This window comes from Achromobacter insuavis (assembly GCF_902859645.1).
In the GTDB taxonomy this organism is placed as follows: domain Bacteria; phylum Pseudomonadota; class Gammaproteobacteria; order Burkholderiales; family Burkholderiaceae_B; genus Achromobacter; species Achromobacter insuavis.
Window position 1 is genome coordinate 54,288 of sequence record NZ_CADIJR010000010.1, and the last position, 56,389, is coordinate 110,676.

52 protein-coding genes and 1 tRNA gene (2 of these 53 only partly in view) are annotated in these 56,389 nt (G+C 68.3%); 34 read left to right on the top strand and 19 right to left on the bottom strand.

What is annotated here, in order from left to right:
• From H0523_RS08125 to fba, 7 genes are all read left to right on the top strand, one after another.
• Positions 1-733, top strand: partial view of an ArgE/DapE family deacylase gene (locus H0523_RS08125; RefSeq protein WP_054428494.1) — the 3' portion only. 590 nt of this gene lie to the left of the window's left edge; 733 of the gene's 1,323 nt are visible here — the last part of the coding sequence; its start codon lies off the left edge, out of view; it ends in the stop codon at positions 731-733.
• A gap of 39 nt (positions 734-772) precedes the next feature.
• A complete protein-coding gene (locus H0523_RS08130) occupies positions 773-2,377 on the top strand; it encodes an ABC transporter substrate-binding protein (protein ID WP_054428493.1) in 1,605 nt (534 codons plus the stop codon).
• On the top strand, positions 2,374-3,351 hold the full coding sequence (locus tag H0523_RS08135) for an ABC transporter permease (protein ID WP_156333405.1): 978 nt from the start codon (positions 2,374-2,376) through the stop codon (positions 3,349-3,351). The genes H0523_RS08130 and H0523_RS08135 overlap by 4 nt, the downstream gene beginning before the upstream one ends.
• Positions 3,348-4,187: an ABC transporter permease gene (locus tag H0523_RS08140; RefSeq protein WP_054428492.1), complete on the top strand. Its 840-nt coding sequence runs from the start codon at positions 3,348-3,350 to the stop codon at positions 4,185-4,187. Before H0523_RS08135 ends, H0523_RS08140 begins: the two co-directional genes overlap by 4 nt.
• The gene (locus H0523_RS08145; protein WP_054428491.1) at positions 4,187-5,818 is read left to right on the top strand and encodes an ABC transporter ATP-binding protein; all 1,632 of its coding nucleotides are present in this window, start codon (positions 4,187-4,189) and stop codon (positions 5,816-5,818) included. Before H0523_RS08140 ends, H0523_RS08145 begins: the two co-directional genes overlap by 1 nt.
• Positions 5,811-7,250, top strand: coding sequence for an amidase (locus H0523_RS08150; RefSeq protein ID WP_054428490.1), 1,440 nt, complete (start codon positions 5,811-5,813; stop codon positions 7,248-7,250). The genes H0523_RS08145 and H0523_RS08150 overlap by 8 nt, the downstream gene beginning before the upstream one ends.
• A gap of 225 nt (positions 7,251-7,475) precedes the next feature.
• Entirely contained in the window at positions 7,476-8,540 is a 1,065-nt protein-coding gene (fba, locus tag H0523_RS08155) for a class II fructose-bisphosphate aldolase (protein WP_006390811.1), read from the top strand.
• An 88-nt stretch (positions 8,541-8,628) separates the two neighbouring features.
• Here the strand turns inward: fba and H0523_RS08160 are convergent, their stop codons facing one another.
• Positions 8,629-9,084 (bottom strand): GFA family protein, encoded by a 456-nt coding sequence (locus H0523_RS08160; protein WP_054428489.1) that lies wholly within the window; start codon positions 9,082-9,084, stop codon positions 8,629-8,631.
• A 172-nt stretch (positions 9,085-9,256) separates the two neighbouring features.
• On the opposite strand from H0523_RS08160, the gene H0523_RS08165 reads away from it, so the two are divergent.
• From H0523_RS08165 to H0523_RS08190, 6 genes are all read left to right on the top strand, one after another.
• A complete protein-coding gene (locus H0523_RS08165) occupies positions 9,257-10,138 on the top strand; it encodes a phosphoribosylaminoimidazolesuccinocarboxamide synthase (protein WP_054428488.1) in 882 nt (293 codons plus the stop codon).
• 246 nt (positions 10,139-10,384) lie between these two features.
• On the top strand, positions 10,385-10,543 hold the full coding sequence (locus H0523_RS08170) for a DUF5993 family protein (RefSeq protein ID WP_197286495.1): 159 nt from the start codon (positions 10,385-10,387) through the stop codon (positions 10,541-10,543).
• A 10-nt stretch (positions 10,544-10,553) separates the two neighbouring features.
• Positions 10,554-11,126 (top strand): disulfide bond formation protein B, encoded by a 573-nt coding sequence (locus H0523_RS08175; protein WP_054428487.1) that lies wholly within the window; start codon positions 10,554-10,556, stop codon positions 11,124-11,126.
• Positions 11,127-11,199: 73 nt separating this feature from the next.
• A complete protein-coding gene (gene purE, locus H0523_RS08180) occupies positions 11,200-11,721 on the top strand; it encodes a 5-(carboxyamino)imidazole ribonucleotide mutase (RefSeq protein WP_054428486.1) in 522 nt (173 codons plus the stop codon).
• A 5-nt stretch (positions 11,722-11,726) separates the two neighbouring features.
• Entirely contained in the window at positions 11,727-12,917 is a 1,191-nt protein-coding gene (locus H0523_RS08185; RefSeq protein WP_054428485.1) for a 5-(carboxyamino)imidazole ribonucleotide synthase, read from the top strand.
• 4 nt (positions 12,918-12,921) lie between these two features.
• On the top strand, positions 12,922-13,968 hold the full coding sequence (locus H0523_RS08190) for an L-threonylcarbamoyladenylate synthase (RefSeq protein WP_054428484.1): 1,047 nt from the start codon (positions 12,922-12,924) through the stop codon (positions 13,966-13,968).
• 15 nt (positions 13,969-13,983) lie between these two features.
• On the opposite strand, the gene H0523_RS08195 is transcribed toward H0523_RS08190, so the two are convergent.
• Genes H0523_RS08195 through H0523_RS08210 form a run of 4 tightly spaced genes read right to left on the bottom strand, consistent with a single transcriptional unit; the run spans position 13,984 to position 17,204 of the window.
• The gene (locus H0523_RS08195) at positions 13,984-14,811 is read right to left on the bottom strand and encodes an IclR family transcriptional regulator domain-containing protein (protein WP_054428483.1); all 828 of its coding nucleotides are present in this window, start codon (positions 14,809-14,811) and stop codon (positions 13,984-13,986) included.
• The gene (locus H0523_RS08200) at positions 14,811-15,452 is read right to left on the bottom strand and encodes a 3-oxoacid CoA-transferase subunit B (protein WP_054428482.1); all 642 of its coding nucleotides are present in this window, start codon (positions 15,450-15,452) and stop codon (positions 14,811-14,813) included. The genes H0523_RS08195 and H0523_RS08200 overlap by 1 nt, the downstream gene beginning before the upstream one ends.
• Before the next feature lie 10 nt (positions 15,453-15,462).
• Positions 15,463-16,143 (bottom strand): 3-oxoacid CoA-transferase subunit A, encoded by a 681-nt coding sequence (locus H0523_RS08205; protein WP_054428481.1) that lies wholly within the window; start codon positions 16,141-16,143, stop codon positions 15,463-15,465.
• 44 nt (positions 16,144-16,187) lie between these two features.
• Positions 16,188-17,204 carry a Bug family tripartite tricarboxylate transporter substrate binding protein gene (locus H0523_RS08210; RefSeq protein ID WP_054428480.1) on the bottom strand — a complete coding sequence of 339 codons (1,017 nt, stop codon included), beginning with the start codon at positions 17,202-17,204 and terminating at the stop codon, positions 16,188-16,190.
• 354 nt (positions 17,205-17,558) lie between these two features.
• Between H0523_RS08210 and H0523_RS08215 the strand changes: the two genes are divergently transcribed.
• The 7 genes from H0523_RS08215 to H0523_RS08245 all read left to right on the top strand — a co-directional run bounded on the left by H0523_RS08215 (position 17,559) and on the right by H0523_RS08245 (position 24,916).
• On the top strand, positions 17,559-18,581 hold the full coding sequence (locus H0523_RS08215) for an amino acid ABC transporter substrate-binding protein (RefSeq protein ID WP_054428479.1): 1,023 nt from the start codon (positions 17,559-17,561) through the stop codon (positions 18,579-18,581).
• Between the two features lie 149 nt (positions 18,582-18,730).
• The gene (locus H0523_RS08220) at positions 18,731-19,591 is read left to right on the top strand and encodes an IclR family transcriptional regulator (protein WP_054428478.1); all 861 of its coding nucleotides are present in this window, start codon (positions 18,731-18,733) and stop codon (positions 19,589-19,591) included.
• Between the two features lie 346 nt (positions 19,592-19,937).
• Positions 19,938-20,846: an arginase family protein gene (locus tag H0523_RS08225; RefSeq protein ID WP_054429206.1), complete on the top strand. Its 909-nt coding sequence runs from the start codon at positions 19,938-19,940 to the stop codon at positions 20,844-20,846.
• Positions 20,847-20,887: 41 nt separating this feature from the next.
• Positions 20,888-21,679: an ABC transporter substrate-binding protein gene (locus tag H0523_RS08230; protein ID WP_054428477.1), complete on the top strand. Its 792-nt coding sequence runs from the start codon at positions 20,888-20,890 to the stop codon at positions 21,677-21,679.
• Between the two features lie 44 nt (positions 21,680-21,723).
• Positions 21,724-22,416 (top strand): amino acid ABC transporter permease, encoded by a 693-nt coding sequence (locus H0523_RS08235; protein ID WP_006390795.1) that lies wholly within the window; start codon positions 21,724-21,726, stop codon positions 22,414-22,416.
• 4 nt (positions 22,417-22,420) lie between these two features.
• The gene (locus H0523_RS08240) at positions 22,421-23,173 is read left to right on the top strand and encodes an amino acid ABC transporter ATP-binding protein (protein WP_082404276.1); all 753 of its coding nucleotides are present in this window, start codon (positions 22,421-22,423) and stop codon (positions 23,171-23,173) included.
• A 186-nt stretch (positions 23,174-23,359) separates the two neighbouring features.
• Positions 23,360-24,916 carry an acetolactate synthase large subunit gene (locus H0523_RS08245; RefSeq protein WP_054429205.1) on the top strand — a complete coding sequence of 519 codons (1,557 nt, stop codon included), beginning with the start codon at positions 23,360-23,362 and terminating at the stop codon, positions 24,914-24,916.
• Between the two features lie 39 nt (positions 24,917-24,955).
• Here the strand turns inward: H0523_RS08245 and H0523_RS08250 are convergent, their stop codons facing one another.
• From H0523_RS08250 to H0523_RS08285, 8 genes are all read right to left on the bottom strand, one after another.
• Positions 24,956-25,666 carry an ABC transporter ATP-binding protein gene (locus H0523_RS08250; RefSeq protein ID WP_054428475.1) on the bottom strand — a complete coding sequence of 237 codons (711 nt, stop codon included), beginning with the start codon at positions 25,664-25,666 and terminating at the stop codon, positions 24,956-24,958.
• Positions 25,654-26,427, bottom strand: coding sequence for an ABC transporter ATP-binding protein (locus H0523_RS08255; RefSeq protein WP_054428474.1), 774 nt, complete (start codon positions 26,425-26,427; stop codon positions 25,654-25,656). The genes H0523_RS08250 and H0523_RS08255 overlap by 13 nt, the downstream gene beginning before the upstream one ends.
• Positions 26,420-27,469, bottom strand: a complete 1,050-nt coding sequence (locus H0523_RS08260) for a branched-chain amino acid ABC transporter permease (protein ID WP_054428473.1) — start codon at positions 27,467-27,469, stop codon at positions 26,420-26,422. Before H0523_RS08260 ends, H0523_RS08255 begins: the two co-directional genes overlap by 8 nt.
• Before the next feature lie 2 nt (positions 27,470-27,471).
• Complete coding sequence (locus tag H0523_RS08265) at positions 27,472-28,353, bottom strand: branched-chain amino acid ABC transporter permease (protein WP_054428472.1); 882 nt, start codon at positions 28,351-28,353, stop codon at positions 27,472-27,474.
• A 13-nt stretch (positions 28,354-28,366) separates the two neighbouring features.
• Positions 28,367-29,527, bottom strand: a complete 1,161-nt coding sequence (locus tag H0523_RS08270) for an ABC transporter substrate-binding protein (RefSeq protein ID WP_054428471.1) — start codon at positions 29,525-29,527, stop codon at positions 28,367-28,369.
• 19 nt (positions 29,528-29,546) lie between these two features.
• A complete protein-coding gene (locus H0523_RS08275; protein WP_054428470.1) occupies positions 29,547-30,392 on the bottom strand; it encodes an alpha/beta fold hydrolase in 846 nt (281 codons plus the stop codon).
• Entirely contained in the window at positions 30,389-31,948 is a 1,560-nt protein-coding gene (locus tag H0523_RS08280) for a benzoate-CoA ligase family protein (RefSeq protein WP_054428469.1), read from the bottom strand. Before H0523_RS08280 ends, H0523_RS08275 begins: the two co-directional genes overlap by 4 nt.
• 168 nt (positions 31,949-32,116) lie before the next feature.
• On the bottom strand, positions 32,117-32,587 hold the full coding sequence (locus tag H0523_RS08285) for a DUF4863 family protein (protein ID WP_054428468.1): 471 nt from the start codon (positions 32,585-32,587) through the stop codon (positions 32,117-32,119).
• A gap of 177 nt (positions 32,588-32,764) precedes the next feature.
• Between H0523_RS08285 and H0523_RS08290 the strand changes: the two genes are divergently transcribed.
• From H0523_RS08290 to H0523_RS08320, 7 genes are all read left to right on the top strand, one after another.
• On the top strand, positions 32,765-33,676 hold the full coding sequence (locus H0523_RS08290; RefSeq protein WP_054428467.1) for a helix-turn-helix transcriptional regulator: 912 nt from the start codon (positions 32,765-32,767) through the stop codon (positions 33,674-33,676).
• Positions 33,677-33,916: 240 nt separating this feature from the next.
• Positions 33,917-35,578 carry a 2,3-epoxybenzoyl-CoA dihydrolase gene (gene boxC, locus H0523_RS08295; protein WP_054428466.1) on the top strand — a complete coding sequence of 554 codons (1,662 nt, stop codon included), beginning with the start codon at positions 33,917-33,919 and terminating at the stop codon, positions 35,576-35,578.
• 109 nt (positions 35,579-35,687) lie between these two features.
• On the top strand, positions 35,688-37,115 hold the full coding sequence (boxB, locus tag H0523_RS08300) for a benzoyl-CoA 2,3-epoxidase subunit BoxB (protein WP_054428465.1): 1,428 nt from the start codon (positions 35,688-35,690) through the stop codon (positions 37,113-37,115).
• A 51-nt stretch (positions 37,116-37,166) separates the two neighbouring features.
• A complete protein-coding gene (gene boxA, locus H0523_RS08305; protein ID WP_054429204.1) occupies positions 37,167-38,414 on the top strand; it encodes a benzoyl-CoA 2,3-epoxidase subunit BoxA in 1,248 nt (415 codons plus the stop codon).
• 30 nt (positions 38,415-38,444) lie between these two features.
• A complete protein-coding gene (locus tag H0523_RS08310) occupies positions 38,445-38,885 on the top strand; it encodes a MaoC family dehydratase (RefSeq protein WP_054428464.1) in 441 nt (146 codons plus the stop codon).
• Between the two features lie 253 nt (positions 38,886-39,138).
• Entirely contained in the window at positions 39,139-40,839 is a 1,701-nt protein-coding gene (locus H0523_RS08315) for a phage tail protein (RefSeq protein WP_054428463.1), read from the top strand.
• A gap of 103 nt (positions 40,840-40,942) precedes the next feature.
• Positions 40,943-42,604 (top strand): phage tail protein, encoded by a 1,662-nt coding sequence (locus tag H0523_RS08320; protein WP_054428462.1) that lies wholly within the window; start codon positions 40,943-40,945, stop codon positions 42,602-42,604.
• A gap of 51 nt (positions 42,605-42,655) precedes the next feature.
• Here the strand turns inward: H0523_RS08320 and H0523_RS08325 are convergent, their stop codons facing one another.
• The 3 genes from H0523_RS08325 to H0523_RS08335 all read right to left on the bottom strand — a co-directional run bounded on the left by H0523_RS08325 (position 42,656) and on the right by H0523_RS08335 (position 46,910).
• Entirely contained in the window at positions 42,656-43,642 is a 987-nt protein-coding gene (locus H0523_RS08325; RefSeq protein WP_054428461.1) for a TRAP transporter substrate-binding protein, read from the bottom strand.
• 259 nt (positions 43,643-43,901) lie between these two features.
• Entirely contained in the window at positions 43,902-45,095 is a 1,194-nt protein-coding gene (locus tag H0523_RS08330) for an acyl-CoA dehydrogenase (protein ID WP_054428460.1), read from the bottom strand.
• Between the two features lie 132 nt (positions 45,096-45,227).
• The gene (locus tag H0523_RS08335; protein WP_054428459.1) at positions 45,228-46,910 is read right to left on the bottom strand and encodes a thiamine pyrophosphate-binding protein; all 1,683 of its coding nucleotides are present in this window, start codon (positions 46,908-46,910) and stop codon (positions 45,228-45,230) included.
• Positions 46,911-47,086: 176 nt separating this feature from the next.
• Here H0523_RS08335 and H0523_RS08340 point away from each other — a divergent pair, with 176 nt between their 5' ends.
• The 4 genes from H0523_RS08340 to H0523_RS08355 all read left to right on the top strand — a co-directional run bounded on the left by H0523_RS08340 (position 47,087) and on the right by H0523_RS08355 (position 50,429).
• On the top strand, positions 47,087-47,992 hold the full coding sequence (locus H0523_RS08340; RefSeq protein ID WP_054428458.1) for a LysR substrate-binding domain-containing protein: 906 nt from the start codon (positions 47,087-47,089) through the stop codon (positions 47,990-47,992).
• A 134-nt stretch (positions 47,993-48,126) separates the two neighbouring features.
• Complete coding sequence (gene xerD / locus H0523_RS08345; RefSeq protein ID WP_054428457.1) at positions 48,127-49,110, top strand: site-specific tyrosine recombinase XerD; 984 nt, start codon at positions 48,127-48,129, stop codon at positions 49,108-49,110.
• A 63-nt stretch (positions 49,111-49,173) separates the two neighbouring features.
• Positions 49,174-49,662, top strand: a complete 489-nt coding sequence (ybaK, locus tag H0523_RS08350) for a Cys-tRNA(Pro) deacylase (RefSeq protein ID WP_054428456.1) — start codon at positions 49,174-49,176, stop codon at positions 49,660-49,662.
• A 188-nt stretch (positions 49,663-49,850) separates the two neighbouring features.
• Positions 49,851-50,429, top strand: coding sequence for a DJ-1/PfpI family protein (locus H0523_RS08355; RefSeq protein WP_054428455.1), 579 nt, complete (start codon positions 49,851-49,853; stop codon positions 50,427-50,429).
• 135 nt (positions 50,430-50,564) lie between these two features.
• Here H0523_RS08355 and adhP read toward each other — a convergent pair whose 3' ends face one another.
• Positions 50,565-51,593: an alcohol dehydrogenase AdhP gene (gene adhP / locus H0523_RS08360; RefSeq protein ID WP_054428454.1), complete on the bottom strand. Its 1,029-nt coding sequence runs from the start codon at positions 51,591-51,593 to the stop codon at positions 50,565-50,567.
• 211 nt (positions 51,594-51,804) lie between these two features.
• Here adhP and H0523_RS08365 point away from each other — a divergent pair, with 211 nt between their 5' ends.
• Positions 51,805-52,194, top strand: coding sequence for a ribbon-helix-helix domain-containing protein (locus H0523_RS08365; RefSeq protein WP_054428453.1), 390 nt, complete (start codon positions 51,805-51,807; stop codon positions 52,192-52,194).
• Between the two features lie 125 nt (positions 52,195-52,319).
• Here H0523_RS08365 and pbpG read toward each other — a convergent pair whose 3' ends face one another.
• Together pbpG and H0523_RS08375 are read right to left on the bottom strand one after the other, a co-directional pair.
• Positions 52,320-53,600 (bottom strand): D-alanyl-D-alanine endopeptidase, encoded by a 1,281-nt coding sequence (gene pbpG / locus H0523_RS08370; protein ID WP_054428452.1) that lies wholly within the window; start codon positions 53,598-53,600, stop codon positions 52,320-52,322.
• A 312-nt stretch (positions 53,601-53,912) separates the two neighbouring features.
• Positions 53,913-53,987 (bottom strand) — tRNA-Arg (locus H0523_RS08375).
• Between the two features lie 212 nt (positions 53,988-54,199).
• On the opposite strand from H0523_RS08375, the gene H0523_RS08380 reads away from it, so the two are divergent.
• On the top strand, positions 54,200-54,964 hold the full coding sequence (locus H0523_RS08380) for an enoyl-CoA hydratase/isomerase family protein (protein ID WP_054428451.1): 765 nt from the start codon (positions 54,200-54,202) through the stop codon (positions 54,962-54,964).
• Positions 54,961-56,389: the 5' portion of an AMP-binding protein gene (locus H0523_RS08385; protein ID WP_054428450.1), read on the top strand. Its footprint extends 194 nt past the window's final position; 1,429 of the gene's 1,623 nt are visible here — the first part of the coding sequence; it begins with the start codon at positions 54,961-54,963; its stop codon lies off the right edge, out of view. Before H0523_RS08380 ends, H0523_RS08385 begins: the two co-directional genes overlap by 4 nt.

Genomic DNA, 56,389 nt, shown 5'->3' on the forward strand with positions numbered 1-56,389 from the left:
GCTCAGCGCCTTCGACGCGGTCGTTATTCCCGAGCCCACGCATGAGCGCATGATGAGCGCCCAGCTCGGCGTGTTCTGGATGTACGTGGACATCGTGGGCCGGCCCGCACATGCCGCCTACATGACCACGGGTGTCAACCCGGTCGAGACTGGCTTGCGGATTGTCGACGCGATGAAACGGCTCGAACACGAATGGAACCTGCCGGAAAATCGGCATCCGGCCTATCGCGAACATGCGCACCCCATCAACTTCAATCTCGGCCAGATCCATGCCGGCGACTGGAATTCGTCGGTGCCCAGCGTGTGCACGCTGGGCATGCGCATTGCCTGCTACCCCGATATGTCGATCGAGACCGCCAAGCAGCGGGTGCTGGCGTGCATCCGCGAGGTCGAGGCCGGACTGGCCGACAGCGACGTGCGCATCGACATCCGCTACGAAGGTTTCCACGCGCCAGGTTGCGAGTACGACCTGGAGGTGCCCGCGATGCAATTGCTGGCCGACGCCCACCGCCGCGTGACCGGCGAACAGCCCCAGCCCACGGCGCTGACCGCGACCACCGACGGCCGCCATTTCCGCCTGATGATGGACGTGCCGGTCACCTGCTACGGCCCCCAGGTGAAAAACGTGCACGGTTTCAACGAATGCGTGTCGGTGGACAGCATGGTGCGCGTCGCCACCTCGCTGGCGCTCTTCATCAACGACTGGTGCGGCGTCGAGCCGCGGCAAGCCTGAACCCATCTGCGTTCCCGCTTCTTTCTACGGATTCCTGCCATGACTTTTTTCTTCGCCCGACGCGTCCTGGCGCGCTGCGCCCTGGCCGCCGCCAGCCTGCTGCCCTTTGCCGCTTCTCCGTCGCATGCCGCCGAAACCCCGCAATATGGCGGGGTGTTGACGGCCATCCTGAGCCCCGAGCCGCCGACCCTGAACGTGGCGGTGCAGCAGGTTGCCAGCACGCAGTTGGTGGCCGGCAAGATCTTCGAGAGCCTGTTGACGTATTCCTTCGACCTCAAGCCCCAGCCCGGCCTGGCGCGGTCGTGGGAGGTGTCGCCGGATCGCCTGACCTACACCTTCCATCTGCAGCCGCAGGTGCAATGGCACGACGGCAAGCCGTTCTCGTCCGATGACGTGGTGTTCACCTACACCAAAGTGCTGGCCAACACGCCGCGCACGCGCACCTTGATGGCCAATGTGCAGGAGATCTCGGCCCCGGACGCCGACACCGTGGTGTTCAAGCTGAAGCAGCCGTACTCGGCCTTCCTGTACGCGTTCGACATCGGCGGCGGGGCGATCCTGCCCAAGCACCTGTACGACGTCGATACGCCGATCGGGCAGAACCCGAACAACAATGCGCCGATCGGCACCGGACCGTTCAAGTTCAAGCGTTGGGAGCGCGGGTCGTATATCGAGCTGGTCAAGAACGAACACTACTGGAAGGCGGGGCGTCCCTATCTGGACGGCATCACCTATCGCGTGATTCCCGATTCCGCCTCGCGCCGCGTGGCGCTGGAGCAGGGCACCGTGATGCAGGCCTGGCTGCAGGACATCGAGCCGGTGGACCTGGCGCGGGTGGTCAAGCTGCCCAACATCACCCAGACCCACAAGGGTTATGAATATTGGTCGACCATGCAATGGATCGAGTTGAATGGCGGCCGTGCGCCCTTTTCGGACAAGCGCTTCCGCCAGGCGCTGATGTACGGCATCAATCGCCAGTTCATCGCTGACAAGATCATGTTCGGCACGGGCACGGTCGCCACCGGCCCCATCCACCACAACACGCGGTTCTATGACGCCAACGTCAAGTCCTATCCCTACGATCCGAAGCAGGCCATCGCCCTGCTCGACGAGATGGGCCTGAAGCCGGACGCCAAGGGCGTGCGCGCCACGATCGGCCTGATTCCACTGCCTTACGGCGAGATGCAGCGCCGCGTGGCCGAGTACATCAAGCAGAACCTGGCCAAGATCGGCGTGGCCGTGACGCTGGAGAACACCGACGTCGGCGGCTGGACCAGCCGCGTGGGCAACTGGGATTTCGATATGGGCGCGAACGGCGTGTTCCAGTATGGGGATCCGGCCATCGGCGTGTCCCGCACCTACCTGGGCAGCAACATCAAGAAGGGGCTGATGTTCACCAACACGTCGCAATACAACAATCCGAAGGTCGATGCGCTGTTCAACGCCGCCGCCACCGCCGCCACCGACGAAGAACGCCAGAAACTCTATAGCGAGGTGCAGCGCATCCTGGTGGACGACGTGCCGGTGCTGTGGCTGGCCGACACCAACTACTCGACCCTGCTGAACAAGCGCGTGCATGACGCCGTGACCACCGCGCTCGGCGTGGTGGACACGCAGAGCGACGCCTGGCTGTCCAAAGAATGAAGAAGATCGCCAAGTTCCTGGCGAACCGGGTGGTCAAGAGCGTCCTGGTTCTGCTGATGATCGCGCTCTTCAACTTCTTCCTGGTGCGGGCCGCGCCAGGCGATCCGGCCGTGATCCTGGCGGGCCAGTCGGGCGCGGTGGACGCCGAGTTCATCGCCAAGCTGCGCCAGGAATTCGGCCTGGACAAGCCGATCCCGGTGCAACTGGGCCACTATCTGAAGAATGTCGCCACGTTCGACTTGGGGTATTCCTATCGCCAGCAGGCGCCGGTGGCGAGCCTGATCCTGCAGCACCTGCCCGCGACCTTGCTGTTGACCCTGTCGGCTTTCGCCTTCGCGCTGCTGGCGGGCGTCAGCCTGGGCACCCAGGCCGCGCTGCGGGTGGGGAAGTGGGGCGATACCGTCATCACGACCCTGTCGATGCTGGCCTACGCGACGCCGCTGTTCTGGGTCGGGCTGATGCTGGTGCTGCTGTTTTCGGTGAACCTGGAATGGCTGCCCGCGTTCGGCTATGAAAGCGTCGGCGCCAACCTGACCGGCCTGGCCCGCGTGGCCGACGTGGCCAGGCACTTGTTGTTGCCGGCGTTGACCCTGGGCATGTTCTACATGGCCGTCTACGCCCGGCTGACGCGCGCCTCCATCCTGGAAATCAGCCAGCTGGATTTCGTCAAGACGGCTCGCGCCAAGGGCTTGTCCGAACGCACGGTGATCGTGCGCCACGTGCTGCGCAATGCGCTGCTGCCCGTCATCACTTATGCCGGCATCCAGGCCGGGGGGCTGATTGGCGGGTCGCTGCTGGTGGAGACGGTCTTCGCCTGGCCCGGCATCGGCCGGCTGGCGTTCGACGCCTTGATCCAGCGTGACTACAGCGTGCTGCTCGGCGTGTTCTTCATGGCCTCCCTGATCGTGGTCGTGGTCAACCTCGTCACCGACATCCTGTACACGGTGGCGGACCCCAGGATCGAACTCAAATGAAAGCCTTCATGCAATCGTTCTGCCGCAACAAGGGCGGTGTCATGGGTCTGATTGTGCTGGCGATGGTCACGCTGGTGGCGATCTCCGCCAGCTGGATCTTCCCGGACAGTCCGTGGGACATCATCAACGGGCCTTTCATGCCGCCGTTGTCCGACGGCGCCTTGCTGGGCACCGACACGCTGGGCCGCGACATCGCCACCGGCATCGCCTATGGCTCGCGCATCACGCTGGTGCTGGCCGCGGTGTCCACGGCGGTCTCCATCCTGGTGGGTATCACGGTCGGCGCGCTGGCCGGTTTCTATGGCGGTCGGGTGGACCAGGCCATCGTCGGTTTCATCGAACTGTTCCAGACCATTCCCAGTTTCTTCCTGGCAGTGGTGCTGGTGGCCATCCTGACACCCAACATGGCCACGGTGATCTTCGCCATCGCGGTGGTCTCGTGGCCGCCGCTGGCGCGCCTGGTGCGGGCGGAGTTCATGAGCCTGAAGAACCGCGAATTCGTGCAGGCGGCGATGCTGTCGGGTCAGTCCAACCTGCGCATCATCCTGACGCAGATCCTGCCCAACAGCCTTTCGCCCGTGATCGTGTCGGGGTCGTTGATGATTGCCAGCTCGATCCTGCTGGAATCGGCCCTGAGCTTTCTGGGCCTGGGCGACCCCAATGCGATGACCTGGGGCTACATCATCGGCGCCTCGCGCAGCGTGCTGCGCGACGCCTGGTGGATGAGCGTGTTCCCGGGCGTGGCGATCCTGTTGACCGTGCTGTCGCTCAATCTGATCGGCGAAGCGCTGAACGACGCGCTCAATCCCAAACTGGCCCGCAGGAGGACGACGTGATGAGCGCGCTGCTTGAAATCCGTGATCTCAGCGTGACGGCCGCCCACGGCGGACCGACGGTGGTGCAGGGCGTGTCCTACACCGTGAACCGCAATGAGATCCTGTGCGTGGTGGGTGAGTCGGGATCGGGCAAGTCGGTTACGGCGCACGCCATCATGGGCCTGTTGCCGGCGGACCAGTTGAGCGTCACGCAGGGCCAGATCCTGTACGGCGGGCGCGATCTGGTCGGCCTGTCGGCCACGGACTGGTATGGACTGCGCGGCCGTTGCTTCGGCATGGTGTTCCAGGAGCCCATGACGGCGCTCAATCCCATCATGCGGGTGGGACGCCAGGTCGACGAGGTGCTGGAGCGGCATACCAACCTGAACGCCGCCGCCCGCCGACAGCGGGTGCTCGAACTGTTCGGCCAGGTGCTGCTGCCCGATCCGCAAGCCATGTATGACGCTTTTCCGTTCCAGTTGTCCGGCGGCCAGCGCCAGCGTGTCGTGATCGCGATGGCGCTGGCGCTCGAGCCGGACGTGCTTATCGCCGACGAACCGACCACCGCGCTGGACGTCACCACGCAAGCGCAGATCCTGGCGCTTATCAAGGACATCCAGCACCGCATGGGCATCGGTGTCATCTTCATTACCCACGACTTCGGCGTGGTGGCGGACATCGCCCACCGCATCGTTGTGATGCGCAAGGGCGAAGTGGTGGAATCGGGGGCGGCCGACGACATCCTGAACCGGCCGCAGCATCCCTACACCCGCCAATTGATCGCGGCGGTGCCGCACAAACCCGAAGGCAAGGACGAGGCGGCGCCCGCGCTGCCGCTGATGTCCGTGGCCAACCTGTGCAAGACCTTCGCCACCGGCGGACGGCGGGTCGACGCGCTGCGCGACATCTCGCTGGACATCCGCCAGGGCGAGACGCTGGGGCTGGTGGGAGAGTCCGGTTCCGGCAAATCGACGCTGGGACGTACTTTGATCGGCCTGATCGCGCCTGACAGCGGCAGCGTGCGGATGGACGGCCGAGAACTGGTCGGTATGGCGCCCCGCGATTTCCGTCCCTACCGGCGCCAGATCCAGATGGTGTTCCAGGACCCGTATGCGTCGCTCAATCCGCGTCACCGCGTCATTGAGGCCGTGGCGCAAGGACCGATCGCGTTCGGCGAGAGCCGCAAGACCGCGCTGCGCGAGGCGCGTGAACTGCTGGAACTGGTTGGGCTGGGCGGAGACGCCGGCGAGCGCTATCCGCATCAGTTCTCGGGCGGCCAGCGCCAGCGGGTCGGCATCGCCCGGGCGCTGGCGCTCAAGCCGCGGCTGTTGGTGGCCGACGAGGCCGTCTCGGCGCTGGATGTGTCGATCCAGGCGCAGGTGCTCGAATTGCTCAAGACCGTCAGCGGCCAGTTCGACCTGTCGGTGCTGTTCATCACGCATGACCTGCGCGTTGCGGCCCAGATTTGCGACCGCATCGCGGTGATGCGCCAGGGCCAGCTAGTGGAACTGGACCGAGCCGCCACGATTTTCTATCACCCCCAACATGAATACACGCGTCGCCTGATTGAATCGGTGCCGGGCAAGGCCTGGAACAAGCCCGACCTGGCGGCGCTGTCGGAGTCTTCAACCAGGAGCAAGCAGTATGCGTGACACCGAGTATCAGGCGCTGGACGGGCTGGCGCTGGCCGATTTGCTGGCGCGGCGCGAGGTCGGCGCGGAAGACCTCATGGCCTGCGCGATCAGGCTGGCGCGCGAACGCGCGCCGGCGCTCAACGCGCTGTGCTATGAGCGCTATGAAGAGTCCCTGGCGGTGGCGCGCGCCTGGCGCCAGGCCGGCACGTTCCGCGCCATTCCCTTTTTGCTGAAGGATTCCGGGCTGGCGCACACGCGCTTTCCGTCCAGCCTGGGGTCGCGCCTGCTGAATGACACCGCCTATCCCCGCAACGCCACGCTGGCCGACCGTTTCGAGGCGGCCGGCCTGATTGCCTTCGCGCGCACCACGGTGCCGGAATTCTGCATGGCGCCCACCACCGAGGCGCGGCGCAACGGCGGTCCTACCCGCAACCCCTGGGACTTGAGCCGTTCGTCCGGCGGCTCCAGCGGCGGCGCGGCGGCGGCGGTCGCCGCGGGCATCGTCCCGCTGGCCCACGGCAGCGATGGCGGCGGATCGATCCGCATCCCGGCCGCGGCCTGCGGCGTCTATGGCCTGAAAGTGTCGCGCGGACGCGTGCCCATGGGGCCATTTCGCGGCGAGGGCTGGGGCGGCCTGGCGACCGATGGCGTGCTGTCTCGTTCGGTGCGCGACACCGCCGCGGCGCTGGACGCCATCGCGGCGCCCGAGCCGGGCGCTCCCTACGCGGCGCCGGCCGCGCCCGCCTCCTATCTGAAACTGCTGGCCGAGCCGTCGCGCAAGCGGCGCATCGTCGTCTGGCGCAGCGCCTGGCATGGCGTGCCGGTGGCGCCCGAATGCATCGCGGCGGTCGAGCGGGCGGCCGAACTGTGCCGGGCGCTGGGGCACGAGGTGGTCGATGGCGCGCCGCCCGATATTGATTACGAGGCCTTCGTGCTGGCGCATGCCAATGTGCTGGCGGGCAATATCGTGGTGTCGGTGGACACTCGCTTGGGCCTCACCGGCCAGCCGGTGCGCGACGATGATCTGGAGCCGGTGTTGCGCCAGGGCTACGACTACGGCAAGGGGCTGTCCGCGGCGCACTACATCGCCAGCGTCAACCGCTTTCATGCCATCGGCCGCATCCTGGACAGCTATATGGAAGGCTACGACGCCATCCTGTCACCGTCCCTGACCCAGCTGCCGCTGAAACTGGGCGAGCTTTCCACCGCCGGGGGCACATTCCTGGATTTTCGCCGCAAGGTGGCCTCTTACGGCACGTTCGCGGCGGCGTTCAACGCGTCCGGGCAGCCGGCGGCCAGCCTGCCGCTGGTCTGGACCGACGCTGGCCTGCCGGTCGGGGTGCAGGTGGTCGGCCGCTATGGCCGCGAGGATGTCGTGCTGGCGTTGTCGGCTGAACTGGAGACGGCCCAGCCGTGGGCCGGACGGATCGCCGTCCCCCGGACGGCCTAGGGGCGGTTGGCAAGATGGGGGAGGTCGCTCCGTCCGCCCCCCGTTTCGGGGGGAGGCGGGAGCCCCCTCTACGGGCGAGGGCTGGCGCGTTCGGCGCCGGTGGCATCGGCTGAAGGGATAGGATACCGGCGGTTTCAAGACCTTTCTTCGAATCCCCCGTAAAATCCCACCATCCCGCTCGATTTCAACCATCTTTCAATCGACAGTACCTAAGGAGGACCACACATGGCCCTAGTCTCCATGCGCCAGTTGCTCGACCACGCCGCCGAGCACGGCTACGGCATTCCGGCATTCAACGTCAATAACCTGGAACAGGTCCAGGCCATCATGGAAGCCGCGGCGGAGACCGACAGCCCGGTGATCATGCAAGCCTCGGCCGGCGCCCGCAAGTACGCCGGCGAAGGCTTCCTGAAGCACCTGATCCAGGCCGCCGTGGAGTCCTACCCGCACATTCCCGTGGTCATGCACCAGGACCACGGCCAGTCGCCCAAGGTCTGCCAGGGCGCCATCGATCTGGGCTTCTCCAGCGTCATGATGGACGGCTCGCTGAAGGAAGACGGCAAGACCATCGCCGACTACGACTACAACGTCGACGTCACCAAGAAGGTGGTGGACGTGGCCCACAAGCTGGGCGTGACGGTCGAGGGCGAACTGGGCTGCCTGGGCTCGCTCGAAACCATGGAAGGCGACAAGGAAGACGGCCACGGCGCCGACGGCAAGCTGACCATGGACCAGCTGCTGACCGATCCGGAGCAGGCCGCCGACTTCGTGCGCCGCACCCAGCTGGACGCCCTGGCCATCGCCATCGGCACCAGCCACGGCGCCTACAAGTTCACGCGCAAGCCCACCGGCGACATCCTGTCGATCGCCCGCATCAAGGAAATCCACGCCCGCCTGCCCAACACCCACCTGGTGATGCACGGCAGCTCCAGCGTGCCGCAGGAACTGCTGGCCGAGATCCGTGAATTCGGCGGCAACATGAAGGAAACCTACGGCGTGCCGGTCGAGGAAATCCAGGAAGCCATCAAGTACGGCGTGCGCAAGATCAATATCGACACCGATATCCGTCTGGCCATGACCGGCGCCATCCGCCGCTTCTTCGCCGAGAACCCCGAGAAGTTCGACCCGCGCGAATACCTGAAGCCGGCCCGCGCCGCCGCCAAGGCGATCTGTGTGGCTCGCTACACGGAATTCGGCACCGCCGGCAACGCCAGCAAGATCAAGGCCCTGCCGCTGACCGAAATCGCCGCCCAGTACGCCGCCGGCAAGCTGGCCCAGGTGGTTCAGTAAGTGGCCGGCCGCCTCCCCCGGGAGGCGGGCAGCAAAAAAGGCGGGCCCTCGCGGGCCCGCCTTTTTTTTCGTGCGCGTCGCGCCCGGCTCAGGCGGGCGGGGCGTTGCGGGGGAAGTTCGGCACGGTCTTGTCGACGTGGTGCCAGGACGGCGCCGAGTCGGTCCACAGGCTGACGCGGGTGTGGAAGGCCTCGGGGTCGTCGAGCGAGCCGGCCCGCACCACCTCGTAGGCCATGCCTTCCGAGCCGCCGAACAGCGGCGTGCCACAGTCCGCACAGAAGCTGCGCATGACGGTGTGGCCTGAATCGCCCTGGTAGCGATGCTCGCGCGCCTTGCCGCGCAGCAGGGTGACCGAGCCGGCCGGCAGGATCAGCGCGTGGGCCGGCGCGCCGCCGCTGGAATACTGGCAATCGCGGCAATGACAGGTGGCCGCCATGATGGGTTCATCGGTCACCGCGTAGCGCACCGCGCCGCATTGGCAGCCACCGGTCAGGTGGACCTGCGCGTCGGCGTGGGGCGGGCGTTTCTGGGTTGCATCCTGCATACGACTGTGTCTCCTCCAGGTGAAAAGGGGGCGCCGTGACGCGATCCGCGGTCGGCGCATATATTGGAACGCGGCCAGACTAACCCGCCGTCCGCCGCCCGGCAAGACGGGGCTATTTGCAGTAACCTATGCGCTTTGCGCGACCCCCATTTTTGCCATAGGCCATTTTTCCGTGACTTCTGCTTTGCATCAATCCAGCATCAAGTCCTTGCCGCTGCTGGGCCGCGGTAAGGTCCGCGACATGTACGCGGTGGGCGACGACAAGTTGCTGATCGTCGCGTCGGACCGCATTTCGGCGTTCGACGTCATCCTCGACGATCCCATCCCCGGCAAGGGGCAGGTGCTGACCGAACTGACCGAGTTCTGGCTGCAGAAGCTGGCCCACATCCTGCCGAACCACTCCACCGGCATCAAGCCGGAAGACGTGGTGGCGCCCGATGAAGTCGACCAGGTGCGCGGCCGCGCCGTGGTGGTCAAGCGCCTCAAGCCGATCCTGGTGGAAGCGGTGGCCCGCGGCTACCTGATCGGTTCCGGCTGGAAGGACTACCAGGCCACCGGCGCCGTCTGCGGCATCAAGCTGCCCGCCGGCCTGCAGCAGGCCAGCCAGTTGCCCGAGCCGATCTTCACGCCGGCCGCCAAGGCCGAGTTCGGCATGCACGACGAAAACGTCGACTTCGCCCACGTGGTCAAGGAAGTCGGCCAGGAAATGGCCGAGCGCATCCGCGACGTCACGCTCAAGCTGTACGCCGAGGCCGCCAGGTTCGCCGCCACCAAGGGCATCATCATCGCCGACACCAAGTTCGAGTTCGGCCTGGACGACGACGGCACGCTGTACCTGATGGACGAAGTGCTGACGCCGGATTCGTCGCGCTTCTGGCCGGCCGACGGCTACCGCGTCGGCATCAGCCCGCCCTCGTTCGACAAGCAGTTCGTGCGCGACTGGCTCGAGACCCAGACCTGGGACAAGACCCCGCCCGCCCCGCGCCTGCCGCAGGACGTGCTGGAAAAGACCGCCGCGAAGTACCGCGAAGCGCTGGATCGCCTGATCGCCTGATCCGCGCCCGCCTCGAAAAAGCCGCCCGTCCGCCGGGCGGTTTTTTTTGTCCGCGAGGCGCCGCCGATCAGGGAAATCCCTGCTTTTCGGTAAGAATTATTGCTTATTGTTACGTTATACTCGCCGGCAACCTGCACCCGGAAGCCGGCGCGCCCGCGCGGCTTCCCCTCTGCCAACTTGCCGGACGACGCGGCCCGCAGCCGCCGCCAGGGCGCCATGCCCGCCGGATGTAGAAAGGAGCTGCGCATGATCATGATGTTGCCTTTCCTGACCGGCCTGATCGCCGTGTGGTTCGGCCTGCTGGGCAAGCGCCGACCCTGCGTCGCCTTCTGGCTGATCACCCTGGGGGTGTTCGCCGCGTGGTGCCAGTTCCACATGACCAGTCCGCTGGCGCTGTCGCTCTAGGTCCGCCGCCATGATCTTTTCCCGCAATCCGGCGCGCGGTTCGCGCCTGCTCAACGGCCTGGCCCTGCTGGCCGTGACGGCCATCCTGGTCATGGCCTTCGTCTGGCAATTCGCCTATGACGAAGCGCCGTGCCCGCTGTGCCTGCTGCAACGGGTGGCCTTCATGCTGGCCGGGGTGGGGCTGCTGCTGAACCTGCGGCTGGGGCCGTCGCCCATGCACTACGCCATGACCATCGCCGCCGCGCTGGGCGGCATGGTGGCGTCGGGCCGGCAGATCCTGCTGCACATCGCCCCCGGCGATCCCGGCTACGGCACGCCGTTCCTCGGCCTGCACTTCTATACCTGGGCCTTCATCGCCTTCTGCGGCCTGATCGTGTTCTGCGTGATCATGCTGTCGGCCGACCGCAAGTGGGGCGACAACATGCTCAAGCGGCCGGTGCCGGCGCTGGGCATGCTGGTCATGGCCCTGTTTTTCATCACGGTCCTGGCCAACCTGGGCAGCACCACGCTGCAATGCGGTTTCGGGCCCTGCCCGGACAATCCCACGGGCTGTCTCTGGCTGGGATCCGGCGCCACGCCATAGGCTGCCGCCGGCGCCGGGTAAAATACCGGGTTTCGCGGCCTGGCCGCAGCCTTTCAACGACTCGACACCGGTTATGACAGCCAAGACTTCCGCAGCGGCAGACGCCACCCCCGTGGTGGGCGTGATTATGGGTTCTTCCAGCGATTGGGAGGTCATGAAGCACGCGGTCACCATGCTGGAAGACTTCGGCGTGCCGCACGAGGCGCGCGTGATCTCCGCGCACCGCATGCCGCAGGACATGGCCGAATACGGCGCCGCCGCGTTTGATCGCGGCCTGCGCGGCATCATCGCCGGCGCCGGCGGCGCGGCCCACCTGCCGGGCATGATGGCGGCCCTGACCGAAGTGCCGGTGTTCGGCGTGCCGGTGCCGTCCAAGTACCTGCGCGGCGAGGATTCGCTGCTGTCCATCGTGCAGATGCCCAAGGGCGTGCCGGTCGCCACCTTCGCCATCGGCGAGGCCGGCGCCGCCAACGCCGCGCTGCACCTGATCGCCACGCTGGCGGGCACCGATGCCGGCCTGCACAAGAAGCTGGTGGCATTCCGCGCGCGCCAGACGCAGGCCGCGCGCGACATGAAGGTTCCGCCCGAGGCTTGATCCGTATGACGCAATCGACTGCTTTCACCATTGCCCCCGGCGGCTGGCTCGGCCTGCTGGGCGGCGGCCAGCTGGGCCGCATGTTCTGCCACGCGGCGCAAAGCCTGGGCTACAAGGTCGCGGTGCTGGACCCGGCCGCCGAATGCCCGGCGGGCATGGTGGCGGACCTGCACATCCAGGCCGCCTATGACGACGAAGACGGCCTCGCGCGCCTGGCGCAGACCTGTCAGGCCGTCACCACCGAATTCGAGAACGTGCCGGCCGACAGCCTGCGCGCGCTGGCGGCGCGCTGCCGCGTCAGCCCGGCCGCCGACGCGGTCGCCATCGTGCAGGACCGCATCGCCGAGAAGGCCTTCATCGCCAGCCAGGGCATCCCGGTCGCGCCGCACGCCGCCATCCGCAGCGAAGCCGACCTGCGCGCCGCGCCCGACAGCCTGTTCCCCGGCATCCTCAAGGTCGCGCGCCTGGGTTACGACGGCAAGGGCCAGGCCCGCATCGACACGCGCGAGGCCGCGCTGGCCGCGTTCGCCGAGTTCGGCGGCGTGGCCTGCGTGCTGGAAGCGCTGATGCCGCTGGACTACGAAATTTCGGTCGTGATCGCGCGCGGTTTCGACGGCGCCAGCGTGGTGTTCCCGGTGGCGCGCAACGTCCACCGCGACGGCATCCTGGCCGTGTCGACGGCGGCGCCGGTCAAGCTCGACGCCGCCCATGCCGAACGCCAGGCGCAGGCCACCGCGGCCGCGCAGGCCATCGCGCAGGGCCTGGGCTACCACGGCGTGCTGTGCGTGGAATTCTTCGTGCTCAAGGACGGCAGCCTGATCGTCAACGAGATCGCGCCGCGTCCGCACAACAGCGGCCACTACACCATGGACGCCTGCCTCACCAGCCAGTTCGAGCAGCAGGCGCGCGCCATGGCCGGCCTGCCGCTGGGCGGCACCGACCTGCTGGCGCCGGCCGTGATGTTGAACATCCTGGGCGACATCTGGTATCCGTCGGCCACCGGCGACGCGCAGCGCGAGCCCGACTGGGCCGCCGCGCTGGCGGTGCCCACGGCCAAGCTGCACCTGTACGGCAAGCGCGAGGCGCGCCGCGGCCGCAAGATGGGCCACGTCACCATCGTCGCGCCGACGCTGCAACAGGCCCAGGCCGATGCGGCGCGCGTGGCCGCCGCGCTGGGCATGCAGGCGCCCGAGTAACGCCATGTCTGCTCCGTTCGACTCCGCCAGCGCCGCGGACATCGCCGACGCCGCCCGGCGCCTGCTGGCCGGCGAGCTGGCCGCGTTCCCGACCGAGACCGTCTACGGCCTGGGCGCGGACGCCGAGAACCCGCGGGCGGTGGGCAAGATCTACGCCGCCAAGGGCCGGCCGTCGAACCATCCGGTGATCGTGCACATCGCGCCGCAGGGCGACCTGTCGTACTGGGCGGCCGACGTGCCGCCCGAGGCGCGCCTGCTGATCGACGCCTTCTGGCCCGGTCCGCTGACGCTGATCCTCAAGCGCGCGCCGCACATCGCCGACACCGTCAGCGGCGGCCAGGACAGCATCGGCATCCGCTGCCCCTCGCATCCGGTGGCGCAGGCGCTGCTGGCGGCGTTCGCGGCCGGCAAGCCGAACGGGCAGGGCGGCGTGGCCGCGCCGTCGGCCAACAAGTTCGGCCAGGTCTCGCCGACCCGCGCCGACCACGTCCGCAGCGAATTCCCCGACGAGGTCGCGGCCGGCATGCCGGTGCTGGAGGGCGGCGCCTCCGAGGTCGGCATCGAATCCACCATCCTGGACCTGTCGCGGCTGGACCGCGGCGCCGGCCCGGTGCTGCTGCGCCCCGGCCATATCAGCGCCGCGCAGATCGAGGCGGTGCTGGGCGTGCAAGTGTTCGCGCCCGACGCCGCCGCGCCGCGCGCCTCGGGCACGCTCAAGGCGCACTATGCGCCGCGCACCGCGCTGGAGCTGGCGTCCGATGCGCGCCTGCAAGCCGCGCTGCAAGGCCGCGGCCTGCCCCCGGGCAAGGTCGTGGTGGTGGCGTACACGCCGCCGCCGGCGGCCGTCGATGCGCGCATCCAGTGGCAACAGGTGCCGGCCGATCCGGCGCGTTACGCCCAGGCGCTGTACGCCTTGCTGCGCGATCTGGACGGCCAGGGCTTCGCGCGCATCATCGTGCAGGCGCCGCCGGCCGATGACGCGTGGCACGCGGTCAACGACCGCATCGGCCGCGCCGCCGCCGCGTTCACGCTCGACACCACCGACCTGTAAGGCGGGGGCGGCCGTTCAGGCCGCCAGGAATTCCCCGATCCTGGCCACCGCCTGGCGCATCGGCGCCAGGAATTCCCCCGTCAATCGTTCCAGCGGCACCCGCGCCGCCTTGACGCTGACGTTGACGGCGCCGCAGGCCTTGCCGCTGGCCGAGCGCACCGGCACCGAGATGGCGCGCACATTCAATTCCAGTTCCTGGTCGACCACCGCGTAGTCCTGCTCGCGGATGCGCGCCAGCTCGGCCCGCAGCCGCGCTTCGGTGGTCAGCGTGAATTCGGTGTACGGCTGCAAGTCGATGGCGGCGAAGTAGCGCGCCAGGGCCGGCTCGGACAACTGCGCCAGCAGCACCCGGCCGATCGAGGTGCAATAGGCCGGCAGCCTGCTGCCCAGTCCCATCGAGGTGGCCAGCAGGCGGTTCACTTCCGAGCGCGCCAGGTACAGCATCTCGTGCCCTTCCATGATGGCCAGCGCGCAGGTCTCGTTGACGGTGGCGCTCAGTTCCTCCAGCACCGGCTGCGCCAGCGACACGAATGGCGTGGACGAGAAGTACGCGTAGCCCAGCCCCAGGATGCGCGGCGTCAGGATGTACTGGCGGCCGTGCTGTTCGGCGATGCCCAGCAGGATCAGCGTGTGCAGGCAGCGCTGCACCACCGCGCGCGGCAGGCCGGCGCGGCGCGCCAGCTCGGCCGCGGTCTGCGGATGGCGGCGGGTGCCGAAGGCGCGGATCACGTGCAGGCCGCGCGCCAGCGTCAGCATGTAGTCCGGATCGCCGCGCAACTGGTCGGGATGGTCTTCGGGGGCGAGGGGCGCGGCGTAGCCGGGCGGGGGAAGGTTGGGCAGCATCAGCCTGCGCGCAGCGGGGCGCCGGTGCGCGCCTGCAGCGCGGTCAGTGTCATGCCGTCGATCATATCGCGGACCCGCAGGCCGTCGGGCGTGACGTCGATCACGGCCAGGTCGGTGTAGATGCGGTCGACCACGCCGGCGCCGGTCAGCGGATAGGTGCAGCGTTCGACGATCTTGGGCGAGCCGTCCTTGCTGTTGTGTTCCATCAGGATGTAGACGCGGCGCGCGCCCACCGCCAGGTCCATGGCGCCGCCCACGGCGGGCGCCTCGCCCGGCCTGGCGAGCGACCAGTTGGCCAGGTCGCCGTTGGCCGCGACCTGCATGCCGCCCATGACGCAGATGTCCAGGTGGCCGCCGCGCATCATGGCGAAGGAGTCGGCGTGATGGAAATAGGCGCCGCCGTCCAGCAGCGTCACCGGTTGCTTGCCGGCGTTGATCAGGTCCAGGTCGATCCGGTCTTCGGCGGGCGGCGGGCCCATGCCGAGGATGCCGTTTTCGCTGTGCAGCACGATCTCGCGGCCGGCCGGCAGTTGCGCGGCCACCAGCACCGGCATGCCGATGCCCAGGTTGACGTAGCTGCCGTCGGGAATGTCCTGCGCCAGGCGTCGCGCCATGGCTTCGCGGTTCAGGGGAGTGGGCATGGGGATTCCTTCAGCTGGAGAACGCGGCGTGGGCCACCCGGGTGACGCGCTGCACGAAGATGCCGGGCGTGACGACGGCCTCGGGCGACAGCTCGCCCAGCGCCACGCTGGCGCGCACCTGCACGATGGCGGTCTTGGCGGCCATGCACATGATGGGGCCGAAGTTGCGCGCGCTCTTGTGGTAGGTGAGGTTGCCCCAGCGGTCCGCCAGGTCGGCCTTGACCAGCGCGAAGTCGCCGTGCAACGGGGTTTCGAAGACATGGCCGCGGCCGTCGATGATGCGGGTCTCCTTGCCGGTGGCCAGTTCGGTGCCGTAGGCCGTGGGGGTGAAGAAGCCGCCCAGGCCGGCGCCGGCGGCGCGCAGCCGTTCGGCGATGGTGCCCTGCGGCACGCATTCCAGTTCGATGGCGCCGCGCCGGTACAGGTCGTCGAAGACCCACGAATGCGATGCCTTGGGAAACGAGCAGATCACCTTGCGCACGCGGCCGGCCTTGATCAGCGCGGCCAGGCCGGTCTCGTGGTTGCCGGCGTTGTTGCTGACCACGGTGAGTTCGCGCGCGCCCTGCTCGATCAGGGCGTGCAGCAGTTCGGTGGGCATGCCGGCGCCGCCGAAGCCGCTGACCAGCACGGTGGCGCCGTCATGGATGTCGGCCACGGCGGCCGCGGGAGTGTCGAGGAACTTGTCGATCATCGTCTTGGTTTCCAGTGGGGCGCCGGGCGGGCGCCCCGTGTTGCTCAATCCACCGAGATGCGGGCCTGCCTGATGATCTCGGCGTAGCGCGCCGAGTCCTGCCGCATCAGCTCGGCGAACTCGGCGGTCGGGCCGCTGGCCGGCAGGAAGCCGGCATCCAGGAATTTCTGGCGCACGTCCGGCTCCCGCACGATCTCGCTGATCTCGCGCGCCATGCGTTCGATGATCGGCTTGGGCGTGTTGGCCGGCGCCATCAGGCCGGCCCACGAGCCGGTGACGAAGCCCGGCATGCCGGCTTCCTCCATGGTGGGTATCGACGGCTCGGTCGGCCAGCGCTGCCGGCCGGTGAAGCCCAGCGCCTTCAGGCGGTTCTGCTTGACGTACTGCATCGGCACCAGGATCGGGTCGAACACCATCGACACGCGGCCGCCCAGCAGGTCGGTCAGGATCGGCGCGCTGCCCTTGTAGGCCACGTGCGTCATGGTGATCTTGTTGCGCAGCGCGAAATCGGCGCCGGTCAGGTGGGCGCTGGAGCCGTTGCCGCTGGACGCGTAGGTGAGCTTGTCCGGATGCTTGCGGGCGTATTCCACCAGCTCGGCCACGCTGTTGACGGGCAGGTCCTGCGACACGAACAGGAACAGTGGCAGGTCGGCCATCTGCGCCACCGGCGTCAGGTCCTCGGGCTTGTAGGCCAGCTTGTAGAGATGGAAGTTGATGATGTAGGCGGGCAGGATCGACAGGAAGGTGTAGCCGTCGGGATCGGCCTTGGCGGCCACCGACGCGCCCACGCTGCTGTTGGCGCCGGGGCGGTTCTCGACAATGATGGTCTGCTTCAGGCGCGGGCCGAGCTTTTCCATCACGATGCGGGTGACGATGTCGGTGGAGCCGCCGGGCGTGTAGGGCACGATGACCTTGATCGGCTTGCTGGGCCAGTCGTCCGCGTGGGCGGGGCCGGCCGCCAGGCCGATGGCGGCCACGGCGGTGCAGAGCAGGGTCTTGAGGGCGTTGCGGCGATGTCTTGCCGCGCGGTGGCTGGGCTGCGGTTTCCTTGCAAGTGCCATGGATTTGTCTCCTCCATGAATCGGCCGAATGCCGACGCGCGCCCCGGGTTTTTGTAGTGGCGCGGCCGGTTTTCCTGAGGGATGGTGATCGCGTTTCCTGGCGGTCAGGACGCGAAAAAAGTATGGCACGCAGGGTCCGGCCAACCGCCGCGCGGACCCCGCGATAAAGTTCGATCACCGGACTTCGCGTGCATCTCCCAAACGGTTTGCTACTCGGGTTTCCACTAGGCCGGTGTGCGTTGTTCACGCCGTGGACATCGCGTAATCTGGCGGCCGGCCCGCAAAGCATGGGCTCGGTTTCAGCCGCAGCGGGCCTACAGGCCGGCGCGGGCATCTAATTCAGGAGAAGCAATAATGAAGCGGTTGATTTCGTTTGCTGCCGGCGCGCTCGCCCTGGCATGTGCATCCCAGGCAGCGGTGGCCGGCCCCACGCTGGATGCGGTCAAGAAGAAGGGTTACGTGCAGTGCGGCCTGACCGACGGCGTTTCGGGCTTCTCGGCCACCAACAGCAAGGGCGAATGGGAAGGCATGGACGTGGACATCTGCCGCGCCGTCGCCGCCGCCGTGTTCGGCGACCCGACCAAATTCAAGGGCACCGCGCTGTCGACCCAGCAACGCTTCACCGCGCTGCAATCGGGCGAAGTCGACGTGCTGCTGCGCACCGTCACGCTGACGCAGACCCGCGACACCTCGCTGGGCCTGTCGGCCGTGGCCGCCAGCTTCTATGACGGCCAGGGCATCCTGGTGAACAAGAAGCTGGGCGTGAAAAGCGCCAAGGAACTGAACGGCGCCACCGTCTGCGTGCAGCCGGGCACCACCACCGAACTGAACCTGGCCGACTGGTTCCGCGCCAACAACATCGAATTCAAGCCGGTCGTGATCGACAAGGTCACCGAAGTCGTGCGCGCCTTCGAGTCGGGCCGTTGCGATGCCTTCACCGACGACGCCTCGCAGCTGGCCGCCGTGCGCGCCACGCAGGTCGCCAAGCCGGACGACTACGAGATCCTGCCGGAACGCTTCTCCAAGGAGCCGCTCGGCCCCATGGTGCGCCAGGGCGACGAGAACTGGCTGGGCATCGTCCGCTGGACGCTGTTCGCGCTGCTGGAGGCCGAGGAATACGGCATCACGCAGAAGAACGTGGACGAGATGCTCAAGAGCAACAACCCCAACGTGGCGCGCATCCTGGGCGTGACGCCGGGCGCCGGCAAGAACATGGGCCTGGACGAGAAGTGGGCCTACAACGCCATCAAGGCCGTGGGCAACTACAGCGAAGTGTTCGAGCGCAACGTCGGCAAGGACAGCAAGCTGGGCCTGCAACGCGGCACCAACGCGCTGTGGAGCAAGGGCGGCGCGATGTACCCGTGGCCGATCCGCTGAACGCGGTGAGGTGACCCTGGACGGCCCGCCTCGCGCGGGCCGTTTTGTTTGATGGGCGGCCTCGGGGGCGGGCGGCGGGATCGTCATGCGATATGGCTGCACCGTTATGCGGTACGCTATGCGCTTTTCCACCGGACGCATCCCGCGCCATGACGCAGACCCGACCCGAGGATTCCCCCTTGTTCATCGCCGCGCTGGCGCGCGGCGTTTCCGTGCTGCGGGCCTTCAGCGAAGGGCGGCCGGCGATGACGCTGCCGGAGCTGGCCGAGGCCACCGGCCTGAGCAAGAGTTCGGTGCAGCGCTTCACGCATACGCTGTGGACGCTGGGCTACCTGCGCAAGGACCCGGCCAGCAAGAAGTTCTCGCTGGGCCCGTGGTCGCTGGAGCTGGGCATGAAGTACGTGCAGACCAGCGCGCTGGTGCTGGGCGGCAATCCGTTCCTGCACGCGCTCAACCGCAACTGCCAGGAAACCTGCAGCCTGGCCGAGCCCGACGGGCTGGACATGGTCTACGTGGCGCGCTTCGCCACCCACAAGGAAATGTTCGTCAACATGCCGGTCGGCATGCGGCTGCCACTGTATTGCACGGCGGCGGGGCGCGCGGTGCTGGCGCGGCTGGATCCGCAGGTGGCGCGCGGGCTGCTGGAACGCTGTGAGCGCAAGGCGTATACCGCGGCCACGATCACCGACCTGGACGCGCTGCTGGCCGAACTGGAATTCGCGCGCCGCCATGGCTACGCGCGTTCCAACGGCGAGTTCTATCCGGGCGACATCACCGTCAGCGCGGCGGTGCTGGATGCGGGCGGCACGCCGCAGGGCGCCGTCAACGTCTCGGTGCCGTCGAGCCGCTGGTCGTTCGAGCAGGCGCAGGCCGTGTTCGGGCCGCAGGTGGTGGAGACGGCGCACGCCATCAGCGCGTCGCGCACGCTGGGGCGCTCGCATCCGTTCTACGAACTCGAACCGCCGGGGGGCGCCTTGCGCGCCGCGCCGCTGGTCGACGACGAGGCCTGATCGAGGTGGCGTCCCGCCGCGGGCGCGGCGTTGGGGCATTGTCCCGGGGGCGCGAACCGAGGGGCTGATTGAAAGCGCTGATTCAGGGCGTTGGCGATGCACCAGCCGGGTGCGCCGCTGCGCCAATTCCATACTATTTTGATCGGATATTAATTTTCCAATCAGGGGGAACACCCTAATTGGCGAGGCATTGGCGCGCGCGTTAATCTATTTTTGACACGATCGTATCGTATAGCGATTTGGTCGAATCTAAAATTTCGGTCCGCCACTCGTTTGCGGGCCGTCGCCAAGGAGCCGCGCTGTGCCGTCGTCCGCCGAAGTCCGCTTTCATCCCGTGTCGGGATTCATGGGCCTGCCGCCGGCCCGCGCCGCCGGAACCGGCGCCGCGCGCGCCTGCGTCGTGGGCATCCCGTTCGACTGCGGCACGCATCCGTTCCGGGTCGGTTCGCGCCAGGGGCCGGACGCGATCCGCGAACAGTCGCGGCTGTTGCGGCCGGTGGACATCTTCCGCCGCCATGGCATCGACAATCCGCCCGAGTTCCTGCGCGTGATCGACGTCGGCAACGTGGCCTGCCATCCCGGCGATCCGGACGCGTCGTACCCGCTGATCGAGGCCGGCATCGGCGCCATCCTCGACGCCGGCGCGATCCCGATCTCGATGGGCGGCGACGGCGCCGTGACGCTGCCGCAACTGCGCGCCGTGGCGCAACGCCACCCGGACTTCGTGGTGCTGCATTTCGACTCGCACACCGACACCTATCCGATCCCTGGCTACAACACCGCCACCACCTTCACCCGCGCCGCCGAGGAAGGCCTGCTGGACGTGCGGCGCAGCTTCCACGTGGGCACACGCGGCAGTTCGTTCATGCCGGGCGTCATCGAGTTCGGCCGCGAGGTCGGCTACACCATCATGCCCTTCGACGAGTTCGACGAGGACCAGAAGGGCGCGCTCGACGCCATCAAGCAACAGATCGGCGAGAGGCCGGTGTACCTGTGCTTCGACATGGACATCTTCGACCCGTCCTGCGCGCCCGGCGTCTGCACGCCGGAGTGGGGCGGCCTGTCGCCCAAGGAAGGGCTGGCCCTGCTGCGCCAGCTGGCCGGACTCAACTTCGTGGCCTTCGACGTCAATACCGTTTCGCCGCCGCAGGACGTGCAGGGCGCCACGGCGTTCCTGGCCGCCACCGTCATGCAGGAATTCTGCGCGTTGGCGGCGGTGGCGGTACGGCAGTACCCGCAAGGACGTCCGGACTGAACCGGCGCATTGCGGCATCCATTTCATACAAGGGGAATTGCATGAAACTCAAATCCATCCTGCTCGGCCTGGCTTCGGCCGCGTTGCTGGCCCAGGCCGGCGCCAGCATGGCGCGCACGCTCGACGAGGTGCGCGCCGACAAGACCTTGAACGTGGTCACCACCGCGTCGGCGCCGCCGCACGGCTTCAAGAACCCGCAGTCGAACCGGCTCGAAGGCATCATGGTGGACGTGGCCGCCGCGGTCGCCAAGCACCTGGGCGCGAGCGACAAGCTGGCCGACGTGCCGTTCTCGGGCCTGATTCCGACGCTGACCTCGGGCCGCGCCGATCTGATGTCGGCGCCGCTGTTCATTACCGAGGAGCGGGCCCGCGCCATCGACTTTTCGGCGCCCGTGTACGAATGGGGCGAGGGCATCGTGGTCAGCGACAAGGCCACCCGCCGCTACGCCAAGTTCGAGGACATGCAGGGCCAGAAGGTCGGCGTGCTGGTGGACTCGGTGCAGTTCAACATGATCAAGGACATGCCCGGCACCAAGGTCTCGACCTACCAGGACTATTCCACGCTGCTGGCCGACGTGCGCGCCGGCCGCGTCGACCTGGGCATCGTCGATCCGCCCAGCATCATCTACCAGATCAAGACCAAGAACATCCCGGGCGTGAAGCTGGACACCGGCTACCAGCCGCAGCGCAAGTGGCAGGTGGGCATGGCGGTGCAGAAGGGCAACACGGCGCTGCTGGAGGCCGTCAACGCCGCGCTGGCCGAGATGAAGCGCAACGGCGAACTCGCCGCCATCGGGCAGAAGTGGGGCGTGTCCGACCTGCTCAGCAAGTAGGGCCGCCGCCGCACGGATAAGCAGCACGAGTTAAGGAGCAAGAATTGGATTTCGCTACGTTGCGCATGTACCTGAGTCCCCTGGCCGAGGGCACGCTCTGGACCCTGGCGCTGTTCTTCTGTTCGGCTTTCCTGGCGGTGGCGCTGGGCCTGGTGGTGTGCCTGTGCCGCCTGTCGCGGCGGCCGGCGCTGAGCCGCGCCGCGCGCGTCTACATCGACATCATCCGCGGCACGCCGCTGCTGCTGCAGCTGTTCTACATCTACTACGGCCTGCCGGAGCTAGGCGTGGTGATCAACGGCTTCGTGGCCGGCGTGCTGGGGCTGACGCTGAATTTCGGCGCCTACCTGGCCGAGCTGTTCCGCAGCGGCATCCAGTCGGTGGATGCCGGCCAGTACGAGGCGGCGCGCGCGCTGGGGTTGCGGCGCACGCAGCGGCTGCAGCGCATCGTGCTGCCGCAGGCGCTGCGCACCATCTTCCCGGCGCTGGGCAACTACGCGCTGGTGCTGGTCAAGGAGACCTCGCTGGTGGCGGTGATCAGTGTCTACGAACTGATGCGCGCCGGCGAAATGCTGGCGGGCGCGACCTTCCAGGCGCTGACGGTCTACACCATGGTGGGCGTCATCTATTTCGCGCTGTGCAGCGTGCTGGCCTATCTGTTCCGGCGCTCGGAAAAGCGCCTGACCGTGCCGGGCTACTGGAGCGGCGCCGGCGACAACCATGACATTTCCAAGGCCTGACGCGATGGACGGATTGAACTACGCGGCGCCGATCATCACGATGCGGGGCGTCTCCAAATGGTATGGCGATTTCAAGGTGCTGGACGGGCTGGACCTGGAGGTCCGCCCCGGTGAAAAGCTGATCCTGTGCGGCCCGTCCGGCTCGGGCAAGTCCACCACCATCCGCCTGCTGAATCGGCTGGAAGAGCATCAGCAGGGCACCATCGTGGTCGATGGCATCGAACTGAACGACGATGTCGGCAACATCGAGCGCATCCGCGCCGAGGTGGGCATGGTGTTCCAGCACTTCAACCTGTTCCCGCACCTGACGGTGCTGGAAAACTGCACGCTGGCGCCGATGCTGGTCAAGGGCGTGGCGCCGGCGGAGGCGGAAAGCCGCGCCATGCAGTACCTGGAGCGCGTCAAGATCCCGCAGCACGCCGCCAAGTATCCGGGCCAGTTGTCCGGCGGCCAGAAGCAGCGCGTGGCGATCGCCCGCGCGCTGTGCATGCAGCCCAAGATCATGCTGTTCGATGAGCCGACCTCGGCGCTCGATCCGGAGATGGTCAAGGAGGTGCTGGACACCATGGTGGCGCTGGCGCGCGACGGCATGACCATGGTCTGCGTGACCCACGAGATGGGCTTCGCGCGGGAGGTGGGCGACCGGGTGGTGTTCATGGACCAGGGCGCGATCGTCGAGACCGACACGCCGGACAATTTCTTCCGGGCGCCGCGTTCGGAGCGGGCGCAGGCATTTCTGGGACAGATCCTGGCGTAGGCGCGGCCTTCTCCTGGCGGCACCGCCTTGGGGGCGGCCTGAATTCCGGTTGCCGGAACCTGGGGAATGGTTCCATGCCGACCCGCGCAAATGGCTCTACCCGGTTTGCGCTACGCTACCTATCATGCCTATCGGGCCGGCAAGCAGCCGCCGGCCCGAGCCAACACCTACAACCAGGGAAACACGATGAACGGCGCTGATAGTCTTTGCGATACCCTTCTGGCCAATGATGTGGACGTCTGCTTTGCCAACCCGGGCACGTCCGAGATGCACTTCGTCGCGGCGCTGGATCGCAAACCGAAGATGCGCTGCGTGCTGGGCCTGTTCGAAGGCGTGGTGACGGGCGCCGCCGATGGCTACGCGCGCATGGCCGACAAGCCGGCGGCGACGTTGCTGCACCTGGGGCCGGGCCTGGGCAACGGCCTGGCCAACCTGCACAACGCCAAGCGCGCGCGCACGCCGATGGTCAACATCGTCGGCGACCACGCCACCTACCACGTGCAGTACGACGCCCCGCTCACCAGCGACGTCGAAGGCGTGGCGCGGCCCATGTCGCACTGGGTCAAGCGCGGCATGTCGGCCGAATCGATGTCGGCTGACGCCGCCGAGGCCATCACCGTGGCGCGCCGCCATCCGGGCAACATCGCCACCCTGATCCTGCCGGCCAACTCCGCCTGGACCGAACTGCCGGCGGACACCGCGGTGGTCAAGGTGGTCGACGAAGCCGTGCCGCACACCACGGTCGAGGCGGTGCGCGCCGCCGCCAAGGCGATCCGTTCCGGCGAAACCACCACGCTGCTGCTGGGCAGCACCGCGCTGCGCGAACGCGCCCTCAAGGCCGCCGGCCGCATCGCCCGCGCCACCGGCGTGCGGCTGCTGTCCGAAACTTCCAACCGCCGCATCGAGCGCGGCGGCGACCGCACGCCGGTGGACCGGCTGCCGTACCCGATCGACCTGGCCGTGGCCAAGCTCAAGGACGTGCGCCACCTGGTGCTGGTCGGCGCCAAGGCGCCGGTGGGCTTTTTCGCCTATCCCGGCAAGCCCAGCCTGCTGGCGCCCGAGGATTGCGAGAAGATCGTGCTGGCCACCGTCGAGCAGGACCTGGCGCACGCGCTGGAGTGGCTGGCCGACGAACTCGGCATCGCCGCCGACGCGCCGCGCCTGGCGGCGCCCGCGCCGGCCTACGAGGTGCCGGCCAGCGGCAAGCTGACCGGCGCCGCCGTCAACATCCTGGTGGCGCACCACCTGCCCGAGAACGCCATCGTCTGCGACGAGTCGATCACCCAGGGCCGCGAATTCCCGATCTACAGCGCCAGCAGCGCGCCGCACGACTGGCTGATGCTGACCGGCGGCGCCATCGGCATCGGCCTGCCGATGGCGGCCGGCGCGGCGGTGGCCTGCCCGGACCGCAAGGTCATCACCCTGCAGGCGGACGGCAGCGGCATGTACACCTTGCAGGCGCTGTGGACGCAGGCGCGCGAGAACCTGGACTGCCTGACGGTGATCCTGGCCAACCGTTCCTATGCCACGCTGCACGGCGAAATGAAGAACGTGGGCGTGCAGGAGCCGGGCCGCAACGCGCGCCGCATGCTCGACCTGGAAGAACCGTATCTGGACTGGACGCACCTGGCGCGCGGCATGGGCGTGGAGGCGGTCAGCGTCGATACCGTGGAAGGCTTCGCCCGCGCCTTGCAGGACGGCCTGAAGCGCCGCGGCCCGTTCCTGATCGAAGCGCTGATCTGACGCGCCCGCCCCGCGCCGCGAGCAGGCGGCGCGGGGCAATCAGACGCCCAGGTAGCGCGTCAGCTGTTCGGGCGCGGCGGCCAGCGCCGCGCTGTCGCCGTCCTGCACGATCAATCCCTTTTCCATCACCAGGCAGCGGTCGGTGTGCGCCAGCACCGCGCGGTAGTTGCGGTCGACGATCAGCGTCGACATGCCGGTGGCGCGGATCTGCCGGATGATCCTCCAGATCTCGGCCACGATCAGCGGCGCCAGGCCTTCGGTGGCTTCATCCAGGATCAGCAGGTCGGGGTTGGTCATCAATGCCCGGCCGATCGCCAGCATCTGCTGCTCGCCGCCCGACAACTGCTGGCCGCCATGGCCCAGCCGTTCCGTCAGGCGTGGAAAGGTCTCCAGTACCCGCGCATAGGTCCAGTCGCGCCGTCCCTGTTCGCCGGCGCGCGCCGCCACCAGCAGGTTCTCGCGCACGCTCAGGTTGGGGAAGATGCCGCGGCCCTCGGGCACGTAGGCCACGCCCATCTGCGCGATGGCGTGCGGCCGGGCGCGGGTGCAGTCGGCGCCGCGCACCGCTACGCGGCCCTGGGCGCTGCGCACCTGGCCGACCAGGCTGCGGATCAGCGTGGTCTTGCCCATGCCGTTGCGGCCCACCAGTCCCACGGACTCGCCGGCTCCGATGCGCAGGCCGACGCCGCGCAGCACGTGGCTGGCGCCGTAGTACACGTGCAGGCCGTCGGCTTCGATCAGTGCGCGCATGGGTGTGCTCCGTCCAGGTCCTCGCCCAGGTAGGCGGTGCGAACCTCGGCATTGGCGCGGATCCGCGCCGGGTCGCCGCTGGCGATGCTGCTGCCGTTGACCATCACCGTGATGGTGTCGGCGATGCGGAACACCGCGTCCATGTCGTGCTCCACCAGCAGGATGGCGTGGTTGGCCTTGAGCGTCTGCAGCAGCGCCAGGATGCGGTCGGTTTCCTCCGGGCCCATGCCCGCCAGCGGCTCGTCCAGCAGCAGCACCCGCGGTTCGCCGGCCAGGCACATGGCGATCTCGAGCTGGCGCTTGCGGCCATGCGGCAGCAGGCCCGCCGGCCGCCCGGCGTCGGCCGCCAGGCCGGTGCGCTCCAGCGCCTGCGCGGCCAGGTCGGCGCTGACCGCGCAGGCCGAGGCCGGCCGCCACCAGTGCCAGAAGCGCTGGCGCCGCGCCTGCGCCGCCAGCCGGCAGTTCTCGAACACGCTCAGTTCCGGGAACAGGGTCGAGCGCTGGTAGCTGCGGCCCAGGCCGGCGCGGGCGCGCTCGGGCTGGCCCCAGGCGGTGATGTCGCGCCCGCCCAGCGACACCTGGCCGCTGCTGGGCGCCAGTTCGCCGGACAGGATGTTGATGAGGGTCGACTTGCCCGCGCCGTTGGTGCCGATGACGGCATGCACTTCACCGCGTTGCAATGCCAGCGACACGCCGTTGACGGCGGTCAGGCCGCCGAAGCGCCGGGTGACCGCGTCGGCGGTCAGCAGGGGATCAGGCATGGGGCTCTCCTTGGATCGGCAGGGACAGCGGTTTGGCGGCGGGCGATGCGGCCGGTGCGGCCGGCGTGTTCGGGGCGTGGCGGGCGCGGCGCCGGCGCCATTGCGCCGGCAGGCCGGCCAGCCCGTCGGGCAGCAGCGCCACCAGCGCGATGATGGCCAGGCCCAGCGGCAGGTGCCAGTGGCGCGCGTAGTCGCCGAACAGCGCCTGCGACTGGAACAGTTCCTGCAGCAGCACCAGCGTCGCCGTGCCCAGCACCGCGCCGCCCAGGCTGCCCATGCCGCCCAGGATCACCATCAGCAGCACCAGCCCTGATTGTTCCCAGGCCAGCAGCTCGGGCGTGACGAAGCCGTCCTTGAGCGCGAACAGGAAGCCGGCCAGCCCCGCCAGCGCGGCGCCGATCACATACGCCGCCAGCTTGTACGGATAGGTCGAATAGCCGGCCGCCCGCATGCGCTGTTCGTTGATGCGGATGCCGGCCAGCGCCGCGCCGAAGGGCGAGCGCCGCAGCAGGGCCAGGAAGCCCCAGGTCAGCGCCAGGCAGGCCAGCACGAAGAAGTAGTAGGCGTTGCCCTGGTCCAGGTCGAACGGCAGCCAGCCGCCGATCTCGGCCCGCGGCCGGAAATACAGGTAGATGCCGTCGCTGCCGCCGCCGACCTTGGTGTCGTGGAACACGTAGTACGCCATCTGCGCGAAGGCCAGCGTCACCATGATGAAGTACACGCCGCGCGTGCGCAGCGCCAGCGCGCCGGTCAGCGCGGCGTAGGCGGCCGCGGCCAGCAGCGCCGCCGGCAGCAGCCACCACAGGCTGGCCGCTTCCGATGACGGCGACAGCAGCGCGGCGGCATAGGCGCCGATGCCGAAGAACGCCGCGTGCCCCAGGCTGACCAGCCCCGCGCCGCCCACCAGCAACTGCAGGCTGAGCGCGAACACCGCATAGATCATGATCTTCACGGCCAGGCCGGTGTAGTAGTCGCTGCCGCTCCAGGCGAAGGCGGCCAGCGCCAGCAGGGTCGCGACAGGCAGGAGTCGATTCACATTCATGGTCAGCCCTGTTTGAACAGCCCTTCGGGCTTGCACAGCAGAATCGCGGCCATCAGCACGTACACCAGCACGCCCGCGGCGGCGGGGAACAGCACCTGGCCGAAGGTCTCGACCACGCCCACCAGCATTGCCGCCAGGAACGCGCCGCGGATCGAACCGATGCCGCCGATCACCACCACCACGAAGCAGATGATGAGCACGCCGTTGCCCATGCCCGGATACACCGACGACACCGGCGCGGCGATGCTGCCGGCCAGCGCCGCCAGCGCCACGCCGGCGGCGAACACCAGCCGGTACAGCTTGTTGACGTCGATGCCCAGCGATCCGGTCATCTCGCGGTTGCTGGCGCCGGCGCGCAGCATCATGCCGAGCCGCGTGCGCGCGATGACCCAGTACAGCAGCAGCGCCACCGCGATGCCCACCGCCGAGATGAACAGCCGGTACACCGGATAGGTCATCACGTCGCCCAGCGCGATGCTGCCCTGCAGCCAGGACGGCAGCGGCACGCCGTGGACGTCGTTGCCGACCAGGATGCTGCGCAGCTCCTCGAACACCAGGATCAGGCCGTAGGTCATCAGCACCTGCTGCAGGTGGTTGCGGCGGTACAGGTAGCTGAAGAACGCCGCCTCCAGCAGATAGCCGAGCGCGGCCGCGGCCAGCACGCACACCGCCAGGGTGGCGACGAAGCCGCCGCCGAGCCAGCGGTCCACCACCGGCCCCAGCGCGAACGCCATGTAGGCGCCGATCATGTAGAAGCTGCCGTGCGCCAGGTTGATGATCCCCATGATGCCGAAGATCAGCGTGAGCCCGCTGGCCACCAGGAACAGCAACAGGCCGTACTGGAAGGCGTTCAGGCTCTGGATGAGCAGGATGCCGACGTCCATGGGGCCGCCGTTCCTAGAGCTTGCAGCCGCGGGCGGGGTCGGCCAGCTTGCGCACGGCCACGTCCACCACCTTGTTTTCCAGGCCGTCGACGCGGCGCAGGTAGATGTCCTGCACCGGGTTGCCGGCCTTGGACAGCGTGAACGCGCCGCGCGGGCTGTCGACCGTGGCGCCGCGCATGGCCTCGCGGAACTCCGCCTTCTTGCCGAAGTCGCCCTTGACCGCCGCCAGCCCCGACTGCATCAGCTGCGCGGCGTCGTAGCCCTGCACCGCGTAGACGTCGGGCTGCATGTTGTAGGCCTTGCTGTAGTCGGCGCGGAAGGCGTTGTCGCGCGGCGTGTTCAGGCCGTCTGCATAGTGCAGCGTGGTCAGCAGCCCCTGCGCCGACGCGCCCTGCGCCTGCAGCGTGCCGTCGGTGAGAAAGCCCGAGCCGTACAGCGGGATGGTCTTGTCCAGTCCCGCGGCGTGATAGTCCTGCACGAATTTCACCGCGCCGCCGCCGGCGAAGAAGGTGAACACCATGTCGGGCTTGAGCGCGGCGATCTCGGTCAGCAGCGACTGGAATTCGACGTTGGGGAAGGGCAGGCTCAGCTCCTTGACCACCTTGCCGCCGGCCTGCTCGAAGCCTTCCTTGAAGCCGCCGATGGCCTCGTCGCCGGCCGCGTACTTCCAGGTGATGGTGACCGCCGTCTTGTGGCCGCGCGCCTTGGCCACCGGGCCCATGGCGTAGGCCGGCTGCCAGTTGGTGAACGAGGTGCGGAAGATGCCGGGGCCGCACAGCGGGCCGGTGATGGCGTTGGCGCCGGCGTTCGTCACGATAAGGGTGGTGTCGGCATCCTTGGCGGCCTTGGCCAGCGCCATCGCCACGCCCGAATGCACGGTGCCGATCAGCACGTCCACCTGGTCGCGCTTGATCAGGCGGTTGGCATTCTCGGCGGCCTTGGACGGGTTGGACTCATCGTCCACCTTGAAGTATTCGATCTCGCGTCCGCCGAGCTTGCCGCCCTGTTCGGCCACGTACAGCTTGAAGCCGTTCTCGATGGCGGTGCCGAGCGCGGCGAAGGTGCCGCTGTAGGGCAGCATGAAACCGACTTTGAGCTTGTCGGCGGCCAGGGCGCCGCTTGCGGCCAGCATCAGCGCCGCGCCTAGCGCGGCCCGGGTCAGGGCGTGGGTCATGGTGGTGTCTCCGTGCTTGTCATGGGCTGCCGGTGGGGCGGCCGGGTTGGTCCAGCGCGCCGACGAAGCCGGCGATGGCCTGGATAACGGTGGCGGGCTGGTCCTTGTGCGGCGAGTGGCGGCAGTCGGGAATCTCCAGCAGCCGTGTCTGCGGCGCGGCGCGGCGGATGCCGCGTATCTGTTCGAGCGTGCCGTACTCGTCGTCCACGCCCTGCATCGCCAGGACCGGGCAGCGGATGCGGGGCAGGTGCGCCTCGATGTTCCAGCGGCGGAAGGCCGGGTCCAGCCAGACGTCGTTCCAGCCGCGGAAGGCCGAATCGACGTCATCGTGATGGCGCGCCAGCCGCGCGCGCAGGTCCGTGTCCCGGTAAGCCTGGCGCGCCTGTTCGATATGCGCCACGGTGCGGTCCTCGACGAAGATGTGCGGCGCGGCCGCCACCACGCCCGCCACCGCGCCGGGATGCAGGGCGGCGTAGAGCAGCGCAATGGAGCCGCCATCGCTGTGGCCGAACAGGACGGGCCGATCGCGGCTGGCGTCGATGCCGAGCGCGGCGAGCAGCGCGGGCAGCGCGTCGGCCGCCTCGCGGTGCATGAAGTCGACCGGGCGCCTTTCACCGGCGGCCAGCGGCGTGGAGCGGCCATAGCCGTAGCGCGAATAGACCAGCCCGCGACAGCCGGCGGCGGCGCAGGCCTGCCGCGGCCAGTCCTTCCACATCGACACGGACCCCAGCCCTTCGTGCAGGAACACCAGCAGCGGCGCGTCCGGGCGCGCCGCCGCGATCCACTGGTATTCCAGGCGCAGGTCGCGGCCCGCCGCGCGCACGTGGACCAGCGCAGCGGGCTCGGGAGCGGGCACGGCGCTCATGGCGTGACCTGTTCCAGCTGGCGCAGGCGGAAGCGCTGGATCTTGCCGGTGGCGGTCTTGGGCAGCTCGTCGGTGAAGTCGATCTGGCGCGGATACTTGAAGGGCGCCAGGTGCTGCTTCACATAGCGCTGCAGGTCGGCGCCGGTGCTCGCGTCCGGCGCGTAGCCGGGCCGCAGCACCACGTAGGCCTTGGTCTTGACCAGCCCGTCATGGTCCGGCACGCCGATCACGGCGGCTTCCAGCACCGCCTCGTGCTGCACCAGCACGTTCTCGACCTCGACCGGCGACACGTACTGGCCGCTGACCTTGATCATGTCGTCGCTGCGGCCGGCATAGGTGTAGTAGCCGTCGGCATCGCAGATGTACTTGTCGCCGCTCTTGAGCCAGTCGCCCAGGAAGCACTGGCGCGTCTTGTCGCGGTTGTTCCAGTACATCAGCGCGGCGCTGGGACCCTTGATGTAGAGGTCGCCGATGGCGCCGGCGGCCACCGGCGCGCCATTGTCGTCGCGCAATTGCACCTCGTAGCCGGGCACCGGCTTGCCGGTGGTGCCGTAGCGCAGCTGGCCGGCGCGGTTCGAGATGAAGATGTGCAGCATCTCGGTCGAGCCGATGCCGTCCAGGATGTCACAGCCGAAATGGCGCTGGAAGCGCTCGCCGATGTCGCGCGGCAGGGCTTCGCCGGCCGAGGTGCAGACGCGCATCGCCACCTGCTCGCGCGGTGGCAGGTCGGGCGCGGCCAGCATGCTGGCGTACAGCGTCGGCACGCCGTAGAACACGGTCGGACGGTGCCGCACCAGGCGCTGGAACACGGCCTGTGGCGTGGGCCGCTCGGCCATCAGCACGACGGTGGCGCCGACCGACAGCGGAAAGGTCAGGCCGTTGCCCAGCCCGTAGGCGAAGAACAGCTTGGCGGCCGAGAACGCCACGTCGTCTTCGCGGATGCCCAGCACCGGCTTGGCATACAGCTCGGCGGTGTGCCACAGGTTGCCATGGGTGTGGACCACGCCCTTGGGCTTGCCGGTGGAGCCCGACGAGTACAGCCAGAAGGCGATCTCATCGGACAGCGTGCGCGCGGCCGGCGCCAGCGGGGCGGCGGCCAGCAGCGCGTCGAGCGGGTGCGCGCCGGCGGGCAGCGCCGCCGCGGGACGTGACACCACCAGGTGCTCGACCTCGCCGGGCGCCTGCGCCAGCGCGGCCTGCAGCGTCGGCAGCAGGTTCTCGGAGACGAAGGCGGCCCGCACGCGGCTGTGACTGAGGATGTAGGCGTAGTCGTCCGGCGTCAGCAGGGTGTTCACGGCGACCGGCACCACGCCCGCATGCAGCGCGCCCAGGAACACCACCGGCCAGTCGGCCGTGTCCTGCATCAGCAGCAGGATGCGCTCCTCGCGCCGCAGCCCCAGCTGGCGCAGCGCGCCCGCCATGCGCGCCACGCGCTCGGCCAGGTCGCCGTAGGTAAGCTGGCGGGTGTCGTCGATGTAGGCCAGCTTGGCGGCGCGCGGCGCGTTCAAGGCGGCCAGGTGGCTGGCGAAGTTCAGTTCGGCGGGGCAGGCATTCACGGTTGTCTCCTGGTGTCCTGGCGGGCGGGGCTGCCTGTCCGGCGGTCCGCAAGCATCTGGCGGCTTGTCGTGACCGGGACAGGGCATGGGGCGCGGGTCAGCCCGCGCCGGCAGCCGGCCGGCCACGCGGGGCGCGGCCGGGGCGCTGTGGGGAAGCGGGGCGCGGATTCATGCGCGGGTGAACTCGATGGCGCCGCCGGGCAGCAGGTACAGCACCAGCGCGCGGCCCTGCGTCACGGTGGGGCGGTGGGCGCTGCCGGGGCCATAGACCAGCCAGCCGGCGCCGTGGCCGTCGAAGCGCGCCGCGTCGGTCAGCGGCATGATCATGTCGATCTCGCCGTTGGGATGGGCGTGGTGCGGGCCGGCCAGGTCGTCCATGTCGACCACGTCGACCGAACAGCCGCCCAGGTCCTCGGCCGGCTTGATGACGCGGCCGTAGCGGATGCCGCCGCCTTCGCGGTTGCACATCCAGCCGTCGGCCACGCCCTGCCTACAGGTGGCGAAGATGTCGGCGTACAGCGCGCTGTCGGGGCCGGCCTCCTGGTTCAGGCGCTGCTGCAGGGCGCCGTCCAGCGGTTGGCCGGCCATCAGGCCCGTCACCTGGCGCATCAGGGCGTGGAATCGTTCTGGCGTGCTCACCGGTCTCCTCCTATACACTGTCGGCGCTTCAGCGGCGGATGCAGTCCAGTGCTGTTTTGCCGCACCTGACGCCCTGTTGAAGCTGTTGAAGGAAAAATAGTGCTTCCATTGATGTGGGTCAAGCACTATAGTGCATAAATCGGGTGTTATCAGGGTTTTTGCGGAGTCAGCTACACCATGAACCAAGCGCTAGAAGACGCGGCGCCAACCGAACCCAGGCGGGAAGCTTTCCTGGTGGCATTGGGCGAGCGGGTGCGCCGCCTGCGGGCCATCCGCGGCATGACGCGCAAGGGCCTGTCGCAGGTGACCGGCGTGTCCGAGCGGCACCTGGCCAATCTCGAGCACGGCGTGGGCAATGCCTCGATCCTGGTGCTGTTGCAGATCGCCAAGGCCTTCAACTGCGCGCTGGCCGAGCTGGTGGGCGATGTCACCACCGAATCGCCCGATTGGTTGCTGATCCGCGAGCTACTCAGCGGCCGCACCGAGTCCGACCTGCAGCGCGCCCGCGAAGCGCTGACCCAGCTGTTCGGCGTGGGCGCCGGCGCGCAGCGGCCCAACCGCACCCAGCGCGTGGCGCTGATCGGCCTGCGCGGCGCCGGCAAATCGACGCTGGGGCAGATGCTGGCCGATGACCTCGGCTACCCGTTCGTCGAGCTGAACCGCGAGATCGAGCGCGTGGCCGGCTGCAGCATCCTGGAAATCCATAACCTCTACGGCCCCAACGCCTACCGCCGCTACGAGCGGCGGGCGCTGGAAGAGGCCGTGCAGATCTACCCGGAAATGGTGCTGGCCACCCCCGGCGGCCTGGTGTCCGAGCCGGCCACGCTCAACCTGCTGCTGGCGCACTGCTACACGGTCTGGCTGCGCGCCACGCCCGAGGAGCACATGGGCCGGGTGATGGCGCAGGGCGATTTCCGCCCCATGTCCGGCAACAACGAAGCCATGGCCGACCTGAAGCGCATCCTGGCCGGGCGCGAGGCTTTCTACGCCAAGGCCGACCTGACCTGGGTCACCAGCCATCTGGAGGTGCAGGAGAGCTTCGCCGGCCTGCGTACCCAGGTGCGCAAGGCCTGCGGCCTGCCGCTGTAGCGCTCGCGTCTTTCGCCGACCGCCAGGGCCGCCCGTTGGGGCGGCCTTTTCTTTGGCGGGGCGTCGGCCTGTCCGTCCGGAGAAGGGGGGGCTTCATTGAAGGACGCTTCGATGGGGCCCTGACGACCTGCACTTTTGTGCATCTTTTGCTTGACGCTGATTTTCGCCTGCACTAATCTGCATAATAATTCATGTCGTGCAGTATTTTTCCTGTCAGGTTAGGGCATTAGGAGACAAGCGATGAGCAGCACCGCCAGCAAGGTCGACTTTCGGACCGATCCCACCCAGTACCGCCATTGGCGTCTGTCGTTCGATGGCCCGGTCGCCACGCTGGCGATGGACGTGGCCGAGGACGGCGGCCTGCGCCCCGGCTACAAGCTCAAGCTCAATTCCTACGACCTGGGCGTGGACATCGAGCTGCACGACGCGCTGCAGCGCATCCGCTTCGAGCATCCCGAGGTTCGCAGCGTGGTCGTCACCAGCATGAAGGACCGCATCTTCTGTTCGGGCGCCAACATCTTCATGCTGGGCCTGTCCTCGCATGCCTGGAAGGTGAACTTCTGCAAGTTCACCAACGAAACCCGCAACGGCATCGAAGACTCCAGCCGCCACAGCGGCCTGAAATTCATCGCCGCGCTCAACGGCGCCTGCGCCGGCGGCGGCTACGAGCTGGCCCTGGCCTGCGACGAGATCCTGCTGATCGACGACCGCTCGTCTTCGGTAGCGTTGCCCGAAGTGCCGCTGCTGGGCGTGCTGCCCGGCACCGGCGGCCTGACCCGCGTGACGGACAAGCGCCGCGTGCGCCACGATCACGCCGACATCTTCTGCACCCTGGTCGAAGGCGTGCGCGGCCAGCGCGCCAAGGACTGGCGCCTGGTCGACGACGTGGTCAAGCCGGCGCAGTTCGAGGCCGCGGTGCGCGAGCGCGCGCGGGCGCTGGCCGAGGGCAGCCGCCGCCCCGCTGGCGAGGCCGGCGTGGCGCTGACGCCGCTGGCGCGCGAGGAAAGCGCCCATGCCTTGTCGTACCGCTACGTCGATGTGCAACTGGATCGCGCCAAGCGGCAGGCCACCTGGACCGTGCGCGCGCCGCAGGGGCCGGTGGAATCGGAACTGGCCGACATCGTGGCCGCCGGCGCGGCCTGGTGGCCGTTGCAGATGGCGCGCGAACTGGACGACGCCATCCTGTCGCTGCGCACCAATGAACTCGACATCGGCACCTGGATCTTCAAGACCGAGGGCGACGCGCAGGCCGTGCTGGCGGCGGACGCCGCGCTTCAACGCCATGCCGACCACTGGTTCGTGCGCGAAACCGCCGGCCTGCTGCGCCGCACGCTGGCGCGCCTGGACGTGACCTCGCGCAGCCTGTTCGCGCTGGTTGAACCGGGTTCGTGCTTTGCCGGCACGCTGCTGGAACTGGCGCTGGCCGCCGACCGCAGCTACATGCTGGACAGCGACGGCGAAGAACACGACGCGGCCCAGTTGATCGTGGGGGAGGCCAACTTCGGCGCCTACCTGATGGTCAACGGCCAGAGCCGCCTGCAACGCCGCTTCTACGAGGAAACCGCGCCGCTGGAAGCGGTGCGGGCCCGCGCCGGCCAGCCGCTGGCCGCGCGCGACGCGCTGGAACTGGGACTGGTGACCTACGCGCCCGACAGCATCGACTGGGACGACGAGGTGCGCATGATGCTCGAAGAGCGTCGCGCCCTGTCGCCCGACGCGCTGACCGGCCTGGAAGCCAACCTGCGCTTCGGCGGCCGCGAAACCATGGAAACGCGCATCTTCGGCCGCCTGACCGCGTGGCAGAACTGGATCTTCAATCGCCCCAACGCGGCGGGCGAGAAGGGCGCGCTCAAGCTGTACGGCAAAGGCGAGCAGGCCGCGTTCGACTGGAACCGCGTCTAACGCGCCGCCCGCGGCAAATCCCGAGACACGGCGCCGGCCCGCGCAGCGCGGCCGCCGCCCCAAGACCCGACGCCGCCCCGACGCGGCCTTCCATCCAGGAGCAGAGACAATGTCAGGCATCAACTACAGCGACAAGATCCCCAATAACGTCAACCTGTCCGGCGACCGCACCCTGCAGCGCGCGCTGGAGCACTGGCAGCCGAACTACCTGCAATGGTGGCAGGACATGGGCCCGGACGGTTCGCACGGCTTCGACGTCTACCTGCGCACCGCCGTCAGCGTCGAGCCCGACGGCTGGGCCCACTTCAACCACGTGCGCATGCCCGACTACCGCTGGGGCATCTTCCTGGCGCCGCAGGACGGCCAGCGCAAGATCCACTTCGGCGAGAACATGGGCCGCGACGTCTGGCAGGGCGTGCCGGGCGAACACCGCGCCAACCTGCGCCGCATCATCGTCACGCAGGGCGACACCGAGCCCGCCTCGATCGAGCAGCAGCGCCACCTGGGCCTGACGGCGCCGTCGCAGTACGACCTGCGCAACCTGTTCCAGATCAACGTCGAGGAAGGCCGCCACCTGTGGGCCATGGTCTACCTGCTGCACCGCTACTTCGGCCGCGACGGCCGCGAAGAGGCCGATGCGCTGCTGCAGCGCACCTCCGGCGATTCGGACAACCCGCGCATTCTCGGCGCCTTCAACGAGAAGACGCCGGACTGGCTGGCGTTCTACATGTTCACCTACTTCACCGACCGCGACGGCAAGTTCCAGCTGTGCGCGCTGGCCGAATCCAGCTTCGACCCGCTGGCCCGCACCACCAAGTTCATGCTGACCGAAGAGGCGCACCACATGTTCGTGGGCGAATCCGGCATCTCGCGCGTGATCCAGCGCACCTGCGAAGTGATGAACCAACTCAAGACCGACGACCCGGCCGCCGTGCGCGCCGCCGGCGTCATCGACCTGCCGACGATCCAGCGCTACCTGAACTTCCACTACAGCGTCACCATCGACCTGTTTGGCGCCGACCAGTCGTCCAACGCCGCCATCTTCTACGGCTCCGGCCTGAAGGGCCGCTACGAAGAGAGCAAGCGCAACGACGACCACCAGCTCAAGAACGACACCTACCGCGTTCTCTCCGTCGACAACGGCAGGCTGCGCGAAATCGAGGTGCCGATGCTGAACGCGCTCAACGAAGTGCTGCGCGACGACTTCATCCGCGACTCGGTGGCCGGCATCGGCCGCTGGAACAAGGTCATCGAAAAGAGCGGCATCGCCTTTCGCCTGCAGGTGCCGCACAAGGCCTTCAACCGCCAGATCGGCACGCTCGCCGGCATCCGCATGTCGCCCGAGGGCGAGATCCTGTCCGAGGCGCAATGGCAGGCGCATCGCCACCAATGGCTGCCCACGCCCGAGGACCGCGCGTTCGTGGCCTCGCTGATGGGCCGCGTGACCGAGCCGGGCAAGTTCGCCAACTGGATCGCGCCGCCGGTCATGGGCATCAACCGCCAGCCCGTGAACTTCGAGTACGTTCGTTTCAACTAAGGCCACGCGGCGGCGCCTGGCGCCGCCGCGCCGCGCATTCGGATGACCGCGATGAACGCAGCCCTGCCCGTAGAAGTCCTGAAGCAGCATCTGATCGACCCCGAGATCTGCATCCGCTGCAACACCTGCGAAGAAACCTGTCCGATCGACGCGATCACGCACGACAGCAACAACTACGTGGTCGACCCGGATATCTGCAACGGCTGCATGGCCTGCGTGCCGCCGTGCCCGACCGGCTCGATCGACAACTGGCGGCTGGTGGTGCGCGCCGAGGCCTACTCGTTGCAGGACCAGCTGGGATGGGATGAACTGCCGCGCGAGCAGCCGCTGCCGGAAGCCGCGGCCGTCGCGCAACCGGCTGCGGACGCGGCCGTCGAACCGCCGTCGGCTGCCGCCGTGGCAGTCATGCCATCCGCCGCGCCCGGCGCCAGCGTGCCGCCGTGGTCCGCCGCGCATCCCTACGTCAATCTCTACACCCACAAGACGCCGGTGACCGCCACCGTGGTCGGCAACTACCGCGTCACCGGCGCCGACACCGACAGCGATATCCACCACATCGTGCTGGACTTCGGCGAGCTGCCGTTCCCGGTGCTGGAGGGCCAGTCCATCGGCATCCTGCCGCCCGGCGCCGACGCCCAGGGCCGGCCGCACCACGCGCGCCAGTATTCGCTGGCCAGCCCGCGCGACGGCGAGCGCGCCGGCTACAACAACCTGTCGCTGACGGTGAAACGCGTCACCGAAGACCACCAGGGCCAGTCGGCGCACGGCGTATGCTCCAACTACCTGTGCGACCTGGCCAAGAACGATACCGTGCAGGTGATCGGGCCATTCGGCCACACCTTCCTGATGCCGAACCACCCGCGCGCCAACCTCATCATGATCTGCACCGGCACCGGTTCGGCGCCGATGCGCGCCATGACCGAGCGCTACCGGCGCCGCATCGAGACCGGCGAGAACGGCCGGCTGCTGCTGTTCTTCGGCGCCCGCACCGAACGCGAGCTGCCGTACTTCGGCCCGCTGATGAAGCTGCCGCGCGACTTCATCGACATCAACCTGGCGCTGTCGCGCGAAGCCGGCCAGCCCAAGCGCTACGTGCAGGACCTGATCCGCGAACGCGCCGCCGCCGTGCGCGAGTTGCTGGCCGATCGCAACACCTGCATCTACGTGTGCGGCCTGAAGGGCATGGAAGTCGGCGTGCTGGACGCCTTGCGCGAGGTGACGATGCAAGCGGGACAGGATTGGACTATCCTGCACGATGTGCTGCGCCGCGAGGGGCGGCTGCACTTCGAGACCTATTGAGAGGTCGCACACGCCAGGGGAAGTCCACCAATGAAGTTCGCAGATTTCAAGGACGGCATGCTGATCAAGGCCGGCCCGGTCACCATCACGGAAGCCGAAATCCTCGAGTTCGCCCGCAAATTCGACCCGCAGTGGTTCCACACCGACGTCAAGCGCGCCGCCGAGGGCCGCTGGGGCGGCCTCATCGCCAGCGGCTGGCACACCTGCGCGCTGGCCATGCGGATGGCGGTGGACGCCGCGCTGCACGATTCCGAATCCTTCGGCTCGCCCGGCCTGGGCGAAGTGCGCTGGCGCATGCCGGTGCGCCCCGGCGACCAGCTGCGCCTGGAAGCGCGGGTGCAGGGCGCGCGCACCTCGTCCTCGCGTCCCGACCTGGGCATCATCACCTGGGCCTGGACGGTGATCAACCAGCACGATGAAAGCGTGCTGGAGCTGGATGCCACCAGCCTGTTCGACCTGTCGGGGGAATGAACCCTGCCCGGTGCCAGGCGCCGGGTGCGGCAAGCGCCGCCCGGCCCGGCCCCATGTCGCAGTTGACTTGTCCGCGAGGCCGCGCACCCGTAACATGATTCCGTCGTGGGGCCATTGCGTCCAGCGATTCCGCTAGCCCGCCCGGTGATCCGAGCGGGCTTTTTGCATTGGTCCGCCCACATCCAGGCCCGCCGGCAATCGCCGGCGGGCCTTTTGTCTTGTGGCGCCCATATCGTTTTCATCGAGGCCCCTCATGCAATCCCTGAAACCCATCAACGTCGGCCACGCGCCGAACGACCAGACCGGCGACACCTTGCGCGACGCCATGGCGCTCGTGAACGAGAACTTCGCCAAGACCCGCGTCGGCGTGGAGGCGGTCGAGGTGTCCGCCGCCGCCGCCCAACGCAAGGCCGACGCCGCCGTGCCCGCATCGGAGAAGGGCGCCGCGGGCGGCGTCACGCCGCTGGACGCCGCCGGCAAGGTCCCGGCCGCGCACCTGCCGCCGCCCGCGATCCCGTTGTCGCAGAAATCCGCGCCCGGCGGCGTCGCGCCGCTGGGTGAGGATGGCCGCGTGCCGATCGATCATCTGCCGATTCCGGCGCCGGTGGAGCCCTCCGTGCCGCTGGCCGAAAAGGGCCAGCCGAATGGCGTCGCCACGCTGGCCGCCAACGGCAAGATCGCGCCGGCCCAACTGCCCGCCCTGATTCCGGCCGGGGAAAAGGCGCAGCCCCATGGCGTGGCGACCTTGGCCGAAGACGGCCTGATCGTCGCGAACCAGCTGCCGCCCCTGGTTCCCGCATCGGACAAGGGCCGCCCCGGCGGCGTGGCAACGCTCGGCGCCGACGGCTGCGTGCCGGCGCTGCAACTGGCCGCGGTGCCGTCGGCGGAAAAAGGCCAGGCCGGCGGCGTCGCCACGCTCGACAGTGCCGGCAAGGTGCCGGTCGGCCAACTGCCCCCGATCCCCAGCGGTCCGCCCGTCGCCTCGGTCGCCTGGTGGCCGCTGCGTGCATCCATTCCCGCGGGTCAGATTCCCGCCGATGGCCAGACCGTGTCGCGGACTACCTTCCCGGACCTGGCGGCGATGGTGACGGGCGGCAAGGTGCCGGTGGTGGCGGAAGCGGATTGGCTGGCGGATCCGCTCAAGCGGGGGAGTTATACGTTGGGGGATGGGGCGGCGACCATTCGGATTCCGGATTTGAATGGCCAATCCCCTGGCTCGCTGGGCGCCGTTTTGCGGCGTGGAGACGGTGCGCTGTCGAGCGGTGCCAATGGTCTGATCCAGCGTGATGCGCTGCAGAACATCACCGGGACTTTCGCCGCCAGAAGCGGGACGTCAACGGGCATTGGCGCCATTGCGGCCGGTACGGGCGCATTCGAGCGCGGGTTCAAGGACTATGGCAGTGGCGTGGGGCATATAGCCTACGCCAACACCGATGGGCCTGGCGACACGATTTCCTTTTCCGCCGCAAAGGTGGCGCGCACGGCGACCGAGACGCGGCCCACGAACGTCTCCGGCGTCTGGACGATCCAGGCTTTCGGCGCCGTCACCAACCCAGGCAGCGTGGATCTTGCACAACTGGCGAGTGATTTCGCGCTCCAGAATGCGCGGCTTCAAGCGCTTGACGATCAATTGCAGGCTTTGCGCAATCAGACCTTTGGTGTGGGTCAAACCTTCCAGAACGTGACCGCATCCCGCGTATTCGATCTAACCGCGTACACCAATACGACGAGCCGAGCCATCGTGATTTACATCGGATACAACCTCGCGGGTTCGGGCGTCGTGGAAGTTCAACTGCGCGCGCCTGGCGAATCGATCTGGATGCCTGGCGTTGTCGGCGGTTGGGCGACGTCCATTTCCGGCATGACGACGTCTTGCGTCATCCCGCCAGGTGCGTCCTATCGAATGCAGAAGGGCAGCGCTTGCACGATTACCCATGTTTACGAGTACCGATAACCGCGGCAGTTCAACGCCGCTGAAACTGAGTCGCCACGGTTTCTCCCTAGCGCGCAAGGCGCTTTTTATTCCGTGGTGACGCGTCTGCTATCAAGGATCCCCTATGCAAATTCTCAGCCCAATCAATGTGGGCCGTGCGCCAAACGACCAGACTGGCGATACGCTGCGCGACGCCATGACCGTTGCGAACGAGAACTTCGCCAAGACGCGTTCTGGTGTGGAGGCGGTAGAAGTGGCGGTCGCTGCTGTCCAGCGCAAAGCTGACGCGGCTATTCCTGCCGCCGAGAAAGGCGCGGCGGGCGGCGTGACGCCGCTGGACGCGGCAGGCAAGGTGCCTGCCGTGCATCTGCCTCCACCGGCCGTGCCGCTGTCGCAGAAATCGGCGCCTGGCGGCGTCGCGCCGCTGGATGACGCGGGCCGCGTGCCTGTCGATCATCTGCCGATCCCGGTGCCTGCCGTGCCGTTGGCCGAGAAGGGCCAGCCGGACGGCGTCGCCACGCTGGCCGCGGACGGCAAGATCACGCCGGTGCAATTGCCCGACCTGATCCCCGCCGCTGAAAAGGCCCGGCCCAATGGCGTCGCAACCCTGGCGGCCGACGGCCGTATCGTTTCCGGCCAATTGCCGGCGCTGATTCCCGCCGCCGACAAGGGCCGCCCGGGCGGCGTGCCCACGCTCGATGCCGACGGGCGCGTCCCCGCCGCGCAACTGCCCGCGGTGCAGGATGCCGTGCCGCTTGCGGAAAAGGGCTCGGCGGGCGGTGTCGCCACCTTGGGCGGCGACGGCAAGGTGCCGGCCGGCCAGTTGCCGGTGATCGACAGCATTCCGCTGGGCTTCGTGTCCTGGTGGCCGAGCCGCGCCGCGATTCCCGCGGGATGGGCGCCGCTGGATGGCCAGACGATCAGCCGGGCCGCTTTCCCGGATATCTGGGCCATCTTGGAGGCGGGGAAATTTCCGTTGGTGCCTGAAGCCACCTGGCAAAGCGATGTGATGGCGCGCGCAAGCTATACGGCGGGCGATGGCGGAACCACGCTGCGTCTGCCTGACTTGAACGGCAAGTCGGCCGGCTCGTTGGGCGCGGTGATGCTGCGCGGCGATGGCGCGTTGTCCAGCGGCGTTGCGGGGCAGATTCAACGCGATGCCATGCAGGCAATGATGGGAGAGCAGGCGCTGGCCTACGGTGTCATCACAGGCCCCGGCTCGGGTCCCTTTGCCGGAAGTCGGCAGGGAGACCGCGTGCCGCGCACCTCGCCTTCCTACCCGGCAAGTGTCGGGGGCGATACGCTGAGGTTCGACAACTCCGCCAGCGTGCGGACGGCCGTGGAGAATCGCCCCTTGAACGCCACCGGCTGCTGGGTGGTGAAGCTTGCCGGCACGGCGATCAACGCGGGCAAGCTGGATGCCTTGCAATTGGCCTCCGATCTGGCGAGCGTGAACGCGGAGATGCAGGCGCTGCGAGGCCAGTTGGCCAGTGTCCTGGGCATCGGGCAGACGCTGCAGGATGTGACCGCGCAGCGGACCCTGGCGACGAATTACACGAATCCGACAACGCGTCCCATCGTCGTGTACGGCGCGGGCACATCCGCGCAGGCGGGGGCAAGCATGGCGCTGGTGGTCAATGGAACGGTCGTGTCCACCAGCTCCTATGCGGGCACCGGCGCCGAGTTCGGCGTGTCGAGCATCGTGCCGTCGGGTGCGACCTACTGGATCGTCGCGGCAGGCCTGACCAACGGGAACACGCCGAAGAAGTGGATGGAATACCGCTGATCGGGCTTGCCTCGGCCGGGCCATCGCGCAGGCGCGATGGCCCGCGCGGCATCACGGCCGCCGCATCGCCTTCAGGATATTCACCCCGTCAGTCCCCGCCGCGGCCTCCCATTGCTTCACCGAGTCTGCCGCCGCGCTCTTGAGCGCCTGGCGCACCGGCATCGGCACGGCGGTGTCGATCGTCACGCCGTTCTTGCGCATGTTGGCGTAGTTCTGCTGCAACCGGCCTTCGATGCGCTTCCACTGTTCCGCCTCGGTCTGCGCGGCGGCCTGGTCGATGGCCTTGCGCGACTTCGCGTCCAGCGATTGATAGGCCTGCAGGTTCATCGTGGCCACCGAGATCGGCATGGCGTAGTTGATCTCGGCGAAGCGCGGCAGGTGTTCCCACAGCTTGCGGCCGGCGCCGCCGTCGCCCGAGGACAGCACCGCGTTGACCTCGCCCGAGGCGATGCGCGGCATGGCGTCGGCGAACGAGATGTTCTGGGCGCGCGCGCCGGCCTTCTGCATCACGTCCTGCGAGGTCGCGTCATAGGTGCGGATGCTGAGCGCCTTCAACGCGGCGACGCTGTCCACCTTGTCCTTGGACCAGATGCCCGAGGCCGGCCAGGGCGTGGTGTAGAGCAGCTTCTGGCCGTGCGCGGCCAACAGTTTCTCGTAGGCCGGGCGGGCTGATTTGTTCAGGGCGCGGGCCTTGGCCAGCGAGTCGGCCAGGAACGGCAGCGAAGACACCCCGAACAGCGGGTACTTCGAGGCTAGCGCGCCGGCGAAGGCGTCGCCGGCATCGACCTTGCGCGCCTGGACCGCGTCGATCATGTCGCCAGACTTGATGCCGCGCGCGGCATCGAAGCTGGCGTCGATCACCACCTGGCCCGCGCTCTTGCTGCGCACCAGGTCGGCGAAGGTGGACACGCCTTGCCCGGGCATCGAGGTGGCCGGGTATTCGGTGGTCATGGTGAGGGTGGTGGCGGCTAGCGCGCCGTGGCTCGCAAAGGCGATGGCGATGCCCGCCCACAGGCGGAGAGAGGGACTGCCCTGCATGCGCGACTCCTGGTCGTGACGAAAAATCCGGGGTCGGGCGGGCGGATGCTGCGGGCCGGCACCAGGCCAATTGCAGGCAGCGTAAGCCATGGACCGGGAGCGGGCTAGCTCCTGATAACCCTAATGCGCATCCGGGATCGACGCCACGCAGGCAAAAAAAACGCCCCTCGAAAGGGGCGCACAGTCTTCGCCACGCCGGCGAACCGCGCGTCGGGAGCAGAGCCGGGCTCCGTCCGCGCGGCGAACTGCCAAAATCAAATCAATAGAAGGCCTGGATGCCGGTCTGCGCGCGGCCGAGGATCAGGGCGTGCACGTCGTGCGTGCCTTCGTAGGTGTTGACCACTTCCAGGTTGACCAGGTGACGGGCCACGCCGAATTCGTCGGAGATGCCGTTGCCGCCCAGCATGTCGCGGGCCAAGCGGGCGATGTCCAGCGCCTTGCCGCACGAGTTGCGCTTCATGATCGAGGTGATCTCGACGGCGGCGGTGCCTTCGTCCTTCATGCGGCCCAGGCGCAGGCAGCCTTGCAGCGCCAGCGTGATCTCGGTCTGCATGTCGGCCAGCTTCTTCTGGATCAGCTGATTGGCGGCCAGCGGGCGGCCGAACTGCTTGCGGTCCAGGGTGTACTGGCGGGCGGTGTGCCAGCAGGCTTCGGCGGCGCCGATCGCGCCCCAGGCGATGCCGTAGCGGGCCGAGTTCAGGCAGGTGAACGGACCCTTCAGGCCGGACACGCCGGGCATCATTTGGTCGGCGGACACTTCCACTTCGTCCATGACGATTTCACCGGTGATCGAGGCGCGCAGGCCGACCTTGCCGTGGATGGCGGGGGCGGAGAGGCCCTTGGTGCCCTTGTCGAGGATGAAGCCGCGGATCTTGCCGTCGAACTCGCCGCCGACGCACTTGGCCCACACCACGAACACGTCGGCGATGGGGGAGTTGGTGATCCACATCTTGTTGCCGCTCAGCTTGTAGCCGTCGGCGGTCTTGACCGCGCGCGTTTCCATGCCGCCGGGGTCGGAGCCGTGGTTGGGTTCGGTCAGGCCGAAGCAGCCGATCCACTCGCCGCGGGCCAGCTTGGGCAGGTACTTCTGCTTCTGCGCTTCGCTGCCGAACTCGTTGATGGGCACCATCACCAGCGACGACTGCACGCTCATCATCGAGCGGTAGCCGGAGTCGATGCGCTCGACTTCACGGGCGATCAGGCCGTAGCTGACGTAGTTCAGGCCGGCGCCGCCGTATTCGGCGGGGATGGTGGCGCCCAGCAGGCCCAGCTCACCCATTTCCGAGAAGATCTCCGGATCGGTCTTTTCGTTGCGGAAGGCGTTCAGCACGCGCGGGGCCAGCTTGTCCTGCGAGTAGGCGTGGGCGGCGTCGCGCACCATGCGTTCTTCTTCGGTGAGCTGCTGGTCCAGCAACAGGGGATCTTGCCAATGGAACGAGGGATTCGAGGACATGCTGGGTCTCCGCTATGGATTTCCGTTTTCGGAATCTGGAAAGTTTAAACCTAAAATAATTGGCGCGGCAACCCGGGGTTTACGCGACGCGCGCGGGCGCGTCGCCGTGGGGTTGCCGCGGCCGCTCGGGTATCAGTGCTGGGCCTTGAGCGCCGCGTCGCGGATCTTGTCCAGCGTGGTCGACGGCGTGATGGTCTGCGGGTCGATGAAGCAGTGCAGGATGGCCGGCTTGCCGCTGGCCAGCGCGCGCTCGAAGGCCGGGCCGAACTGCTCGGTGGTCTCGACGCGTTCGCCGTGGCCGCCGAAGGCGCGGGCGTAGTCGGCGAAGTCCGGGTTCTTCAGCTCGGTGGCGGAAATGCGGCCGGGGTAGTGCTTTTCCTGGTGCATGCGGATGGTGCCGTACATGCCGTTGTCGACCAGCACCACGATGATGGGCAGGTCGTACTGCACGGCGGTGGCGAACTCCTGGCCGTGCATCAGGAAGCAGCCGTCGCCGGCGAAGCAGATCACGGTCTTGTCGGGCCAGACGCGCTTGGCGCCGACGGCCGCCGGCAGGCCATAGCCCATCGAGCCCGAGGTCGGCGCCAGCTGCGTGCCGAAGCGGGTGAAGCGATGGAAGCGATGCAGCCAGGTGGCGTAGTTGCCGGCGCCGTTGGTCATGATGGCGTCGGCCGGCAGGGTCTTTTCCAGGTAGGCCATGACCTGGCCCAGCTGCAGCGCGCCCGGGGTGGTGACGGTGCTCGGGTCGCTCCACTTCAGATACGACTCGCGCATGGCCTGCGTGCCGTCGGCCCAGGCCGGCTGGGCGGGGGCCTTGACGCCGGCCAGCGCTGCGGCGAAGGCCGCGGGCGAGGTGTTGATGGCCAGCGTGGGGCGGTAGACGCGGGCCAGTTCGCCCGCGTCCGGATGCACGTGCACCAGCTTCTGCCTGGGCACCGGGATGTCCAGCAGCGTGTAGGCCTGGCTGGGGTTTTCCGACATGCGGCCGCCGACCAGCAGCACCAGGTCGGCGTCGGCCACGCGCTTGAGCAGGGCGGGGTTGATGCCCAGGCCGACGTCGCCGATGAAACACGGATGGTCGGCCGGGAACAGCATCTGGCGGCGGAACGACACCGCCGTGGGCAGCGCGTGGCGCTGCGCGAAATCGGCGAACTGCTGCACCGCGCGCGCGTCCCAGCGGGTGCCGCCGAGGATGGCGACGGGGTTCCTGGCCTGGGCCAGCAACTGCTCCAGGTCGGCCAGCTGGCCAGCGGTGGGGGCGGCGTCGATGACTTCGTAGCGCGGCGCGTCGGCTACCTGCGCGGCCTCGACCAGCATGTCCTCGGGCAGCGCGATCACCACCGGGCCGGGACGGCCCGAGGTGGCGATGTGGAAGGCGCGCGAGATCAGTTCGGGGATGCGCTCGACCTGGTCGATTTCCGTGACCCATTTGGCCTGCGTGCCGAACACGGCGCGGTAGTCCATTTCCTGGAAGGCCTCGCGTTCGCGCATGCCGCGCTCGATCTGGCCGACGAACAGGATCATCGGGGTCGAGTCCTGCTTGGCGATGTGCACGCCGGCCAGCGCGTTGGACGCGCCCGGGCCGCGGGTCACCATGCAGATGCCGGGTTCGCCGGTCAGCTTGCCATGGGCGTCGGCCATCATGGCCGCGCCGCCTTCCTGGCGGCAGACGGTGACCTTGATGTCGGCGTCGTGCAGGCCGTCCAGCACCGCCAGGTAGCTCTCGCCGGGAACGCAGAAAACGTGTTTGACGCCCTGGGCGACGAGCTGGTCGACGAGGATGTGGCCGCCGAGGCGGGATGCTTGCTGGGACATGGTGGGAGTCAGGATGAGCCGAGATTAAGACATCCGAGCATAATGTTCCTTGATCGCACAACGCAATTGATAAAATTGCACAATCTAGTGACCCGCCGGCACGACCCGGATGTTGCGCCGCGGCAGGCGCGGCGGGTGTTTGCGGCCTTCTTCACCTTCCCGGCGGTTCCCGCTCCATGAGAAACGGCATTCCCAACCTCAGCGCCCTGCAGGCTTTCGAGGCCTCGGCCCGCCTGGGCAGTTTTTCGCGGGCGGCCGAAGAGCTGTCCCTGACCCACAGCGCGGTCTACCGCCAGGTGGCCAGCCTGGAGGCGCGGCTGGGGGTGCAGCTGTTCACGCGGGTGCGGCGCCGCATCGTGCTGACCGACCACGGCGCGGAATATGCGGGACGCATCCGCCATCATCTCGACCAGATCGAGAAGGACACCTTTGGCCTGGTCAGCCGCACCGGCATGGGCCGCAGCATCCACATCGCCGTGGTGCCGACGCTGGCCACCACCTGGCTGATCCCGCGGCTGGCGGATTTCCAGCGCGAGCAGCCAGACATCACCGTCAGCCTGTCGGTGCGCACGCTGCCGTTCCAGTTCAAAGACCAGCCGTTCGACGGCGCGCTGTATCACGGCGACACCCTGTGGCCGGGCACCCAGGGCGTGCTGCTGTTTCCGGAACGCGAGCTGGTGCCGGTCTGCGCGCCCGAATTGGCGGGGCGCGTGACCGAGGCCGGCGCCGGCGCGCTGGCGGGCATGACCCACCTGCACCTGAGTTCGCGCCCCGACGCCTGGCGCCAGTGGTACGGCGCCAACAATTACCTCTATGGCCCCCAGGCCGCGGGCGGTCCGCGCTACGAGCTGTTCACCATGGTGATGGCGGCGGTGCAGGCCGGGCTGGGCGTCGGCTTGATGCCGCGCTTCCTGGCGCAGCCGGCGCTGGACCAGGGCGCGCTGGCGATGCCCGTGGCGCAGTCGCTGACGGTCAGCCAGGGTTACTACTTCGGCTATCCGCAGCGTAGCGAGCGTTCCGAGGCGCTGAAACTGTTCGAGACCTGGCTCAAGTCGGCCGCCGCGGCGGTGGCGGGGCGCTGAGGGCACGGCGCAAGCGCCGCCGTAGAATGTGGCCCATCCCCCTGACGTGGCCGGCGCGCGTCGCAACGTTGCGCGCGCCTGCGCCGGCGCTGGCCGCCTTCGGGCACGTCTCTTGATGCCTTGATTTCCGTTCCATGTCCGATTCCCGCCAACCGCTCGCTTCCCAGGCCGATATCGACGCCTTCATAGACGCCGTCTGGCTCGAGGACGGCCTGTCGGCCAACACCCTGGCCGCCTACCGGCGCGACCTGACCGGCTTCGCGCGCTGGCTCGAGGATCCCGAGGCCTACGCCCGCGAGATGGCCGACCGCCACGGCGAGGCGGCCTCGGCCCCGGCGCTGCCCGCCGGTCCCGCCAAGGCGCTGGCCGAGGCGGGCAAGGCCGATATCGAGGCCTGGTTCGCCTTCCGCCACGAAGAGACCCGCGCCACCACCGCCAACCGCCGCCTGGCCGCGCTGCGGCGCTTCTACGCCTGGGCCCTGCGCGAACACCGCGCGGCGCAGGATCCCTGTCTGACGCTGGTGGCCGCCAAGCAGCCGCCGCGCCTGCCCAAAACGCTGTCCGAGCAGCAGGTGGATGCCCTGCTGCGCGCGCCCGACCTGGGCCAGCCGCGCGGCCTGCGCGACCGGGCCATGCTGGAGACGCTGTACGCCACCGGCCTGCGCGTGTCGGAACTGGTCGGGGTGCGGGCGCTGGACGTCAGCTTGAACGAGGGCGTGGTGCGCGTGGTGCTGGGCAAGGGCGGCAAGGACCGCCTGGTGCCGCTCGGCGCCGAGGCGGCGCACTGGATCGACCAATACCTGAAGACCGCGCGGCCCGAGCTGGCCGCCGGCCGCGTCAGCGACGCGCTCTTCATCACCGGCCGGGCCGAGGCCATGTCGCGCCAGGCGTTCTGGCAACTGGTCAAGAAGTACGCGGTGCTGGCGGGCGTGCACGCGCCGCTGTCGCCGCACGTGCTGCGCCACGCCTTCGCCACGCATCTGCTGAACCACGGCGCCGACCTGCGCGTGGTGCAGATGCTGCTGGGCCACGCCGACATCTCCACCACGCAGATCTACACCCACGTGGCGCGCGAACGCCTGAAGGCGCTGCACGCCACGCATCATCCGCGCGGCTGAGGGCGTTTGCGCCACGGCGCCCGCGTGCCTACACTTTTGCCTTCGCCTTTTCAGCGCCCCGCCATGAGCAAAGCCCGCCACGTTTCCGAAACGCCCGCCACCCAGTTCCTCAAGCAGCACAAGGTGGCGTACACCGAACACACCTACGACTACATCGACCACGGCGGCGCCGGCGAGGCCGCGCGCCAGCTGGGGCTGGATCCGCACGCGGTGGTCAAGACGCTGGTGATGGAAGACGAATCGGCCAAGCCGCTGATCGTGGTGATGCATGGCGACCGCGAGGTCTCCACCAAGAACCTGGCGCGCCAGGCCGGCCTGAAGAAGGTCGAGCCCTGCAAGCCGGACGTCGCGCAGCGCCATTCGGGCTATCAGGTCGGCGGCACCTCGCCATTCGGCACGCGCAAGAAGATGCCGGTGTGGGTCGAGGCCGAGGTGCTGCAATACCCGGTCGTCTACATCAACGGCGGCCGCCGCGGCTACCTGGTGGGCATCGACCCGAACGTGCTGGTGAGCCTGCTGGGCGCCAAGCCGGTGACGGTGGCGCTGGAATAAGGGGCGCAGCGGACTCGCGGCCCGCGCGGGCCGTGAGCCGTCACTTGGGGGATGCTTGCGCCCCGCGTGGTATCCCGTTACCACCCCCGCTCACGCGGGCGGGGGCACAATGGATCGTAGAACATCAAGAACCGGCCGCCCGGCCCTCGGGCGCATCAGCCGGCGATCCTCATCCCCAGGAGACAATCATGAGCAAGAGACTGTTGATGCTGGTCGGCGACTACGCCGAAGACTACGAAACCATGGTGCCGTTCCAGACGCTGCTGGCGGTGGGACACACGGTGCACGCGGTCTGCCCCGGCAAGAAGTCCGGCGAGAGCATCGCCACCGCTATCCACGACTTCGAGGGCGCGCAGACCTACAGCGAAAAGCGCGGCCACAACTTCGCGCTGAACTACGATTTCGACCGCGTCGAGGCCGGCTCCTACGACGGCCTGGTGATCCCCGGCGGCCGCGCGCCGGAATACCTGCGCCTGAACGAAAAAGTGCTGGAGATCGTGCGCGCCTTCGACAAGGCCGCAAAGCCGATCGCCGCCGTGTGCCACGGCGCCCAGTTGCTGGCGGCCGCCGGCATCCTGGAAGGCCGCACCTGCTCGGCCTATCCCGCGTGCGCGCCGGAAGTGCGGCTGGCCGGCGGCACCTACGCCGAGATCGGCATCGACCAGGCCTATACCGACGGCAATCTGGTGACGGCGCCGGCCTGGCCCGCGCATCCGGCGTGGCTGGCGCAGTTCCTGGCCGTGCTCGGCACCAAGATCACGCCCTGAGTGCCGCGCGCCGGCCGTTGACATGGCTCGGCCCGTGCGAGCGCCCAGAGCTTGAGGCCGCGTAATGCGGATGCCGCAATGAAAAAGGCGCCTGCCGCGGCAGGCGCCTTTTGCCGTCCGTCGCGGCGCGGGCGGCTATGCCGCCATGTCCAGCACGATGCGGCCTTCGATCTGGCCGCGGCGCATGCGGTCGAACACGCTGTTGATGTTCTCCAGCTTCTCGGTGGCCACGGTGGCATGCACCTTGCCTTCCTCGGCGAACTGCAGCGATTCCTGCAGGTCCAGGCGCGAACCCACGATCGAGCCGCGCACCGTCACGCCGTTGAGCACCATGTCGAAGATCGACAGCGGGAAGTCGCCCGGCGGCAGGCCGTTGAGCGCCACCGTGCCGCCGCGCCGCACCATGCCCAGCGCCTGCTCGAAGGCCTTGGGCGAGACCGCCGTGATCAGCGCGCCGTGGGCGCCGCCGATCTCCTTCTTCAGGTACGCCGCCGGATCGGTGGTCTTGGCGTTGACGACCACCTCCGCGCCGAGACGCTTGGCGAAGGCCAGCTTGTCATCGTCGATGTCCACCGCCGCCACGTTCAGGCCCATGGCGCGCGCATACTGCACCGCCATGTGGCCGAGGCCGCCGATGCCGGAGATCACGACCCAGTTGCCGGGCCGCGTGTCGGTCATCTTCAGGCCCTTGTAGACCGTGACGCCGGCGCACAGCACCGGGGCGATGTCGACGAAGCCGACATTCTTGGGCAGCAGGCCGACATAATCGGCCGCCGCCAGCGCGTACTCGGCGAAGCCGCCGTTGACGGAGTAGCCCGCGTTCTGCTGCTGCTCGCACAGCGTTTCCCAGCCGCCCAGGCAGTGTTCGCAATGGCCGCAGGCGGAGTACAGCCAGGGGATGCCGACGCGGTCGCCTTCCTTGACGTGCGTGACGCCTTCGCCGACCGCCACCACGTGGCCCACGCCTTCGTGACCGGGGATGAAGGGCGGGTTCGGCTTGACCGGCCAGTCGCCTTCGACCGCGTGCAGGTCCGTGTGACAGACGCCGCAGGCCTCGATCTTGACCAGCAGTTCGCCGGCCCGGGGGCGCGGCACTTCGACCTCTTCGATTTCCAGGGGCCTGCCGAATGCGCGAGCCACGGCGGCTTTCATGGTTTTGTTCATTGCTACCTCCGAAGTCAGATCAGTCTTAGCATGCTCGGATGGGGACGCGTCCGAGACCTTGATTTATATCAATGGCTTCCGGACGAGCCGCGCGCAGGAAACGTATCGTTGCAGAATGGGCGGGAATGCCCCGAGGCAGAGGTGTCTTGCCGGGCCGGCGGCTATCGTCGTACAGTGGCCCGCAAGCCTCGTGTCCGCCCCAGGAGCTCCCATGTGTGAAATCTTCATCCGCGCGAGCGAACAGTCCTACGCGCCCGAAACCCGCTCCCTGCGCCTGCACGGGGTGGCCACCAGCCTGCGCCTGGAGCAATTGTTCTGGCAGGTGCTGGAGGAAATCGCGGCGCGCGACGGCATGCGGGTCACGCAACTGATCGAGCGCCTGTACGACGAGCTGGTGGAATACCGCGGCGAGGCGGCGAACTTCACTTCCTTCCTGCGCGTGTGCTGCCTGCGCTATCAGCTGCTGCAGGCCGAGGGCCGCATCCCGGCCGATGCCGCGGTGCCGATCCGCTCGCTCAATCCGCAGGCGGTGCTGGAAGGGCTGCCGCCGTCGATGTACGACCCGCAGCCGTTGCGGTCCAAGCGGCCGGTGGCGGCGTAGCGCCGCGCCGGCGGCATCGGGGCGCGACACTCGCGGCTTGCTTCCGCCGGCATCCCGCCTCGCCGCCAGACGTAAAAAAAGCCCGATCGTCGATCGGGCTTTTTCGTGGCCGGAGGGCGCCTGGATCAGCCGCCCGGCTGGGTCGAGGCCATGGCCACTTCGCTTTGCACGATGCGGCGGATGCGCACGGCATCGCCGATGCGCGACAGCTTGCCCTGCGAGTCCAGCAGCACGATCGCCAGGTCGCGGCCGTTGATGCGCGCCAGCATCACCAGGCATTCGCCGGCTTCGTTGATGTAGCCGGTCTTGGACACCTTGATGTCCCAGTCGGGCTTGCGCACCAGCAGGTTGGTGTTGCGGAAGGTCTGCGTGCGGTTGTTGATCTCGACGTCGTACTCCGTGTCGGTGGAGTAGCGGTGGATCAGCGGACGCTGCGACGCGGCGCGCAGCAGGCGGGCCAGGTCATGCGGCGACGACACGTTGTTGCTGGACAGGCCGGTGGGCTCGATGAAGTGCGTGCTGCTCATGCCCAGCGACTGCGCCTTGGCGTTCATGGCGGCGACGAAGGCCGGCAGGCCGCCCGGATAGTGGCGGCCCAGCGCGTTGGCGGCGCGGTTCTCGGACGACATCAGCGCCAGGTGCAGCATGTCGCCGCGCGAAAGCTTGGTGCCCACGCGCAGGCGCGAGGTGGTGTGCTTGAGGCCGTCGATGTCTTCATCGGTGATCTCCAGCATCTCGTCCATCGGCTGGTTGGCGTCCACCACCACGACCGCGGTCATCAGCTTGGAGATCGAGGCGATGGGGCGCACCACGTTTTCGTTCTTGGCGAAGATCACGGTGGAGGTAGCCAGGTCCTGCACGTAGGCGGTGCTGGACCGCAGCGCGGCGGCTTCGGCGCGCACCGACACCGCGGGCGGCGGCATGGCGGCTGCCGCTGCGGCGGCGGCCGTGCGCTGCGCGCGCGACGGCTTGTTGGGCTTGCCGTTCTTGCCGGCCGCGCCCTTCTTGGACGAACTCTGCTGGGCGACGGCCTGCTTGCCGCCCTTGGGCGTTGCGTTCTTGCCGGCGGCCTGCTTGGGCGCGCCCTTGGCGGCGGCCTGTTTGCCGGCGGCGCCCTTGGGCGGGGCCTTGGCGGCGGCCGACTTCGGCGCGGCTTGCTTGCCAGATGCGGCCTTGGGGGCGGTTTTACCCGCGGCTTGCTTGGGGGTGGAGGCCTTGCCGGCGCCCGCTTTGGCGGGGGCGGGGGCCTTTTTGGCTTGTTGCGCCTTGCAAGCCGCCGATTTGGCGTTGGTCTTGCAAGGATCGGTATTTTTCGCGGCGAGCGCGGCTGAGGGCAGGAGCGCGCACATCGCCAGCGCCGCCGGCGCTATCGCGTTCGCAATTGCACGTTTCCAGGTAAATGCCATGGTTTGAGCAGGCTTGTCAGTCTGTGAAGAATTATTTCCCCGGCCGGGCTTGCTGCGGTTCGGGAAAAGTCCAGATGAATTAGGGGCTTACGCGTCGAATTTAAACAGTAATTTCAAGTCGCGCGCAAGGCGATTCGCTATCATCGCCGAAAAAAATATCAGGGACGTATTGACGGGTAGCTTATTCGTCGCGTGCGGCGTCCCGAGACGCTACCGGCGCGCGGCGCGTGAGCGTAGCCCGGATTAACCCTCATCCGGCTGAATACACGGGACTTTCGTGGAAAGCGACCTGCGGAACCGAGGTCGGGAGCGTGGCCTCGCCGGGTGGAATCGAACCACCAATTGACCCTTAGGAGGGGCCGGTTATATCCATTTAACTACGGCGAGGCGGGCGGGATGGCTTCGCGCCGGAATCGCGCCGGGCCCGTGGGGAGCCTAGTGCCTTGATATTCCAGGGAAAGACCAGGGGCGCAAGTGTAACACCATTGGATAGCCGCCGAAAATTAGTGGATTTAATCAACTATATGCCCTATATTTCCTGGCATGGCTAGGTCGCCGCGCGCGGCCCGGCCCCATACCTAGAACATCCAGGAGCAGGCATGACCCCGACTTTTCACACGATCCTGCTGGACGTGCAGGACCGTGTCGCCACGGTGACGCTGAACCGGCCCGACAGCCGCAACGCGCTCAATTCCCTCATGTGCGCCGAGTTGGTGCAGGCCATGCAGCATCTGGCGGAGCGGCCGGACGCGCACGTGGTGCTGATCGCCGCGGCGGGCGCGGCGTTCTGCGCCGGCGCCGACCTGAAGGAACGCAAGACCATGTCGAACGCCGAAATGACGGCGCGCCGGGTGCAGGGCTTTGCCGCCTACGCCGCCATCGAGCGCATGCCGCAGCCGGTGATCGCGGTGGTGCAGGGCGCGGCGTTCGGCTCCGGCTGCGAGATCGCCGCGGCCTGCGACTTCGTGCTGGCCTCGTCCGAGGCGACGTTCTGCTATCCCGAAGTGGGTTGGGGCACCGTCGGCGCCACGCAGCGGCTGCCGCGCGTGGCCGGCGCGCGCAAGGCCAAGGAACTGCTGTTCACCGGCCGCCGCTTCGACGCGGCCGAGGCGCGCGAGATCGGCCTGGTCAACCAGGTGTACGCGCCCGAGGCGCTGGCGGCCGAGGCCGCGCAGATGGCCGCGGCCATCGCGCGCGCCGCGCCGCTGACCGTCAGGCTGACCAAGCGCAGTATCGACCAGGGGTTGGCGACGACGCGCGAAGGCGCGATGGCGATCGAGCTGCTGGCGATTGAGGAAAACCTGCGCGGCACCGACTGGAAGCAGGCCATCGCCGGCTTCGGCGCGGCGGGAGACAAGGCATGATCGACCCCACGACCCTGTCGCGGGCGCTGGCGCGCCAGGTGGCCGAACGTGGCGCCGCTGAAGCGTTCGTCGCGCCGGGCGAGCGCCACACCTGGGCCGCGCTGCAGGACGGCGCGCGGCGCATCGCCCGCGGCCTGCATGCGGCCGGCGTGCGCCGCGGCGACCATGTTGGCGTGCTGCTGGGCAACGGCGGCACCTGGGTGCAGGTGTTTTACGCCTGCGCGCTGCTCGGCGCCGTGACGGTGCCGGTCAACACGCGCTTCAAGACCGATGAACTGGCGTTCTGCCTGAAGCAGGCCGACGTCAAAGTGCTGCTGACCGCGGATACCTTCCTGGGCATCGATTTTCTCGATCTGCTGACGCAGGTGGAGCCGGCGCTGGATCAGGCGTTGCCGGGCGCGGCGCTGCCGCTGCTGCGGCAGGTGGTGGTGCTGGGCGAGCGCTGCCCGCGCGGCGCGCGCGCCTGGGCGGACTTCCTGCGGGCCGGCGAGGCCGTCGACGATGCGGCGCTGCAGGCCCGCATGGATGCGGTGGTTCCGGACGACGTGCTGTTGATCCAGTACACCTCGGGCACCACCTCGTTTCCCAAGGGCGTGATGCTGACGCACGCCAACATGTTGACCAATGCGTGGGCCGCGGCGCAGCGCATCGGCGTGCGGCCCGACGATCGCTACTTCAGCATCCGGCCGTATTTCCACGTGGCCGGCACCACGTTGTCGATCCTGGTGAGCCTGATGAGCGGCTGCTGCCTGCTGACGCTGCCGAAGTTCGACGTGGCCGATGCCTTACGCATGCTCGACGACGAGCGCTGCACGCTGACGTCGGGCAACGACACCATCTTCCTCATGCTGATGGGGCATCCGGATTTCGACCGCGCGCGCATCCATTTGCGCGGCGGCTGGGCGGCGGCCGGCCCGCAGGTGATGCAGAAGATCCGCGACGTGATGGGCGTGCCGGGCATCTGCAACGCCTACGGCCAGTCCGAGGCCTCGCCCAACATCACGCTGTCGGCGCACGATGATCCCTTTGAACTGCGCGCCATGGGCTGGGCGCTGCCGCATCCCGGCATGCAGGTGCGGGTGGTGGATCCGGGCACGGGCGAGCCGTTGCCGGCCGGCATGCAGGGCGAGATCCAGGCGCGCGGCTGGAGCGTGATGAAGGGTTACTACAACATGCCCGAGGCCACCGCCCGCGCGCTCGGCGCCGATGGCTGGCTCAGCACCGGCGACCTCGGCGAGATGGACGCGGAAGGCCGGCTGCGGATGGTGGGCCGTCTCAAGGACATGTTCCGCGTGGGCGGCGAGAACGTCGCGCCGGCGGAGGTCGAAGAGACCCTGCACGGCCACCCCGCCGTGCGCATGGCGCAGGTGGTCGGCGTGCCCGATGCGCGCCTGGGCGAAGTGCCGGCGGCCTTCGTGCTGCTCA

Excerpts from the sequence above, each read along its gene's own strand:
- H0523_RS08365 (WP_054428453.1), top strand. The coding sequence starts at position 51,805 with ATGTGTGAAATCTTCATCCGCGCGAGCGAACAGTCCTACGCGCCCGAA.
- H0523_RS08200 (WP_054428482.1), bottom strand. The coding sequence starts at position 15,452 with ATGCCCACTCCCCTGAACCGCGAAGCCATGGCGCGACGCCTGGCGCAG.
- H0523_RS08190 (WP_054428484.1), top strand. The coding sequence starts at position 12,922 with ATGTCTGCTCCGTTCGACTCCGCCAGCGCCGCGGACATCGCCGACGCC.
- H0523_RS08135 (WP_156333405.1), top strand. The coding sequence starts at position 2,374 with ATGAAGAAGATCGCCAAGTTCCTGGCGAACCGGGTGGTCAAGAGCGTC.
- H0523_RS08380 (WP_054428451.1), top strand. The coding sequence starts at position 54,200 with ATGACCCCGACTTTTCACACGATCCTGCTGGACGTGCAGGACCGTGTC.
- H0523_RS08215 (WP_054428479.1), top strand. The coding sequence starts at position 17,559 with ATGAAGCGGTTGATTTCGTTTGCTGCCGGCGCGCTCGCCCTGGCATGT.
- H0523_RS08265 (WP_054428472.1), bottom strand. The coding sequence starts at position 28,353 with ATGGACGTCGGCATCCTGCTCATCCAGAGCCTGAACGCCTTCCAGTAC.
- H0523_RS08355 (WP_054428455.1), top strand. The coding sequence starts at position 49,851 with ATGAGCAAGAGACTGTTGATGCTGGTCGGCGACTACGCCGAAGACTAC.
- H0523_RS08150 (WP_054428490.1), top strand. The coding sequence starts at position 5,811 with ATGCGTGACACCGAGTATCAGGCGCTGGACGGGCTGGCGCTGGCCGAT.
- H0523_RS08325 (WP_054428461.1), bottom strand. The coding sequence starts at position 43,642 with ATGCAGGGCAGTCCCTCTCTCCGCCTGTGGGCGGGCATCGCCATCGCC.
- H0523_RS08205 (WP_054428481.1), bottom strand. The coding sequence starts at position 16,143 with ATGATCGACAAGTTCCTCGACACTCCCGCGGCCGCCGTGGCCGACATC.
- H0523_RS08210 (WP_054428480.1), bottom strand. The coding sequence starts at position 17,204 with ATGGCACTTGCAAGGAAACCGCAGCCCAGCCACCGCGCGGCAAGACAT.
- boxA (WP_054429204.1), top strand. The coding sequence starts at position 37,167 with ATGAACGCAGCCCTGCCCGTAGAAGTCCTGAAGCAGCATCTGATCGAC.
- H0523_RS08250 (WP_054428475.1), bottom strand. The coding sequence starts at position 25,666 with ATGCGCGCACTGATCGAAGCCGACGGCCTGCACGTGTACTACGGCGCC.
- H0523_RS08220 (WP_054428478.1), top strand. The coding sequence starts at position 18,731 with ATGACGCAGACCCGACCCGAGGATTCCCCCTTGTTCATCGCCGCGCTG.
- boxC (WP_054428466.1), top strand. The coding sequence starts at position 33,917 with ATGAGCAGCACCGCCAGCAAGGTCGACTTTCGGACCGATCCCACCCAG.
- H0523_RS08140 (WP_054428492.1), top strand. The coding sequence starts at position 3,348 with ATGAAAGCCTTCATGCAATCGTTCTGCCGCAACAAGGGCGGTGTCATG.
- H0523_RS08160 (WP_054428489.1), bottom strand. The coding sequence starts at position 9,084 with ATGCAGGATGCAACCCAGAAACGCCCGCCCCACGCCGACGCGCAGGTC.
- H0523_RS08240 (WP_082404276.1), top strand. The coding sequence starts at position 22,421 with ATGGACGGATTGAACTACGCGGCGCCGATCATCACGATGCGGGGCGTC.
- H0523_RS08145 (WP_054428491.1), top strand. The coding sequence starts at position 4,187 with ATGAGCGCGCTGCTTGAAATCCGTGATCTCAGCGTGACGGCCGCCCAC.
- H0523_RS08270 (WP_054428471.1), bottom strand. The coding sequence starts at position 29,527 with ATGACCCACGCCCTGACCCGGGCCGCGCTAGGCGCGGCGCTGATGCTG.
- H0523_RS08185 (WP_054428485.1), top strand. The coding sequence starts at position 11,727 with ATGACGCAATCGACTGCTTTCACCATTGCCCCCGGCGGCTGGCTCGGC.
- H0523_RS08330 (WP_054428460.1), bottom strand. The coding sequence starts at position 45,095 with ATGTCCTCGAATCCCTCGTTCCATTGGCAAGATCCCCTGTTGCTGGAC.
- pbpG (WP_054428452.1), bottom strand. The coding sequence starts at position 53,600 with ATGGCATTTACCTGGAAACGTGCAATTGCGAACGCGATAGCGCCGGCG.
- H0523_RS08130 (WP_054428493.1), top strand. The coding sequence starts at position 773 with ATGACTTTTTTCTTCGCCCGACGCGTCCTGGCGCGCTGCGCCCTGGCC.
- H0523_RS08255 (WP_054428474.1), bottom strand. The coding sequence starts at position 26,427 with ATGCCTGATCCCCTGCTGACCGCCGACGCGGTCACCCGGCGCTTCGGC.
- H0523_RS08335 (WP_054428459.1), bottom strand. The coding sequence starts at position 46,910 with ATGTCCCAGCAAGCATCCCGCCTCGGCGGCCACATCCTCGTCGACCAG.
- boxB (WP_054428465.1), top strand. The coding sequence starts at position 35,688 with ATGTCAGGCATCAACTACAGCGACAAGATCCCCAATAACGTCAACCTG.
- H0523_RS08310 (WP_054428464.1), top strand. The coding sequence starts at position 38,445 with ATGAAGTTCGCAGATTTCAAGGACGGCATGCTGATCAAGGCCGGCCCG.
- H0523_RS08275 (WP_054428470.1), bottom strand. The coding sequence starts at position 30,392 with ATGAGCGCCGTGCCCGCTCCCGAGCCCGCTGCGCTGGTCCACGTGCGC.
- H0523_RS08260 (WP_054428473.1), bottom strand. The coding sequence starts at position 27,469 with ATGAATGTGAATCGACTCCTGCCTGTCGCGACCCTGCTGGCGCTGGCC.
- H0523_RS08315 (WP_054428463.1), top strand. The coding sequence starts at position 39,139 with ATGCAATCCCTGAAACCCATCAACGTCGGCCACGCGCCGAACGACCAG.
- H0523_RS08170 (WP_197286495.1), top strand. The coding sequence starts at position 10,385 with ATGATCATGATGTTGCCTTTCCTGACCGGCCTGATCGCCGTGTGGTTC.
- H0523_RS08245 (WP_054429205.1), top strand. The coding sequence starts at position 23,360 with ATGAACGGCGCTGATAGTCTTTGCGATACCCTTCTGGCCAATGATGTG.
- H0523_RS08290 (WP_054428467.1), top strand. The coding sequence starts at position 32,765 with ATGAACCAAGCGCTAGAAGACGCGGCGCCAACCGAACCCAGGCGGGAA.
- purE (WP_054428486.1), top strand. The coding sequence starts at position 11,200 with ATGACAGCCAAGACTTCCGCAGCGGCAGACGCCACCCCCGTGGTGGGC.
- adhP (WP_054428454.1), bottom strand. The coding sequence starts at position 51,593 with ATGAACAAAACCATGAAAGCCGCCGTGGCTCGCGCATTCGGCAGGCCC.
- H0523_RS08175 (WP_054428487.1), top strand. The coding sequence starts at position 10,554 with ATGATCTTTTCCCGCAATCCGGCGCGCGGTTCGCGCCTGCTCAACGGC.
- H0523_RS08320 (WP_054428462.1), top strand. The coding sequence starts at position 40,943 with ATGCAAATTCTCAGCCCAATCAATGTGGGCCGTGCGCCAAACGACCAG.
- H0523_RS08340 (WP_054428458.1), top strand. The coding sequence starts at position 47,087 with ATGAGAAACGGCATTCCCAACCTCAGCGCCCTGCAGGCTTTCGAGGCC.
- H0523_RS08230 (WP_054428477.1), top strand. The coding sequence starts at position 20,888 with ATGAAACTCAAATCCATCCTGCTCGGCCTGGCTTCGGCCGCGTTGCTG.
- ybaK (WP_054428456.1), top strand. The coding sequence starts at position 49,174 with ATGAGCAAAGCCCGCCACGTTTCCGAAACGCCCGCCACCCAGTTCCTC.
- H0523_RS08225 (WP_054429206.1), top strand. The coding sequence starts at position 19,938 with ATGGGCCTGCCGCCGGCCCGCGCCGCCGGAACCGGCGCCGCGCGCGCC.
- H0523_RS08195 (WP_054428483.1), bottom strand. The coding sequence starts at position 14,811 with ATGCTGCCCAACCTTCCCCCGCCCGGCTACGCCGCGCCCCTCGCCCCC.
- xerD (WP_054428457.1), top strand. The coding sequence starts at position 48,127 with ATGTCCGATTCCCGCCAACCGCTCGCTTCCCAGGCCGATATCGACGCC.
- fba (WP_006390811.1), top strand. The coding sequence starts at position 7,476 with ATGGCCCTAGTCTCCATGCGCCAGTTGCTCGACCACGCCGCCGAGCAC.